The sequence below is a fragment of the Rhizobium sp. 42MFCr.1 genome, assembly GCF_000377185.1.
GTDB classification, from domain to species: Bacteria; Pseudomonadota; Alphaproteobacteria; order Rhizobiales; family Rhizobiaceae; genus Rhizobium; species Rhizobium altiplani.
In genome coordinates this window covers 1-57,671 of record NZ_KB897822.1, presented here as the reverse complement: position 1 = coordinate 57,671, position 57,671 = coordinate 1, and the positions used below count along the sequence as shown (strand labels likewise).

Here is a 57,671-nt window from a genome sequence, read left to right as displayed (position 1 = left end):
CGACCACCAGCGGCAGCGCTGCGATCAAAAAGCCTGGTCGCATCGCCGCATGACCGCCGCGCGCAATTTCACCCGGATCGAAGTCATGCGCGACTGCGCCACGCTCCCGCATCCTGTCGTCATTTGAAATGGCATCAGAGGCCGTCAAGCCAGCATAGCGATAGGTCTCCCCTGCCAGCTTCGCCTTTCGCCGCGCCATCTGCAGCCACCACATGCCGAAACCAAGCATGACCGCCGAGGCAATGACGCCAAGCCCGGGGGCAGCAAACGGATTGGTGCCAAAAAATGGCATCGGGATCGCATTCTGGATCGCCGGCGTGCCCGGCATGGCAGACATGGTGAAGGTGGATGTTCCAAGGGCGATTGCTGCAGGCATGAGCCGGTGCGGAATGTCGGCCGCCTTGAAGAGAGCATGCCCCATTGGAGCAAGGACGAAGAAAGCGACAAACAGGCTGACGCCGCCATATGTCACGAAGGCGCCAGCAAGCACGACGGCGAATATGGCTCGTCCTGCCCCGAGCTTCTCGGTCATCTTCACGGCAATTGCCTCAACCGAACCACTGGCTTCCATGAGCTTGCCGAAAAGAGCGCCAAGCAGAAAAATCGGGAAGAACTGGGCAATGAAATCCGCCGCGTTGCGCATGAAAGTCTGCGTCCAGCTGGCAAGCAACGGCTGGCCAGCCAACAGTGCGGCAAGCAGGGCACAAAGGGGTGCGAGAAGAAGGATGCTCCAGCCGCGGTAAGCGAGCGCGACGAGAACACCAAGAGCGATAAGGACGCCAACGATATCCATGACGGGGCTTTGCGCTCTGACGTCTATTGCAGGACGGTATCGAGCAGGCTTTCGATGTCAAAGCTCGCCCGCTTTCCAATATCCGTGCCATGGCTGGCGAGAAATTCTTGCGCGGTCTCGCGCCCTTCCTGCCGCAGCATCGAAAGAAACTCCCACTCGCCGTTCATCTTGGATGACGCGCCGAGTTCCACCATGCGCGGTGGCGTTGCAATTCGATGGAGACGTATGCTTGACCATTCCTTCGCCCAGGCGATTTCATCCGGCGCAACGCCGCTTTCCGAAAGCATTCGCTGGAGTATGGCCATCGCTCGCAATTCCTTCTTCAGGCTGGAGTTAAAGGAGATCTCGTTGATGCGATTGAGAATTTCACGTGCAGTCCTTGGAACGCCCGCGCGCTCTACGGGATTGACCTGAACAAGCAAAATGTCGCGTGCCGCACTCTCCCGGACGACCGGCGTAAGCAGCGGATTTCCCGAAAACCCACCGTCCCAGTAGGGATCACCGTCTATTTCGATCGCCTGGTGCAGCATCGGCAGGCATGCCGAAGCCAGCACGGCGTCGGCACTCAGTTCGTCGTTGCGAAACACCCTCGGCAGCCCGGTTCGCACGTTCGTGGCATTGACAAACAGTTTGATCTCAGAGCGCTTCAAGGCCTCGAAATCCACGCTCTCCTCGAGGATGTCGCGGAGCGGATTGATGTTGGTCGGATTGATCTCATAGGGCGAAAACAAGCGGCTCATAAGGTCGAAGAAGAGATAGGCAGGCGAGTGGTCAAGCGACCAGTTACCGGTCATCACGTCAAACGCGGTTCGCTGAAACGGGCTGAACCGCGCAACGTCGCTGACCCGGGCCCAAAATGCCTCGAGAGCCACCTTCGCGCCCTCTCGACCATCAGCGCATAGCCATGTGCAAGGACCACCGCGTTCATTGCGCCGGCCGAGGTGCCGGTTATGCTTGAAATCTCCAGCCAGGACTCATCGAAGAGCCGTTCGATCACACCCCAGGTGAATGCGCCGTGCGCGCCACCTCCCTGAAGCGCCAGATCAATTGCGATCGGATCGCGATCGGATCGCGTGGCACGGGCATTGCTGTATGGTCTTGGCGGCATTGGCACCTCCGAGTTCAGCGTCTCTACCATATGGCGATTATTGCAGTGCAGCAATAGCAGTTCTCAACTGACAAGAATTTCGCTCGATGAGGTCGGACCTCAAGACCAAGAGGAATTCGCTTGCGTTTCCCCACCGCGTTGGGACATTTTGGCCGAGTTCCTGCAGTATGAGGAACTTTCAAGCATTCTGAGGCATTCCTGATCATCTCCAAGGGGAGGACGTCATGAAGTGCTGCCGACATGCTGCTGTGGCCGCGCTGTTCTGGCTGGTCACCGGCTTCGCATATGCCGACGAGGCGCCTTTCCTCCAGTCGCTTGCTGGCGATTGGACGGGCGGAGGCATGATGAAACGCACGACCTCCTCGTCCCCGATCAACCTGAGTTGCAATTTCACATCCCAGGCGAGTGGCGAGGCGCTTTCGATGAAGGGGACCTGCCGCGGGATGATCGTTATCACGCGGCCGGTGTCGGCAGATATCACGGTCACCGGAACACAGTATGCCGGTCGTTACGTCGGTCCGTCCGGTGGCGTATCCGGTCTTCAGGGAAGCCGCCGCGGCGACGCCATCAATCTCGCGGTGCGCTGGTCAAAGGTGATAAACGGTGACCGCAGCGCCAACATGACCATCCAGCGTGTCGATGCCAATGCGATCCGCATTCGAACGGTCGACAAGGATCCGGCATCCGGCCAGCAGGTGGTGACCAGTGAGATCAACCTGCAGCGCGATTAGGTGCCCAGGCCGATACAACCTCTCGTCGGAGCAGCCGCGCAAACCTATATAGATGGCAAAATGCCGGTGATTTCCGCCGGCTGAACCGGAGATATGCATGAGCCGCGATCCATACGAGCTTCTCGGCGTGAAGAAGGACGCCACACAGAAAGACATTCAAAGCGCATTTCGTAAGCTCGCCAAGAAACTTCACCCCGATCTCAATCCCGGCGACAAGAAGGCCGAGGACCGCTTCAAGGAAATTTCCGCTGCCTACGAGCTGCTGAGCGATGAAGAAAAGCGCGGGCGCTTTGACCGCGGCGAGATCGACATGACCGGTGCCGAGCAGGCGCCGCGCCACTACTATCGCGACTATGCCTCTGCAGGAAACGCCGGCAACCCTTATCACAACAGCGCGGGCTATGCCGACTTCGGCGAAAGCGACGATATTTTCTCGAGCTTCTTTTCGCGACGAACCCGCGGAGGCGATTTCCATGCACAGGGCCAGAACCGGCAGTATTCGATGGAGGTCGATTTCCTCGATGCCGTCAACGGCACGAAGACCCAGATCCGTTTGCCGGACGGGCCGGCGCTCGACCTGCAGATACCGCCTGGCACGCGCGACGGCCAGACGCTCAGACTGCGCGGCAAAGGCGAGGCCGGTATTGGCGGCGGCCGGCCGGGAGATGCGCTTGTCGAAATTCGCGTGCGTCCGCATCGCTTCTATGTTCGTGACGGCGACGACATTCGCTTCGACCTGCCGATTACGCTGCGCGAGGCCGTGCTCGGCGGCAAGGTGCGCGCGCCGACGCCGTCAGGTCCGGTCAACCTCACATTGCCGCCGCACTCCAACACCGGGAAGGTTTTGCGCCTGAAGGGCAAGGGCGTTCCGAAGAAAGACGGCAGTGCTGGAGACATCTACATCTCTCTGAAAATCGTGCTGCCGAACGGACCAGATGAGCAGCTGACCGATTTCATGACCGGCTGGACAGCTGGCGACGAGCAGGATCCGAGAAAGGGCATGGGAGAATAGCCATGGATGATCTTGAATTCCGCCGCTTTCTTAAAATCGACGTGAGGGTGTTAGAGGTGTGGGTCGAGCAGGGATGGCTGCTGCCTCAGACACGTGACGGCACTCGCGATTTTCGCGACACCGATGTCGCGCGGGCGCAGCTCATCCTCGACCTGACGCGTGACATGGGTGTCAACGATGCCGGCGTCGATCTGATCATGGATCTCATCGATCAGATCCACGGACTGCGCGGAACGCTTCGCGAAATGCTCGCCGCCATGGAAGGGCAGGACGAGGAGGTAAAGCGCAGACTGCGCGGCAAGCTCGATGAGCTCTCCGGCATCCACCGCCTTTAGTACATGGCCAGGGAACAGGATGGCAACGACCTGATTGCCGGAAGGAGATGCAATGACCGAGGTTCCGCATGATCACGACCACCATCCGATCGACTGGCGCGAACATGGCGTAAAGGTCATTCCGGGTAATTCACTCGACCCCAATACCGCCCAGACCCCAGGGATGAACCGGGCGACGGCGATCAACCATGCGCGTGCTGGGGCGGAGAAAATATGGGCCGGCACCGTGACCATCCATGCGAATGCGAAGACCGGCGCCCATCACCACGGGGATCTCGAAAGCATCATCTATGTGGTGAAAGGGAAGGCACGCATGCGCTGGGGCGACCACCTCGAATTCACGGCAGAGGCCGGTCCCGGTGATTTCATCTACGTGCCGCCTTACGTTCCCCATCAAGAGATCAATGCCAGCCGCGACGAGACGCTCGAATGTGTTCTTGTGCGCTCCGGCCAGGAACCGGTCGTCGTCAATCTCGATATCGAACCGGTCGAACAGCCGGAAGATGTTTTATGGATCGACCCGATCCATCGCGCATGAGCGCTTTTACAGCGAACCCTTGAGAATGGCCGCAAAGCTCGGGTCGAAAGCGCGGCTGATCGGGTCGGCGGCAGCGCCAAGCGCAACGGCCCAGGGATCAGTCATTCCAAGCTGGAAGCGAGGAATGACCCGGCCACGGCGATCGGCGATCGATGGCGGCAGAGGGTGCATCGCCTCGACCAGACGTCGCGCCAGGGCTTCAGGCGCACCGCCGCAGAGAATCACGGTTTGCGGATCGAAGATCGATTCGATCAGATGTACGCTCCAGCGAAGATCCATCACGGCTTCTTCGATCCAGCTCTGTATTCTCGCATCATTCTTCAGCGCCAGTTCGTTCACCATCGCATAGACGCCGGGATCCGCCGGGTCGATCGCCAGGTGCTGGTAGAGCGAGGCGAGCGAGGCACGATGCTCGAGTGGCGTCGGGCTGCCGCTTGCCGAAAGCAGCGCCATGCCGATTTCGCCCGCATTGCCGTTTGCACCGCTGTAAAGTTCCCCGCCGAGGATCAGACCAGCACCGATACCGTAGCCGAGATAGAGGCAAACGGCATGGTCGAGCCCATGGGCGGCGCCAACCATCCGCTCCGCCGTTGCGCATGCGGCCGCATCGTTTTGCAGACGAACGCCAAGACCCGTGCCTGCCGCCAGCGTTTCCAGTAGCGGAAACTTTTGCCAGGCGGCCATCATCCAGGGATCGTCACCCGTCGCCTCGATCCCGAACGGGCCAGGCATCGCCGCGCCCAGGCCAACGAGCCGCCGCTCCGATTGAGCAACGAGGCCGGCAAGGTCACGGCGAACCTTCTCGATAAGTTCGAGAATTACGGTTGCACCGCGCGACGGCCCGTCGGTAGGCAGGTTCGCCTCGGCCCGCGTGCGTATGTTGCCGACAAGGTCGACAGCTATGGCCCGGGTTATGTGACGATCGATCTGCAGCCCGATCGCAAAAGCCCCTTCCGGCACCAGGCGATAGGGCGTCGACGGCTGTCCCCTGCCCTTGCGAACAGCTTCCTGCGCGGTGACCAGCCCTTCCTGTTCGAGTTCGTCGATGATGTTCGACACGGTCTGTTTGGTGAGCTTGGTGGCGCGCGCCAGGTCTGCTCGCGAGAGTGCTCCATTCACTCTCAGGGCATCCATCATCACCCGCCGGTTATGGGCGCTTGTGCCTTCATGATTGGTGCCTGCTTTTGCCCGTATCGGGCGCGCTTCGTTCATTCCGAATTCCCTCTTGACAGCAGTAGAATATTGAAGAAGAAATAAGTCAAGACAATTGACTTAATAAGGAACCAAAGAGTTCCAGGGAACGCAAGAGAGTCCGAAAGCGGCTCTGACGACGCTCCGAATCCGGCAGCCGGCTAACCGGCGCCTTTTCAACAACCGATGGCGACGACAGCCGCCTTCGGACAAACGGGTGAATGTCAAAAAACTGGAGGCTGGAATGTTGAAATCCCTGAACAAGACGCTGCTTGGCGCAGCACTGATCGGCGCGTCTTTCGCGCCGCACGCCTTTGCCGAAACGACGATCAATGCGCTGTTTATGGCACAAGCGGCCTATAGCGAGGCTGACGTCCGCGCCATGACGGATGCATTTTCCAAGGCAAACCCCGACGTCAAGGTCAATCTCGAATTCGTGCCTTACGAAGGCCTGCACGACAAGACGGTGCTCGCTCAGGGGTCCGGCGGTTACGACGTCGTCCTCTTCGACGTGATCTGGCCTGCCGAATACGCGACCAACAATGTCCTCGTCGACGTCACCGCGCGCATCACCGACGATATGAAGAAGGGTGTCCTTCCTGGTGCATGGACGACCGTTCAGTATGACGGCAAGTACTACGGGATGCCGTGGATCCTCGACACCAAGTATTTGTTCTACAACAAGGAAATCCTCGAAAAGGCCGGCATAAAGTCACCGCCGAAGACCTGGGACGAACTGGCCGAGCAGGCAAAGACGATCAAGGACAAGGGCCTTCTCGCAACGCCGATCGCCTGGAGCTGGTCGCAGGCCGAAGCCGCGATCTGCGATTACACGACGCTCGTCAGCGCCTACAAGGGCGATTTCCTGAAGGACGGCAAGCCGGCCTTCCAGAGTGGCGGCGGTCTCGACGCGCTGAACTATATGGTTTCCAGCTACAAATCCGGCCTGACCAACCCGAACTCCAAGGAATTCCTGGAAGAGGATGTGCGAAAGGTCTTCCAGAACGGCGATGCTGCTTTTGCGCTGAACTGGACCTACATGTACAACATGGCGAACGACCCGAAGGACAGCAAGGTCGCGGGCAAGGTCGGCGTTGTCCCGGCTCCCGGTGTCGCGGGCAAGAGCGAAGCGTCGGCCGTCAACGGCTCGATGGGTCTTGGTGTCACCACGGCCAGCAAGCATCCGGATGAGGCCTGGAAGTACGTCACCTTCATGACCTCGCAGCCGACGCAGAACCAGTATGCCAAGCTCAGCCTGCCGATCTGGGCATCGTCTTATCAGGATCCGGCCGTGACGAAGGGCCAGGAAGAACTGATCGCTGCGGCCAAGGTCGGTCTTGCCGCGATGTATCCGCGCCCGACCACGCCGAAGTATCAGGAGCTTTCCACAGCTCTGCAGCAGGCGATCCAGGAATCCCTGCTCGGCCAGTCTTCGCCGGAGGACGCCCTGAAGTCGGCTGCCGACAACAGCGGTCTCTAAGCGATGTAACCGTCCAGGCGGCCCCGTGCCGCCTGGTTTCCACTTTACCAGTCCGATGAATTGAGAGGGCGCCTCATGTCCGGCACCTGGATGACAACCCGCGCGTGGCTTTTGATGTTGCCGCTGCTTGTCGTGATGATCGCCGTCATCGGATGGCCATTGGTCGACACCGTCGGCCTGTCTTTCACAGACGCCAAGCTTGTCGGCACATCAGGCAATTTTGTCGGCATCGACAACTACGTGAAGATGATTTCCGGTTCGAATTTTCAGCGGACCCTGATCACGACCACCTGGTTCGCGGTCATTTCGGTTGCTGCCGAGATGGTGATCGGCGTGCTTGCAGCACTCCTCCTCAACCAGGATTTCCGGGGCCGCGCGGTGCTGCGCGCCCTGATGATCCTTCCCTGGGCACTGCCAACCGTCGTCAACGCCACGCTCTGGCGATTGATCTACAATCCGGAATACGGCGCGCTCAACGCCGCGCTGATGCAAGTCGGGCTGATCGACGCCTATCGCTCCTGGCTTGGCGAACCGGGCACAGCACTTGCCGCCCTGATCGTCGCCGATTGCTGGAAGAACTTTCCGCTGGTCGCGCTCATTGCGCTTGCTGCCTTGCAAGCGGTGCCGCGTGACGTCACTGCCGCCTCACTGGTCGACGGCGCCGGTCCCTTCGCCCGCTTCCGCTTCGTGATCCTGCCCTATCTCGCGGGTCCGCTGATGGTGGCCCTGGTGCTGCGCACCATCGAGGCCTTCAAGGTGTTCGACATCATCTGGGTCATGACCCGCGGCGGCCCGGCCAACAGTACGAGGACGCTGTCGATCCTCGTCTATCAGGAAGCGTTTTCCTTCCAGCGGGCCGGCTCCGGCGCCTCGTTGGCTTTGATCGTCACATTGCTGGTAACGGTGCTGGCTCTCGCCTATGCCACGCTGGTGCGCAAGACCGCAGGGAGTGCCGCCTGATGGAACGCAAGAGCCCATTCTTTACAGCCTTCATCTACGTCTGCGCCTTGCTGCTTGCGGCCGTCATCCTGGCACCGATTCTCTGGCTGTTCATCATGAGCATCTCGCCGGCCGCCGATCTGGCCGCCAAGCCGCTCCGCTGGTGGCCGCAAACGGCAGACTTCTCCCGGTACGCCGCCTTGCTGTCGACGATCGAGAACAGCGCTGGCGCCGCCTTCACCTCGTCGCTCAGAAACAGCATCGAGGTTGCCGGCATGGCGACGATCGCCGCTATCGCGCTGGCGATTCCGGCCGGTTGGGCCGTGTCGCGAACACCTTCCGTCGGTTGGTCGCTTTCAATGGTCATCGCCACCTACATGCTGCCACCGGTTGCGCTTGCCGTGCCGCTCTACATGGGCCTGGCCTATCTCGGCATGCTGAACAACGTCTTCGGCCTCGCCCTCGTCTATCTGACGATCCTCGCCCCCTTCACGACATGGCTCATGAAATCCGGCTTCGATTCCATCCCGAAGGAGATCGAAGCCGCGGCAATGATTGACGGTGCCGGCCTGTTCCAGACCTTGAAGATCATTACCCTGCCGCTGGCCATGCCTGTTGTCGCCACCTCGGCGCTGTTCGCTTTCCTGCTCGGGTGGGACGAGTTCTTCTATGCGCTGCTCTTCACCTCCGATCAGCGCGCCAAGACACTCACGGTTGCCATCGCCGATCTGGCCGGTGGCCGTGTCTCCGATTACGGACTGATCGCGACTGCCGGTGTGCTCGCCGCTCTGCCACCGGTGCTGGTTGGTCTCGTCATGCAACGCGCCCTGATATCAGGGCTGACAAGCGGCGGCGTCAAGGGATGACAAGGACCATGGAAAACAAACGACCAACCGGCCTGATTGCAATTGATCGCGAAATGGCGCGTCAGCATGCGGATGCGCTCACATCCTATGACAACGCAAGGCAAACCGCTCAGGCCATTGCGGAATCGCTGAAGAAAAACGCCAGGCTGCTTCTTCTCGGCATGGGCGGATCTCATGCCGTCGGCCGAGCCGTCGAGCCGCTCTACCGTGCCTGCGGCATCGACGCGATCGCTCTACCCCTGTCCGAGCAACTCGGACAACCGCTCGCGCTCGACGGCCGAACAGTGATCATCACCTCGCAATCTGGCGAAAGTGCCGAGGTGGTGCGCTGGTTCTTTGAAACAGGAGCCAGTGGTGACACATTCGGGCTGACGCTGGAGCAAGGATCATTCCTGGCGCGTACGGCGCCTTCCCTCATCGGAGCGGGCGGCACGGAATTGGCGTTTGCTGCAACGCGCAGCCTGACAGTCTCCTTTGCCCTGCATCTTGCGGTGCTGGCAGCCCTTGGCGAGGATCCCGCGGCAGCCCTTGCCGCACTCACCGCCCCGGAAACACCAAGCATCGACATCGCTCTTGCAGCTCTCGATAACGTGGCGACGGTCGTTACCTCGGGCAGGCGCCTGCAGGGTCTTGCCGAAGCGCTGGCCCTTGGCCTGACAGAACTCTCCCGCCTTCCCTGCTTTTCGCTCGAAGGCGGGCAGTTGCGGCACGGACCGATGGAGATGCTCGGCCCGGCCGTCGGTGTCGTTCTTTTCCGGGGACAGGACAGCACCGCCGGTCTGGTCACGGCCATGGCCGTATCAGCCGTCGAAACCGGCGCTCCGGTCATCATCTTCGATGCATCGGGTGAAGCCCCGATTGCGGGCGCGGTGACCATCGGCTTCAAGCCAGCTTCGGGCCTGGCTGCAGTCTTCGCAATGCTGCCCGTGGCACAGCGCTTCATGGTCGCCTTCGCCGATGCGCGTGTCGAGAACGCCGGCACGCCTGTGCGCTCGACAAAGATCACCCGGAGCGAATGATGCGCCCGCTTGCCGTCATCGGAAACGTGAATATCGACCTCATCCTCGGCCCTGCTGCTCCCTGGCCGAAGGCTGGCACCGAGATCATCGTCGACCACGACGAACTGCGCGTCGGCGGGGCAGCGGGCAACAGCGCCCTCGCCTGGGAAGGTCTTGGCGTCGAATTCGAGATCGCCGCCAATGTTGGCAACGACCAGTTCGGTCGCTGGTTGACCGAGGCTTTCGGCAAGCGGTCCGCGAAGTGGCCGGTGCGCCCTGAGCAGACGACACTCTCGGTTGGCATCACCCATCCCGATGGAGAGCGCACGTTCTTCACCACCCGCGGTCACCTGCCGCGCCTCAGCCTTTCCGATGTCTTTGCCGTCCTGGATGGCACGACGCTGTCGGGGGGCTTCGTGTTGCTCTGCGGCTCATTCCTGACGGAAGATCTGACCCGCGAGTACGATGCTTTCTTCGACTGGGCCGACAAGCACCAGATTGCGATTGCGCTTGACACTGGCTGGCCGCTCGACGGCTGGACGAACGAGAATTGCGAGGCCACGCGAAACTGGCTTTCCCGCTGCGCGATTGCGCTGCTCAACGAAGTGGAGTCCACCACCCTCACCGGCCTCGACGACCCTGTCGAAGCGGGGACCGAAATCCGATCCCACATGCCGGAGGGTGCCATCGTCGTCGTCAAGCGCGGACCGGACGGAGCGCTCGCGATTGGTGCGGACGGGCAGTGCATCGCCGCTGCGGCTCCCTCCGTCACGGTTGTCGATACGATCGGCGCCGGCGATGTCTTCAACGCCGGTTTTCTGGCAGCGCTGGCGCAAGAAAAACCTCTCGCTGACTGCCTGCGGGCCGGAACCGCGGTCGCATCACGGGCAATTTCGACCCTTCCGCGCAACTACGGCGGACCATCCACATCTGAGGAGCCCGCTCGATGAGTGCTCTTGAAATTGCCAACATCCGCAAGACATACGGCGATGTCGAAACCCTGAAGGGCATCGACATCGCGCTCGAAAGCGGCGAGTTTCTCGTTCTGCTCGGCTCTTCCGGCTGCGGAAAATCGACCCTACTCAACATCATCGCGGGGCTGGCGGAGGCAACAAGCGGCGACGTGCGTATCGGCGGACGCTCGGTCCTCGGCGTGCATCCGAAGGATCGTGACATCGCCATGGTCTTCCAGTCCTACGCGCTCTATCCAAACCTGACTGTCCATCGCAATATCGGCTTCGGCTTGGAAATGCGCAAAGTTCCGAGCGCCGAGCGCGACACGGCGGTACGCGATGCAGCGAAATTGCTGCAGATCGAAAGCCTGCTCGACCGCAGGCCAAGTCAACTGTCGGGTGGCCAGCGCCAGCGCGTTGCGATCGGCCGCGCCCTTGTACGCAAGCCGGAAGTCTTTTTGTTCGACGAGCCGCTATCCAACCTGGACGCAAAATTGCGCATGGAGATGCGCACCGAACTCAAGCGTCTGCATCAGATGCTCAAGACCACGGTCGTCTACGTGACGCACGACCAGATCGAGGCCATGACGCTCGCCACCCGCATTGCGGTTATGCGCGATGGGCGGATCGAGCAGCTCGGCAGCCCGTCGGAGATTTACGATCGACCGGCAACTCTCTATGTCGCCACGTTTGTCGGGGCGCCGCCAATGAACCTTTTGAACGCTACGGTTCGCGGCAGCGAACTTCAGATCGAGGGCAGCGACATCGCGCTACCTCTTCCGGGCGGACTTCAAGCCGAGCCTAGAGATGGCCAGAAGCTGATTGTCGGAATACGGCCGGAATCACTTCGGTTTGGTTCGTCCGGCCTCACGCTACCGGCGAAATGCGAGGTTGCAGAATTGACTGGTCCCGAGCTTGTCGTCACCGCTTTTGCGGGCACGCAACGGATCATGGCCTGCCTGCCGCCGCGCACGAGCTTGGAGAATGGTCAGATGCTGACGCTCACCTTCGATCCGCAAGCAATCCACCTGTTCAATGCGGAAACCGGATTGCGCTGCAGCTAGCCTGGAGCGTCACGCCGATTTGCGGGCCGAGACGAAGCGGTTCATCGCATCGAACGAGAAGGCCGCAACCGGCAAGCTGGTCCCACCTTGAAGTGCCAGGTCGGCGAGAATCTCGCCGACGACGCTCGTGAACTTGAAGCCATGGCCGGAGCAGGGCGACGCGACGACGACGTTCGGGTTGCCAGGGGTAACGTCGAGCAGAAAATCCTCACTCGGCAGCATCGTGTAGCGGCATGTCACGGCGCTGACCCGCGGTCCGGCAGCGGCCGGCACGCGCCTGGCGATAAAGCTATCGAGGAGTGCCGTATCTCTGGCGTTGACGGGCGGATTGGGCTGGTTGGGATCGATCGGCTCGCGGAAATGCGCGTGCCTCCCGACTTTGACGCTGTCCATGCCGATCGCCGGAAAACCGAAGTAGGAGCCCTCTGCCCCCTCGTCCCGAAGGAAGCACGGCATGCGCTGCGGTTCCGTCGCAAATCCGTCTTGCGACTGATACCAGGCGACGACCTGTCGGATCGGTACTGCGTGTTCCTTCAAATCGGGAATGAGTTCGGCGATCCACGAGCCGGTGGCAACCACCACCTTTTTGGCACGATAGTGGCCCTCAGCCGATCGGATCGTCACCCCGCTGTCGCCCGGCTCGATCGCTGTTACCCGTTCGCCGAAGTGAAGAACCGCACCATCCTGCGCTGCAAGTTTGAGATAGCCCATGACAGCCGCCTCGGGCCTGAGATAGCCCCCCTTTGGATCGAGGACAGCAATGTCCTCGTCATCCAGTTGGAAGGCGGGAAACCGACGCGCCACGTCCATCTTGTCGAGGACCTCATGCGGCAGGGCGTGCATCTCGCAGGACGCGCGTGTGCCCGTAACGATCTTGCTGTCTTCAGCCCCGATCTGGAGAACACCGGTGATCGTCAGAATTTCCGTGCGAAGCCGCGCCTCCAAAGCGCGCCAGTTGCTATAGGCGCGCTGCAGCAGCGGCACATAGGACGGATCTTCGAAGTAGCCCATCCGGATCAGGCGGCTATCCCCATGCGAAGAGCTGAGCGCATGGGCAGGAAAATAGGCGTCGATGCCAATCGTCCTGGCGCCGCGCGCCGCAAGGAAGGAGATGGCAGCGCTTCCCATGGCGCCGAGGCCGATCACGGCAACGTCGAAATCAGCTGTCATTTCTGCTCCTCAGATCAATTCGGGCGGTGCTTCTTGCCGGATAAAGCTACGAAGCGCCTCGATGTCGGCAGCCAACGGGCGATCGTCGGCGTAATGCGGGACGACCTGACGTACCGCACGGTGGATTGCGTCCGTCGCCTTGGCGCGCTTTGCTGTCGACGCCAGGAAGTCATGCGCCTGGGCTGCCGCCATCAATTCGATGGCGACTATATATTCAGCGTTGTCGATGACCGAAAGGAGCTTATTTGCCGCAGCCGTTGGATGCGCGAGAAAATCCTCCTGCAGGCCGGAGGTAACGCCGCCATCGGTGGAAGCGGGTGCGGCCAGCCTGCGGTTCTCGTTGCTGAGCGCGGCTGCGGTATATTGCGCGATCATGAAGCCGGAATTACTGCCGGCATCGCTCGCCAGAAAAGGCGGCAGGTTGCTGATCAGCGGATTGACGAGCCGATCCATACGGCGCTCGCTCATGGCCGATATCTGCGCAAGGGCGATCGCCAGGCTGTCGGACGCCTGCGCGAGGGCCGGCGCCACGGCATGAGCCTCCGACGAGACGACAGGATTTTCAGGTGTTCCCGAGACCGCCGGATTGTCGGTGACCGAGGCAAGTTCGCGATCGACGACGTCGGATGCATTGTCAAAGACGTCGCGAGCTGCTCCGTGGGCGTGCGGGACCGAGCGTAGGCTGAGCGCATCCTGCGTGCGTTTTGCGAGCGCTGCTGCGATCAGCCCGCTGCCCTCCAGGCGCCGCCTCAAGGAAGCGCCAACATGCGCGATGCCGCGCGACGGACGAAGCGCTAGCACTGTCTCGTCGAAGGCCGCCATCTGACACCCGCAAGCTTCCAGCGTCAGGGCTGCCACAGCATCGGCCCAGTCGAGCAGATGGTTCGCGCGTGCTAGCGCGACGCTGGCTAAACCCGTTGCACAGGCCGTTCCGTTGACGAGGCTTAACCCCTCTTTTGCACCGAGCACGAGTGGAGCAAGACCAATGGCATCGAGAGCCTCCCGGCCGTTCATGCGCCTGCCCGCCACCGATGCGCTTCCTTCCCCGATGAGGACGAGCGCCGTATGGGCATTGTGCGTGAGGTAACCGGCTGAGCCCCTCGACGGGACATCAGGCACGCAATCGTGCTCCAAAAATGCCGTGAGGTGGCGGATGATATCCGCCCGTACGCCGGAATGGCCATGCGCGAAATTGGCGACTTGCGCCGCGATGATTGCCCGGACCTCGCGGCCCGCCAGGAGTTCGCCGACGCCACAGGCGTGACTGAGGAGGATGTTGCGCGACAGCCGGCTTTGGGAGTTGCGATCGACGACCGTATCTGATAGCGCGCCGACGCCTGTATTGATGCCATAGGCACGTATCCCTGTCTCGACAATGCGTTCGATGATCCGGCTGGCATTGTCGACGCGACCCCAGGCTGCGGGTGATAGCGCAAGCGTCTCGCCGGCCGCAACGCGTGCAATGTCACGCCAGCCGATCAGCGTGTCGATGGTGACCGTCATTGCCCGCTTCCGAAATGACCGATGAACTGTCGGAAGGCCGGTGACGCGCCCCCCCCGAACATTTCGTCCGGCGCGCCGCTGCTCTCGACCAGGCCTTCCTTCATGAAGACAACGCGATTGGAAACATTGCGCGCAAAGCTCATCTCGTGCGTGACGACCAGCATCGTCATCCCCTCCTCGGCAAGCGCACGCATGACACGCAACACCTCGCCGACGAGCTCCGGGTCAAGCGCCGACGTCGGCTCGTCGAAGAGCATGACTTTCGGTTTCATCGCGAGTGCCCGGGCGATCGCTGCGCGCTGCTGCTGGCCGCCCGACAGGTGCGCTGGATAGGCGTGGCGCTTGTCGGCAATGCCGACCTTTTCGAGAAGCGCCTCTGCCTCGGCGACGCATTCGGAACGCGGGCGCTTGAGCACGTGGACCGGTCCCTCGATTACATTCTGCAGGATCGTCATATGTGACCACAGATTGAAGGACTGGAAGACCATGCCCAGTTCCGAGCGGATATGGTCGACCTGCTTCTGGCTCGCCGGCCGGCTCGTGCCGCCCTTGTGGATCATGCGGATCTGCTCGCCATCCACCCAGATCTCGCCGTCGGTTGCCGTTTCCAACAGGTTGATGCAGCGCAGAAAGGTGGACTTGCCGGAACCCGAGGCCCCGAGCAGGGAAATGACGTCGCCGTCCTCGGCATCGAGCGAGATGCCACGCAAGACCTCGTGCGTGCCGAAGCTTTTGCGGATGTTGCGGACGGAAAGTCGGGTAACGCCTGGCATGGAAGCTCCAATCGTGTCCGGAGGGCTCTCAGGCTTTCAGCGCCGGCGGGATCGCACGGCGGTGTCGCGAGAGCGAATATTCTAGCAGGGACATCGCCTGCAGGATGATGAAGTTGAGAACGAGATAGATGATCGCCGCACAGAGGAACACTTCCATCGTGCGGTATGTTTGCGAGATCAGCCGCTGTGCCACGCCGGTCACTTCCCATACGGTGACCAGGCTTGCGAGTGCCGTCGATTTCATCATCAGGACGATCTCGGTGGAGTAGGCCGGAAGCGCGTGCCGGAATGCGATCGGCGCCAGGATGCGGCGCACGAGAAGAGCACCGGACATGCCGATCGAGCGAGCGGCCTCGATCTCGCGCGGCGAGACGGCGCGAATGCCACCACGAAAGATCTCGGCAGAATAGCCGGCGGTGCAGAGTGCCAGTGACAGTACCGCACAAACGAACGGTTCACGCAGGAACGGCCAAAGGAAGGAATAGCGGATGAAGCCGAACTGGCCGAGGCCATAAAAGACGAGGAACATCTGGATCAGCAGCGGCGAGCCGCGAAAGATGAAGATGTATCCCTTGGCAATCGACGACAGCACCGGATTGCCGGCGACACGCATCCAGACGATCAGCAGGGCCAGAAGACCACCGAAGAAGACCGAGACGGAGAACAGAGCCAAGGTCATCGGGACGGCTTTGAGCAGGGTCGTCATCGTTTGGGCGAGAAAAGCGAAATCCATCGTATTACCTCACGCCTTTCCCATGGCCGCTGTCGGCATGCTGCGATTGGCGCGCCGCTCTGCGCCATTGAAAACCCGGTCGGAGAGGCTTGTCAGGATCAGGTAGAGGATGCCGCCGACGATGAAGAACAGGAAATACTGTCGTGTCGAACCGGCAGCGACCTGGCTGGTGCGCATCAGTTCCGCCAAACCGGTCACCGAGATCAGTGCGGAATCCTTGAGGCTGAGCTGCCAGACGTTGCCGAGACCGGGGATTGCGAAGCGCAGCACCTGCGGAATGATGATCCGGCGAAAGCGCAGACCGCGATGCATGCCGATCGCTGATGCCGCCTCCAATTCACCCTTGGAAATGGCAAGGTACGCCCCGCGGAATACTTCCGCCTGATAGGCGCCGGAGATGATCCCAACTGCCAGCGCACCGGCCAGAAACGACGGCAGCCCGAGGAAGCCCTCATAGCCCATCGCCTTGCCGATCGAGGTGACTGCGGAGGACCCTCCGAAATAGATCAGGTAGATGATCAGCAATTCCGGCACACCGCGAAAGACAGTCGTGTAGACGTTGCCGAGCGCAACAAGCCAAGCCTTGCCGGAGAGCTTGGCAGCAGAGATTATCGCGCCGAGCACCGCGCCGATCGCAAGCGCGCTTGCGGTCACGGCAAGCGTCATCAACGCGGCGAGCAGAAGAAGCGCGCCCCATCCGGTCGAGCCGAACCCAATCAGTTCCAGTGTTGCCATATCATGTTCCCCGCGCCCGCCGCTGTCCCGGCGGTGTCAGAATAGCATGCGGTCCCCGGCCTTGAAGCCGGAGACCGGGACCTCCGGCCTTTGCCGGAAATCAGTTCTGCGGGCTGACGTCGACCTTGAACCACTTCATCGAGAGGTTCTTTACGGTACCGTCGGCGAGTGCGGACTTGATCGCTTCGTTGAACTTGTCACGAAGGTCGGTATCGGCCTGGCGGATGCCGAGACCCTCGCCCTCACCCCAGATCGGGCCAACGATCTCGGGGCCGGTAAAGGCCAGCGTGTCGTTTGCGGACTGGAAGGCATTGGCGAAATACACGGCATCGTCGAAGCCAAGATCAATACGGCCGTTCTGCAGATCGAGATCGCGGTCGGCGCCGGTCTTGTACTCGCGGATCTCCGCGATATCGCCGAAATTATCGTAAACGAACTTCGCGTAAACGGTCGCGGCCTGAATTCCGATCGTCTTGCCCTTGAAGGCCTCCTTCAGCGCATCGACTTCCTTAACGCCGGTCTGGCCGGGCGTCATCTTGATCGTCGCACCGGTACCGGCTGCATTGGCAAGCGGGCTGTCCTTGGCGGTCGCGAAAGCGGCCGGCGTCGCGGCATAAGGGATGGTGAAGCCGATGACCTTCTTGCGGTCATCGGTGATCGACAGCGCATCCATGATGACGTCGAATTTGCCGGCATTGAGTGCCGGGATCATGCCATCCCAATCGGATGCGACGAGCTTGCAGTCGATCTTGGCACGTTCGCACAGAACCTTGGCAAGTTCGGGCTCGAAGCCACCAAGCGTGCCGTCGGCATTGGTCATGTTCCAGGGCGCATAGGCCCCCTCAAGCGTAATGGTGGCCGTCTTCCAGTCCTTGGCGGCGACGGGCGCGACGAAGGCCGAGAGCGCAAAGGCGCTGGAAAGAAGGAGCGCGCTGAATTTCATTGGTTCTATCTCCTCTGAAGTGACGATTGACCTTGCGGCCCGACACCGGTCTTCGCCGGCTTGCTCGACGCCGACCTTGTTGATCGATCTTTCGAGAGGTTGTATATGGTACCATATGAGATATTTTGTGTTATGCAAGAGGAAAGTCGACTTATCGAGCGGATTCCGCGATTGCAAAGGAAACAGGCAATGAAGCGTCCAAGCGAGATGATGAGGGATAACGATACCGCACCGCTCTACGCCGGCGTCAAGCAGATGATACTCGACCGCATCCATAGCGGCGAGTGGCCTCCGAAGCATCGCGTGCCTTCCGAAAACGAACTGGTGAACGAACTCGGCGTCAGCAAGATGACCGCCAACAGGGCATTGCGTGAACTCGCAAACGAAGGTGAGCTGGTTCGCATCCAGGGCGTCGGCTCCTTTGTCGCGGAGCGCAAGGGGTATTCGGCCCTGTTCGAGGTTCGCAATATTGCCGAAGAGATTGCTGAGCGCGGCCACGCGCATGAGGCCTCGGTGGTGATTTTGGCGCAGGAGACAGCATCTCCCGAGACGGCCGACGCGCTGGAGCTCGATATCGGCGCACCCGTCTTTCACTCCCTGATCGTGCACAGCGAAAACGGCGTGCCGGTGCAGATCGAAGACCGGTTCGTCAATCCGGCAGCAGCCCCCGATTATCTGGCGCAGGACTTTGCCTCTCTGACCCCAAACGCCTATCTGACGGCTGCCGCCCCTCTGAGCGGATCCGAGCACATCGTCGAGGCGGCCATGCCGCAGTCCTGGGAGTGCAAGCTCCTGACGATCCTGAAGAGCGAGCCTTGCCTGGCCATCCGCCGCCGCACCTGGTCCGGGCGGCACGTCGTCTCCACCGCCCGCCTCATCTATCCCGGCAACCGCTACCGGCTCGAGGCTCGCACCGGCAAGGTATTCGAGGAATAGAGGTTAGTTGTATATGGAACATGCGCCCTTCGGACGCGGAAATGTAGAAGACGCGGACTGGTTTCGCCGCTCCTATCGCTACTGCGCGGGCAAGTGGACAAAGCTTCAGTCGAAAAAGCCCGCATCCTCTTCCCTCAGATATCTCCTGGCCGCTTCAGCGTCGATATCGAGGCCGAGCCCCGGCGCTTCCAGCAGGTCCACCATGCTGTCCTTCACGATCTGCTGCGGCAAGCCGATTACCAGATCCTCCCACCAGGGATCGGAGGCGGTGGGATATTCGAAGGCGATGTAATTTGCCGGCAACGTAGCGCAGACATTGATCAACGCGCCGAGGCCGAGCAGACCGTTGGCAGTGCCGTGCGGCGCCATCAGGATCGAGTGCATGTAGGCGTGCTCGGCGACCCATTTTAGCTCGGCAATGCCTCCGACATCGGCTGGATCGGGGCCGATGACGCGTACCGCCTGCGTTTCGATCAACTCTTTGAAATTGTGTCGCAGGTAGATCTGCTCACCAGTGTGGATTGGCGTCGAGGTGGAGGTTGTCAGCTCCCGATAGGCCTGCGGATTGACCCATGGCACGTAGTCGCCAGTCAGCATGTCCTCGAGCCACATCAAATTGTACTTCTCGACCGCGCGGGCGAACTTGATCGCATCGGGCAGCATCCAGCCGGGGCCGCAGTCGAGCGCCAGGCTGACCTTGTCGCCCAGCACTTCCTTCATTGCGATCACGCAGTCGATCATGTGATTGAAACCGTGCTCGCTGATCATGCCCTGATCCATGGCGCCGTGATAGCCGGCCTTCTTCTGCGTCACGCCGTAGTGGAAGCCCTCGATGGTGTCCTTCATGTTGGAGTGGAACGAGATCCCTTGCTTGATCATGAAGAAGTTCTGCGGCTGCTCCATCATCCACTTCACGTCAGCGGCGTAATCCTCCGGCCGGTCGCCCGAGCGTTTCTGGCGAACCGAGCCGTTGTAGACGCGCACCTTGTCCCGCACCTTGCCGCCGAGCAGTTTATAGGCGGGCACGCCCGCGGCCTTTCCAGCAATATCCCACAACGCATGTTCAATAGCGCTCACCGCGGCGCCGTACGGCTTGAAGGAGCCGCGTTGGCGGATCTTCAGCATGACTCTCTCGACGTCGGTCGGGTCCTCGCCGACCAACGCCTCGCGGAAATGCAGCACAAAGGGCTTGAGGTAGGACTTGGTGAATTCGACTTCGCCCAGGCCATAGAGGCCCTCGTCCGTAACGATGCGGACGATCGGGTGCTTGCCGATAACGGCGCAGCGCAGATCGGTGATCTTCATCTTCGTTCCTTTTTTTCCTCAGCTCCAGGTGCGATCCCAGGAATACTCATTGTCCCAGTGATCCGTAGGCTGCCAAATGCCGGTGAGACCCGGCTGCAGATGCCGCGAGATCACCTCGTCGACGACGTCGTCAATCCCCAGCCCCGGCTTGTCCGGAACAGTGATGAAGCCGTTCTTCACCAGCGGTTTGGGAAGGCCCGTGACGATATCGTCCCACCAGTCGACATCGGCGGAGTGGTATTCGAGCGCCATGAAATTTTCGGTCGCGGTCGCGACATGTGCCGCGGCCATTGCGGCGATTGGACTTTCTGCCATATGGATGGCCATGGCGACACCATCGTCCTGCGCCAGATCGCCAATCTTCTTGGTCTCGAGGATGCCCCCGCTGGTGAGCAGGTCCGGGTGGATCACGGAGACGCCGCCGCTCTTGAGCAGAGGCTCGAAGCCCTCCTTGAGATAGATATCCTCGCCGGTGCAGATCGGCACCGTGGTGGCCTCCTGCAGTCGCTGGTACTGCTCGGTGTATTGCCAAGGGATCACATCCTCGAGCCAGGCTGGCACGTATTTTTCAATTCGCCTGGCGAGGCGAATGCCGTTCTGCAACGAGATATGGCCGATATGGTCGATCGCGAGCGGCACGTCCATGCCGATGACCTCCCGAACCTCGGCGATGTATTGCTCAAGCAGGTCGAGGCCCTTGTCGGAAAAGTGAAGGCCGGTAAACGGGTGCTGGACGTTATGCAAATCGTACGCAGCGTTGCGGACGCGCCGCTCGTCATTGGTCTTCAGCGGCCCGCGAGTGGGACTTTGGCGGTAGCCTTCCAGTGAGCCGGCCGGAAACACGACCGCACCGGGCACATCCGCGATCTGCATCAGCCCAAGATCCATCTTGAGGAAGGTGAAGCCGAGCTCCATGCGTTGCTTGAGGCGCTTTCCGGTCTCGGTGCCGCTCGGCACCGTTGCGTCGGTATCGCAGTAGACGCGCACTTTTTCCCGAAACCGGCCGCCGAGCATCTGGTAGATGGGGACGCCGTAGGCCTTGCCGGCCAGATCCCACAACGCGATTTCAACCGCCGATACGCCACCGCCTTGCCGGCCGTGCCCGCCGAACTGCTTGATCCGGCGAAACAGTCGATCGATGTTGCAAGGGTTCTCGCCAAGCAACCGGCTCTTCAGCATCAGGGCATAGGTGGCGCTGGCACCGTCGCGCACCTCGCCAAGCCCGACGATGCCCTGGTTGGTGTAAATCTTGAGCAGCACCGAGGTGAACGGCGCGCCGACAATTTCGGCTACCCGCATGTCGGTGATGCGAAGGTCGGACGGCTTGGAATGCATGTTCACCCGATTGAGCGCCTCGTCGGCTCCATCTGCCTCTGGCATGACTTGTCCTCGTTTTGGTGGGGGGGGCTCGTCGCCGCGCTCGCTGGGGCGGCGTAGAGCGTTGCTAGGCCAGCTCTATCTCGTGGTCTTGAAGGTAGTCGCGGTTCATTTCAACGCCGAGACCAGGTCTGGGCGCAAGCTTGAGGCTGCCGTTCGAAACATCGAGCGGCCTGTCGATGAGGTGATCGTATTTGCCGAGGTTCCACTCCGACGTTTCGAGTTTGTAGAAGTTGGGAACGGTCATCATCACCTGCGCTCCCGCAACCACGTTGATCGGCCCTGCGGCGTCATGCGGCGAGACCGGGATGTAGTAGGCTTCGCACAGGGCAGAAATCTTCTTGAGTTCAGTAATGCCGCCGGTCCAGGTCACATCAGGCATGATGTAGTCAGCGAGCCTGTTTTCGAGCACCGGCACGAAATCCCACTTGGTGTGGCCGCGCTCGCCCCACGAGATGGCGGCGCTGACCTTCTCACGGACCTGTCGGAGAGCATTGAGGCTCTCCGGCGGACAGGGCTCCTCGAACCAGTCGATCTGACCAGCCTCCTCGAGGCTTCGACAAAGGCGAATGGCGGTCGGAACGTCGAACCGGCCATGCGCATCGATGAGAATGTCGACATCAGAGCCTGCCGTTTCCCGGATCAGAGCCGTGAGTTCGGCGGCTTCGCGCTCGTCCTTGCGGGACATGCTGCCATCGAGGTACCCGTCCCGCTGTTCGCGAGGCTGGCCATCGGCGGCGCGCCCCTGGTAGGGGAAGGGATCGAACTTGAGGGCAGTGTGGCCGGATTCGACGATGTCGCGAATTTCGCGGACGACAGCCTCCTTGCTGGTAAATTTGGCCTGGTTGGGGTGAGTGTAGAGCGCAATTTCATCGCGTACCGATCCGCCCAACAGCTCGTAAATCGGCTTGCCGAGTACCTTGCCTCGTATGTCCCAGAGAGCAATGTCAATGGCGCTCACGCATTCGACCGCGGCCCCGCGACTGCCCATGTAGGTGAAGCTGCGGAATATCTTGTGCCAGAGATACTCGATACGCGCCGGGTCCTCGCCCGTCACTGCGGCACCGATCTGCCGCAGGATCGTGCAGAGCGCGCGATTGGCAAGCCTTGTCGTGGTGGTGATCTCTCCCCAGCCGCTCACCCCCTCATCCGTCGTCACCTCGACGAACAGAAACTCTCCCCAATAGGAAGCCTCGGACTTGATCAGCCACGGCCGCACGCTGGTGATTTTCATCTCAACTGCCTTTATCCGAAGTGGTTGGGATAACGATATTCCAGGCGATCTTTTCTATCCTGCCCGAGCGGCGTTGCGCGCACGCATGTGTTCGAGGATGTGTCGGCCGGAGCCCTCGACATGGCGCGCAATAAGCTCGGCTGCCTCGTTCGCGTTGCCCGCCTTTACGTGCTCGATGAGCTCTCGATGCTCGCTAAGGATCGCCGCACGCCGGGCGAGTGTGAAGTTGAAACGCCGGCTCACGGCTCGAAGCACTTCGCGATGCTTCCACCAAAGCTCGGCGGCATGGCGGTTATAGTGCCTTTGGTACATTATGGTGTGAAAGGCGGTGTCGAGCTCACTGTGCCTGAGCGTGTCGGCGAAGTCGTTCTCTTCAATCAGCGCCTGGATGCGTTCGAGTTCAGCAATGTCTTCGACAGTCGCCATGCTGACGAACCATCGCGTCAGTGCCGGCTCGATCAAGACTCCGATCTCGTAGATGTCCCGAACAAAATCCTGATCAATCGGCCGGACGCGCGCTCCGCGATTGGGAACAAGGGTAACAAAGCCCTCCCCGCGCAGCAGTTGCAGAGCCTCGCGCACGGGATTGGTCGAGGTGCCGTGACGTCGGGCGAGGTCGGTGACCACCAGCCGTTCGTTGGCGACGAGCCGCCCTTCGATGATGTCTTCCCTGATCAGTTGATAGAGCGAGGCACCCTCGCTGGAGGCCCCGATCGCGTCGATCCCTTCGGGTGGCTGTGCTTTGAAAGCGCTCGTATCGGCCAAGACTGTCCCCAATTAATACACGCCTTTCTTAAATATCACGCGAGGCTCCTCCAAACAATGTACGATTTCGCCGGTTGACAGGCAATCGACGATCTGAAAACGTATAATTAGCTTTAAGGCATACACTGGATAAGAACGTCCTGCGGCCGAGGAGCAAAAGACCGCTCGCCTTGAGGCAGAGCGGCATGGGAGCGAACCCGGAGGATACCTATGACGAGGCTTTCACTCGGAGGTGCCGTCCTGCGCGGCACTGTCTCAACCGCTTTGATGATATCGTTGATGTCTGCGTCGGCGCTCGGTGCGTCGATCGATTTGAGCAAGTGGTCGCCACAATATGTGCGCTCCATTGCCGGAACCCAGGATTTTGACACGGCCGGCGATTGCGGCAAGGTCACCCCTCTCGACTATAAGGGGCGACTGACTTTCTGGTATCAGGGCGTGTTCGAGGGCGACCCCGACCTCCTGCGCGAGTATTACAAGGACTTCTTCCAGACCTTCCGCAAGACCTATCCAAACATCCAGCTTGAGGAACAGGCTCTCACCTATAACGACCTGCTGGACAAGTTCCGGACCGCACTCCTTGGCAATGCAGCACCGATGGCGGTCCGCCTGCAGATCCTCGGCGGCACGGAGTTTGCCTCAAAGGGCTATTTGCAGCCGCTCAAACCCGAGGATGTAGGGTATTCGACCGAGGATTTCTGGCCGGGCGCAATGAAGGCTGTAACCTGGGATGGAGTGACCTACGGCATTCCCACCAACAACGAAACGATGGCGTTCATCTGGAACGCCGACATCTTCAAGCGTGCAGGCCTTGATCCGGAAAAGGCTCCGGCAACCTGGGGCGACGTCGTCAAGTATTCCAAGCAGATCCACGACAAGCTCGGCATTGCCGGTTATGGCCTCGTGGCGCGCAAGAATGCCGGAAATACACCCTACCGCTTCATGCCTCAGCTGTGGGCCTATGGCGGCGGCGTCTTCGACGAAGCTACGGCCAACCCGACGTACAAGGTGGTCGAGCTGAACTCCCCGCAGAGCAAGGCGGCACTGCAAGCCTCCTACGATATGTATGTGCGCGACAAGTCGGTTCCGGTTTCGGCGCTTACCAACCAGCAGGCCGACAACCAGCCCCTCTTCCTCGCTGGCCAGCTCGGCATGATGATATCGCACCCGTCCGACTACAACGTCATGCTCGACCTGCAGAAAAAGGCGACGGATACCGACAAGGTCAAGGCGCAGACGGTAATCGACAACATGCGCTATGGCCTCATTCCCACCGGCCCGGACGGCAAGCGTGCCGTCGTGTTTGGCGGCTCCAACATTCATATCCTGAAGCCCGAATATGTGGAGGGCGGCAAGGTGGACGAGCCGGCTGCAAAGGCTATCATCTGCATGTGGACGAGCCCGGAATGGTCGCTGAAGATGGCCTATGCCGGCTCGAACCCGGGAAACCTTAACGGCTTCAAGACCAAATGGATGAAGGAACGTCTGGACAGCATCAAGTTCCTCGATGTCACGACCTCGATGCTGCCATACGGCATCCCGTTCCCGGCGCTGCCGCAGTCCCCCGAGATCATGAACATCATCGTCCCGGACATGCTGCAGAATGCCCTGACCGGGGCCATGACCGTCGACCAAGCAGCGGACGACGCAGCCAAGAAGGTAAAAGACCTGACGGATGGCGGACTCTAGTCCAGGCCTGACGATCTGACCGGCTGCGCCTCGATCGCAGCCGGTTTGCTCCGAAGAACAAGGGTGCGGCACAGTGACGATCTTGACTGGCAAGGCCGAGGTTAGCCGAAGACTGCACCCCGACAGGTCCGGCGTGCTGCGAAAGATGTGGGAGCATCGCGCTGACTACGCGTACGTGCTTCCTGCGATTGCTGTGATGCTTGTCGTCATAGCCTACCCCATCTACTACACGGTCGAGCTGTCTTTCTTTAATACACCCCCTGGCCTGCAGCTTCGGGACAAGATCTTCGTCGGCCTCGACAACTACATCGCCATCCTCACAAGTCCGGTGTTCTGGAAGGTCACCTCGAACACTCTCATCTGGACACTGGGATCGACCTTCATCTCATTTGTCCTGGGATTTGCCTGTGCCCTGGCGCTCCATCGCGACTTTGTCGGCCGGGGCATCCTGCGTGCCATCCTGATCATTCCCTGGGTCATCAGCGCGGTTGCCGCGTCCTATATCTGGAAGTGGATCTACCATTCGGACTTCGGGATCATTGGCGCGGTGCTTGTCGGCCTCGGACTGGCCGACCGGCCGCCGAATTTCATCGACAGCGTCAGCACGGTGCTGCCCTCGCTGATCGTCGTCAATATCTGGCGAGAGTTTCCGTTTGCCATGATCATGATGATGGCCGGCCTGCAGACGGTTCCCGACCAGTTGCTGCGCGCCGCAAAAGTCGACGGGGCCAATGCATGGCAGCGGTTCTGGCACGTCACCTTTCCGCACCTGAGAAACGTTTCGACGGTGACGATCCTGCTGCTGGCGGTGGCCAACTTCAATTCCTTCATCATCCCCTGGATCATGACCGGCGGCGGGCCGTCGAATGCATCGCATATCTGGATCACCCACATCTATGAACTCGCCTTCGGCCGCCAGCGCTGGGGGGTGGCATCGGCCTATTCTGTGCTGCTGTTCCTAATCCTGATGTCGCTCGGCTACTTCTACGTCCGCGCACTGAGCGGCAACGAGCAGAAGGATGGAAATGAATGAGCACGATTGCCGAAACTGCTCATCAAAGCCAGGCGCGTCGTCGCAGGCGCATTGATGGATGGCGGTGGGGCGGACGCATCTTCCTTGTGTTCATGCTGCTTTACACCGCATTGCCGATGATCTGGATGCTGATCACCTCGATCAAGTCAGGTTTCGCGGCCATGCAATTCCCGCCGCAATGGTGGCCGGACCAACCCACGCTTGCCAGCTACCAGAAGCTGCTCGACCCGCAAAACAGCGTCGGCCAGGACTTCCTGCGCTTCTTCTGGAACAGCCTTTTCGTCTCCACCGCCACAACCATCCTTTCGGTGATCGTGGCAGTTCCTGCGGCCTACGCCTTTTCACGCTTCACCTTCCCGGGCCGGAACTTTCTGTTCTTCACCGTCTTGCTTCGGAACATGTTCCCGGCAGTCATCTTTCTCGTGCCGCTCTTCATCCTGATGCGCGCGATCGGGCTCGTGAACACGCATGGGTCGCTCATCCTTACCTACCTCACTTTCGGCCTGCCGCTGGCAATCTGGCTCCTCAAGGGCTTCTACGACAACATCCCGGTGCAACTCGAGCAGGCGGCGCGCATCGACGGGGCCACGCGGTTCCAGGCATTTGTCCTCATCGTGATGCCGCTCTCGGCGCCAGGCATCATCGCCACGGCGATCTACTCCTTCATTGGCGCGTGGAACGAGTACATCTACGCCTATACCTTCCTCTCCAAGAACGAGCAGTTGACACTGCCCGTCGGCATCCAGCGCTTCTTCTCGGAAAATACAACGGACTTTCCGGGCCTGATGGCGGCCAGCTTCATGATGAGCGTGCCCGTCGTGGTCCTGTTCCTCGTCCTGCAACGATACTTCGTACGCGCACTCACGGAAGGCGCAGTCAAGCACTAGGGGAGTTGCCGTTGGCCCACGTGGTCCTCAAAAATCTGGTCAAGACCTATGGCAGCTTCAAAGCTGTCAACAATGTTTCGCTGACGGTCAACGACGGCGAATTCGTTGCGCTCGTCGGCCCTTCAGGCTGCGGCAAGACAACCACACTCAATCTCGTGGCGGGGCTCATCCCCATCACCTCTGGCGACATCGTCATCGGCGACCGGGTGGTCAACGATCTCGACCCCAAGGACAGGGACATCGCAATGGTGTTCCAGAACTACGCGCTCTATCCGCAGAAATCGGTCTACAAGAATCTGGCGTTCCCGCTGCAGATGCGCAAGTTGCCAAGGAGCGAGATCGACAAGAGGGTCAGGGAAGCAGCGCGAGTGCTCGACATGACGCAGCTGCTCGAGCGCAAGCCACGCGAACTTTCGGGCGGGCAACAGCAGCGCGTGGCGCTGGGCCGCGCCCTCGTTCGCGATCCGGCGGTATTCCTGATGGATGAGCCACTCTCCAACCTCGACGCAAAGCTGCGCGTGCAGATGCGCTCGGAGATCAAGCGCTTCCACCAGGACCTCAAGGCGACGGTCATCTACGTGACGCACGACCAACTCGAAGCGGTAACGATGGCCGACAGGATGGCGGTGATGAATGGCGGCTTCCTGCAGCAATACGATTCACCGGCAGAGGTCTTTGCCCATCCGGTGAACATGTTCGTCGCGAGCTTCGTCGGCAGCCCGGCAATGAGCCTTGTTCCGCTGGAGGCATCAACGGCAAGCGGCAACACTGTGCTGACAAGCCCGGAGGGCTGGCGCCTCGAGCTCTCGCCAATCAACGCCCAGAAGATCGCAAGGGCAACAACCAAGAAAGTCGTGCTCGGCGCACGTCACTCGACGATCAGGCTGCACAAGAGTGCGATGCCTGGCAGCGTCCCTGCCAAGGCCTACACGGTGGAGCCGACCGGGGACGTCACCTTCGTGCAGGCGTTTCTGTCTGGAGCCATCGTCAATGTCAGCGTGCCGCCGACCATTGCCGTGGCGCCCGACGAACAGATCTGGCTCGAGTTCGATCAGGAGCGGATGCATCTGTTCGACGGCGAAACGGAAATGGCCCTCAAGGCCGACTGAGACCAAGCGGATGCGTGTGAACCGAGGGCGTGGATGACCACGACGTTTAAAATCACGGCGATCAAGCCCTATCCGGTATGGGTCGGAACGCGTAACCAGATGCTGGTCAAGGTCGAGGCCGACAACGGCATCTTCGGCTGGGGCGAGAGCGGCTTGAGCGGTCGCGAGAAGGCCGTGTCTGGCGCAATCGAGCACTATCGCGAGTTTCTCATCGGCCGCGACCCGATGCAGATTGGTCGGATATGGCAAGAAGTCTATCGCAGCCAATACTTCGAAGGCGGGCGCGTTCTGCAGGCGGCGATTTCCGCCATCGACATTGCCCTTCACGACATCAAGGGCAAGGCGCTGGGGGTGCCGGTATACGAACTGCTGGGCGGCAAGCAGCGCGACCGGATTCCCACCTTCGCCTCGACCGGCGACGAGGCCGAAGGCGATGTTGCCATCCAACGGGCCCGCGAACTGCGTGCCCTAGGGTGGCAGGCGATCCGCTTCTTCCCCGTCGGGCAAAACAGCAAGGACATCTTTGAGCCGCGGGAGTCGATCGCCGCGACCGCAACTATGCTGAACAAGGCGCGCGAAGCGCTGGGCGACGAGGTCGTCCTCGGCATCGACTATCATCATCGGCTGTCGGTGGCAGAGGCTGCGAGCTTCTGTAACAAGCTCGGCCGTGGCGTGCTTGATTTCCTCGAGGAGCCGATACGCGACGAGACACCAGAAGCCTACGAGTCCCTGCGCAGGATGACCGACATCCCGTTCGCCATCGGCGAGGAATTTGCCAGCAAGTGGCAATTCCTGCCCTACATCGAGCGTGGCATCCATCAGTTCAACCGGCTCGATGTTTGCAATGTTGGCGGGCTCACCGAGGCGATGAAGGTCGCCGGCTGGAGCGAGGCGCACTATGTGGACCTGATGCCACACAATCCCCTCGGCCCAGTCTGCACGGCCGCGACCATCCATCTCGCCGCCGCAGTACCGAATTTCGCCTGGCTCGAGACCAGGGCGCCCGAAGCAAAGCTGGGCTTTGACAATTCCGACTTCTTCCCCGTGCAACCAAGGCTCGACGGCCCCGACTATCCGGTGAGCGATCTGCCGGGGCTCGGCGTCGAGGTCAACGAAGAGGCGATCAAGGCAGAGAGCTTTCGTTTCTGGGAAGCGCCTCACCTGAAGCGCCGCGACGGTTCCGTCACAAACTGGTAGTTCCATCCAACGGGAGCCTGGAATGACACATACGACCGAGATTACGCGACCGCCCAGAGAGATGATCGACGCATTGAAAGAAATCGGCGCCGCGACGATCTCCGGCACGCTAGGCCACATGGGCTTCCGCAATCCGCACATGGTCGGTCCCGTGCCGCAAAATCACGGCAAGTCGATCGTCGGGCCGGCCTTGACGCTTCAATTCATGCCGCAGCGGCCCGACCTCTTCACCGAGGGAGAATATGCAGATCCGGAGACGCAGTTGCACCGCCATGTGCTTTACCACGTGCAGGAGGGCGATGTGGTCGTCGTCGACGCGCGCGGCGACATGTGCTCGGGCGTCTTCGGCGATATGATGTCGACCTATTTCAAAGGCAGAGGCGGCGCTGGCATCGTGATCGACGGGTGCATGCGCGACCGGCCCAATGTCGAGAAGCTGGATCTGCCTCTATGGCTGCGCGGCTGGACGCCCAACTATCATGTGCAGACCGGCATCTATCCCAACGCCGTCAACGTTCCGATTGCCTGCGGCGGTGTCACGGTAATCCCTGGAGACATCATCGTCGCCGACGATGACGGGGTGGTTGTGCTTCCAGTCGCAATGGCTGCGAGCGTAATCGAAGAATCGCAAAAGCATCACGACTGGGAGGAGTTTTCGCGAATGAAACTCATGGAGGGAGGGTCGTTGCAGCGCTACTATCCGCTGCATGACGATGCCCGCGCAGAGTACGAAGAGTGGCGCAAAACAAATCGCTTGGGAACGACCTAGCCAATGGATCACCCCAGGCGGGCGGCGAACTTTGTTCGGATATCGCCGGCGTCTACACAAAAAGCATGGAACCAAATTTCGCCTGACCGAGCCACCCAGACGGCGAAAGGACAACCGTTATGTCTGGCGCGCCGCACCTCCTGAAGACCGGCCATGCGCGAAGCCAGCCGTTCCGGCGAAGGTTCGTGCGATTGAAAAAGCCGTCACTCCATGCGCCTACCGCATGAGTATGCGGTTAAGCGGCCCATTCCTATGACCACGCCAAGTGCGTCTGCTTGACCAGTTCGGCCCTGCGCTTGGCGGTTTCCAGCCCAAGTTCGATAAACTGACGGGCATGCCCGGCAAGCGCAACGTTGTCGTCCCAGAGATTGCGCCAGATGGCCGTCTTCAATGAAAGGTCCTTGTCGACGATCGAAGTGGAGAAGGATTCAAAGGTTACATAGTCATCCCAACCGATCGCCACGAGAGCGTCGAAGATGGTGGCGAAATCGATATTTCCGGTGCCGAGGTAACCGCGGTGGCTTTCCCCGATATGGACATAGCCGATCTTGTCCGCGGCGTGACGGATTGCAAGGCCGACGTCGGCCTCTTCGATGTTCATGTGGAAGGTATCGAGATGCAGAAAGACGTTCGCAGCGCCTGTATCTGAAATATAGGCCATCCCCTGCGCCGCCGTATTGAGCATATTGCTCTCGAAGCGATTGACGATTTCGAGGTTTAGCGTAACGCCGGCAGCCTTGGCTCGATCTGCCACTCTCGACAGGGTGGCGACGCTCGTATCCCATCCCTTCTTCGTCAGCGCATGTTCCTGCTTGCCGTGGGCCGAGCTCAGTATGCCGGCAAGCTTGGTACCGCCCAGATCGCGCACGAGTGCCACAGCGCGATCGAGAATATCCTCGCCCTTGGCAACAACTGCCGGATCATGACTGGAGATGTCACCCTCTAAGGGCAGCCCCATGCTGATTGCGACATCAAGGCCAAGCTCCTCAATGCGAGACGCCAGCCACTTCACGTCCACCTGTTTCGGATCGAGGTACGAAAACTCGATAAGCTTGAACTGAAGTTCGTGGGACCTCGATAGAGCTTTATCGAGCTCATCCTTCGACGAGCCGGCGCTCCAGACGAATGAGTGGACACCGATCTTGGACATGGGCAAACCGCTTCCTGAGATTTTCATTGAGGGAAGGCGACCCGCCGTGCACGCGGCAACGGCGGGCCACTCGGGAGGAGACCTTAGCGGGCTGCCGTCCAGCCCTTGTAGTCCTTGAGGTTTTCAGCCGTGATCAACTTCGGATCGAGAAGCACCGTCGTTTCGGCCGGCTTCTTGCCATTCAGGACGTCGACGGCCATCTTCAGCGAGTCGCCGGCCATGACGTAGGGATCCTGCGAAGCGGAGGCCTTGATCATCGAGTTGCCGCTGGCGAGCGATTTTTCGATATCAGGAGCGCCATCGACTGCGGTGATGAAAAACTCGTTCCGGTTCAACTGCTTTGCGGCAAGCTCTGCGCCAATGCCGGTCGGATCGTTGATTGCAAAAACGGCGTCTATCTTGTCGAAGCGCGTCAGCAGTCCCTGCATGATCGCAAGACCACCATCGCGCGATCCCTGGCCGTTCTGGTCGTCAGAGAGGATCTTGATGTCAGGGCTCTTCGACAGGACGTTCTTGCAACCCTGGACGCGATCGAGGATCGAGGACGAGGCCGGGCCGTTAATGATGACAACATTGCCCTTACCGCTGAGCTTGTCGACGATGTACTGGCAGGCTTCTTCGCCTGCCTTGACGTTGTTCGTCATGACGGTGACGTCTGCACCGGGTGCGGACACGTCAAAGGCGGCGACGATAACGCCGGCGGCCTGAGCCTTCTTGACGGCCGGAGCAATTGCCTTGGCGTCGACAGCGTTGAGCATGATGATGTCAACGCCTGCGGCAATGAAGCTGTCGATCTGCGAAACCTGCTTGTTGAGGTCGTAATCGGCAGAAACGGAGGTCACCTGAACATTCGGATTGATTTCCTTGGCTCGGTCTTCAATGCCCTTGATGGTCGCGACAAAGAATGGATTGCCCAGAAGGCCGACCGAAATGCCGATCTTTTGAAGATCCTTTGCCGCGGCCGGCATTGCAATTGCCGCGGCGAGCGCGGTGGCGGTGAGCAGTTTAGAGATCATGCGCATGCTTTCCTCCTTATGGCGCCTCCTGCGCCTTTGTTATCCGGTAACCCGGTTCCTTCAGCCGCAGCTCAGGTGCGGCTAAGCCCTCGCAGCCTGTAGCGGTCGAGTCCGACGGCAACGATGATGACAAGTCCCTTGATGATGTACTGCCAGATGTCGGAAACCCCGACGAGGATGAGACCGTTCGACAGGACAGCGATGATCAAAGCCCCTATCAGCGTGCCCCAGATCGAACCGACGCCGCCGACGAAACTGGTACCGCCGAGAATGACGGCTGCAATCGCGTCGAGCTCATAAGCCTGGCCAAGCTGCAATCCGTTTGCCGCGTACAGGCGGGCTGCCGACATGACACCGCCCAGGCCCGATAGCAGGCCCGACATCGAATAGACGAACAAAAGCACCAGCGGCACTTTGATGCCGGTGAGGCGTGCAGCCTCGACATTGCCGCCAACAGCGTAGATCCAGGTTCCGAGCACCGTCCGCTTGAGGATCACCCAGGACACCAGGATCGTCACCAATGCGATGATCGCCAGCCATGGCACGCCGAACAGATTGCCATTGCCGATGAAGTCGAAGGGCAGATCGGGATTGAAGACGGTCGTGTCGTTGCCGAGAAGACGGGCAATACCGCGCATTGCCGTTAGCGAACCCAGCGTGACGATGAAGGGCGGGAGTTTCAAAAACGCGATGATAACTCCGTTGATGACGCCGCATCCCAGCCCGACCGCGATTGCTGCGGGAATCCCAAGCATGCCGACATCCGGCCACAGCGAAACGATGACACCGACCATGGCGGAGGCGGAAAGGATCGATCCGACGGAAAGATCGATGCCGCCCGTCAGAATCACGAACGTCATCCCGGCCGCAAGCACGGTGTTGATCGACGCCTGCTGCATGACGATCGACAGATTGTTGACGCTCAGGAAGCGACCGCTGAGAAGATGAAAGCCGACGGCCAAAAGAATGAGGACGGGTAGCATACCAAGGGCGGTCAAGGTCGACCTCAGCCTCATCCTGTCTGTTGCTGTCTGTCCGCTCTGCATTGCGCTCATTTCAGGTTCTCTCTTATCGCGCTCATTGTGTCTCGACCGACCGGACCGGTCGAAAGGGCCATGATGGTCTCCTGCTCGATCGGTCGGTCCGGCGATGCGACGACCTCGCCGGCGATGTGTCCCTCGCGCATCACCAACACGCGGTCGGCGATACCAATCACCTCGGGCAGATCGCTTGAGATCACGATGATGGCGATGCCGCTTTCGGCAAGCTCGTCGATGATCCGATAGATTTCCGACTTCGCACCGACGTCGACGCCGCGCGTCGGCTCATCAAGGATGACGACCCGCGGCCTGGTCTCCAGAAGGCGCGCCAGCAACACCTTCTGCTGGTTGCCGCCCGACAGGGCCCCGGCATTGATGGACGTGCTCTTCGTTCGGATCGACAGCGACGAAACGGCGTCATCGGCGCGCTTCTTCGCCTTACCGAAATCGAGGAACCCGCCTGGTCGCGCATCCCTGGCGATCACACCGACATTGATGTTCTCGTTGATCGTCATGTCGAGGAACAGGCCAAGTGCCTTGCGATCCTCGGTGAGGTAGGCAATCCCGGCATTGAGCGCATCGTGGGGGCCGCGCAGCGAAAGCTCCTGACCGTTCAAGGTCACGACACCGGTGGCCTTGTGGTCCGCACCGAAGACCAGCCGCGCAAGCTCCGTGCGGCCTGAACCGACAAGGCCTGCGATGGCCAGCACCTCTCCGGCACAGGCATCGAAAGAGCAATCGTGTACGCGCCGCCCGTCTCCCACATTCTTGACAGCAAGCACGACCTGGCGATCGTGCGCGGCAGCGCGGTGCTCCTTTTTATAGAACGACGACAGGTCGCGGCCGACCATCATGGAGACGAGCCGCTCGGCCGACAGTTCGCTGCGCTTCAGTGTTCCAACATAGGCACTGTCGCGAAGCACGCTGACGCGGTCTGCAAGCGCGTAGATTTCTTCCATGCGATGGCTGATGTAGATGATCGCAATTCCATGCGCCTTGAGGCTGGCGATCACCTCGAAAAGCTTTTCGGTTTCCCGGCTCGTCAGCGATGTCGTCGGCTCGTCCATCACGATGATGCGCGCGTCCGTGGTAAGAGCGCGGGCAATTTCGACCATCTGACGCTCGCCCAAGGAAAGGGACGACACAAGCTGATTGGGAGAAAAGCCGATGCCGAGGCGCTTCAGAATGGGCTCGGCGCGCTTCCTGATATCCGCGCGGTCGACGAATCCCAGACGTGACGGCTCTTCCCCGAGAAACATGTTCTGGGCGACAGTCAGATTGGGAGCGAGCGACAGTTCTTGATAGATCACCGCAATGCCGTTGGCTCTTGCCTTGATCGGGTCGCCGGTGACCGCCGGCCGGCCGCTGACCAGAATCGTACCGCCGGGATCCGCGAGGTAAGCACCGGAGAGAACCTTCATCAGCGTCGACTTGCCGGCGCCGTTCTCCCCCATCAACGCATGAATTTCACCGGGATACACGGTCAAGGAGACTTTCGTCAGTGCGCGCGTATTGCCGAAGGTCTTGCTGATGTTCTGCATTTCGAGAACGGGAGCAATGGCCGGGGACGATGCTACAACTGGGTTCATCGGATCCCCTCGCTCAGCATGGCCGGCTGCGACACGTCACGCCTCAGCTCTATCGCACGTCGCCTCCATTCCCGCCTGTAGTCGCCAAGACCGGCGATCTCGACGGCACGGATTCGCTCACACTCATTTTTGAAGGGCCGGACATTGGACTGGCGAAATACGAGCGCAGCCGCCCCGAAGGCGCTGCCTTCGGGATTTGCACTGGTAAAGACGGTCTGATCCCGCAAGGCCGCAAGCAATGGTGCATAGAGGTCGGCCTTGACCAAGCCGCCATCGATCACAATGTCGTTTTGCGAACGGATAAGATCGAGTGACAGATCAGTCATCAGGATCACGTAGAGCAACGCCACGGCCGCCCGCTCCTCGCCCTCAACGGCTGGTCCGAGGAAATGACCTTCTGAACCCGGAAACGGCCCACCGGCGGCGAAAGACGGCAGGGCGAAGCTGCCCTTGGCGATGACCGCTTCTACCGCTTCGATACTGATCGACTTTGTCCAGCCTTGGCTTGCCACGTCATATTCGCGACCACCCATGAACCGGATCGTCGCGGCAGGTGCATGGTCTACCGTGACATTGGCGAGCATGTCGCGCTCACGATCGAGGGCATTCAAAGGGCACGCCTGATTGAAGATAATCACCCAGGTGCCAGTCGAGATCAGCGTGAAATCGTCAAAGCCGACGGACCTGTAGTAGAACAGCGCGGAATTGCTGTCATGGACACCATTGTGGACCATAACCTCCACAGTTTCGCCTGCTGCCGTGACGGGGTATGTCCCAAGTGACGAACCTGCCGACACAAGATCAGGCATTTTCGCGCGCCAACCCTCTTGGTCGACGAGGCTGCTGAAGTCATCGGCCAACGGTGCCCAAAGATGGGAATGGCAAGCGAGATAGGACACTTCGGAGGCGGCGCGGCCGGAGAATTTCCATGACCAGAACTGAGGGTAGGCAAGGATTGCATCGGTAGCGTCGAGCGTGCTCGGATCCCTGTCCTGAAGCCACAGAATGTGGCGGCCGTAGTTCAACCCCAGCGGCAGGCGGGGTGAGTAGGTTTCCGAAAACGGTGGAATGAGCAGATCGATCCTGGCTGCGACCGATGCCGGAGGCTCCTGTTCGTAATCAAGGATCGGATGGCAAAGCTCGCCTTTTCCGATCAGCGCGAACGTGCAGCCATGCGCGGAAAACGTCACATGGCGAACGCCATGCGCTTCGACGGCCTGGCTGAGCTCGTCCTGCATCCAGGAAAAAAGAGCTTCGTCATCGAGGACACGAATGTCGCCGTGGTCGCGCCACACCGGCTTGGCGCGTCGCTCTGCTACGACATCGCCCTTGCCGTCGATGACGAACAGCTTCGAATTGGTCTTTCCGAGGTCAAAGACCGCTACTGGACAATGCTCCGTCAAATGACGCCTCCGACATCTGCGATAAGGATCGTCACACCGGCATTCTCAAGCATCTTGGCGTTTGCGTCGGACAAACCGTCGTCGGTCACGATCGTTCCGACGCGCGACAGGGTCAAAGCCAGATTACGTGGCTGAATGGAAAACTTTCGGCTGTCTGCCAACAGCACCACTTCATCAGCGCAGGTGCTGAGCTCGCCGATCGCCTTGACGAGCAGCGGGTGCGACTCCAAAAGCCCCTGTGAATCGATGCCTTGCGTGCCAACGAAGAATCGCGACGCGAAGTAATCGGGCGCACCCGAAGCCGGATCATGAATGATCCCCGGCTCGCGATAGAGTTCACCGCCTGAAAGGCTGAGATGGCAGCTGCCGTGCTCGCCGAGATAGGCAGCAAGCGGCATCGAATTGGTATAGATGCGCAAATTGCGGCGAGCCAGAAGCACGCCCAGCTGAAAGCAGGTAGAACCGGCATGAACGATAATGGAGTCACCGTCCCGCACCAGCGAGGCGGCCTTTTGCGCTATCGCGCGCTTGGCCTCGACCGCAATATCGCGATTCTCGTCGTATGGTCGGGCCGCAAGCCGGCCGCCGACTTCGAAAGCCGAGATCCCTCCGTAGACCTTCTTGGCTCGCCCTGTTTCGTGCAACTTGTCGATATCGCGTCTGATGGTCGCCGGGGAAACGCCGAGGCGGACTTGCAGGTCGCGAACCGAGGCGAACGGTGTTTCGCGAAGAAGGTCGGTGATGAGTTTATGCCGGCTGGCATCGTTCACTGTGTTTCCTCCCGGCCGCTCCCTGCCGATGATTAAAGATAATCACAACGAAACCTCATCCGCAAGCCAATGTGACGCAAAAACTTCATCATTGACGATATTCAATCGCTTACATACGATCGGTGAAAAATTCGCTCATTATTGTGAGTGGACATCTCAAACGCGGAGGTCTTGATGGCGGTAGGTAGCTCGGAGGGCGAGTTCAACCGGTTTCTGGCGCTGTCGAAGCAGATCGGAACCGACATCCTCAAAACTCAGGGAGCAGGCGGGAATACCTCGCTTAAGGATGGCGATACCATGTGGGTCAAAGCATCCGGCACCTGGCTCGCTCAGGCCGGGGATCGCGATATCATGGTGCCGGTCCGTGTCGCGCCGCTCGTCCAAGCCCTTCGCAAAGGCGACCAACGCGCCGAAAAGGCCACCGATTTCGTTATTGCGTCACTGAATACCAGCGGCCTGCGGCCATCCATCGAGACCAGCTTTCACGCGGCCTTGCCCCAAGCAGTCGTCGCGCATTACCACTGCGTCAACTCGATTGCGCTCTCGGTTCTGAAAGATCGCGATCGGCTCCTGAAAGCAAGGCTGGACGTGACCGGGTTGAATTGGGTGACGGTTCCCTACAGGCGCCCCGGCACGCCGCTTGCCCGCGAGGTCGACTTGGCGGCCACAACGCGTCCCGACGTTTTAGTCCTGTACAATCACGGCATCATCATTACCGGGGCCACCATTGACGAGGTTGCGCGCCGCATCGAGCAGGTCTCCGCTGCACTGGAAATGCCTGAACGGCAAGTTCCCTCCCCGTCCATCGAGACACTCGAGCGGCTGAGCCGGGATAGCAGTTACTCTCCAGCAAACGACATCGAGAGCCATCAGCTAGCACTCTCACAGGAAAGCGTCCGGCTGGCGACAGCCGGTTCGATGTATCCGGATCACGTGATTTTCCTCGGCGTGAAGATCGGCCTCCTGGACGCAGACCAATCCTTGAGCGCTTACCTCGAAAGCTTGGCACTGACAGGAGAAGGCCCGCCGAAAATGATCATCGTGCCTGGCTCCGGCGTACTCTTGTCGGACGAGTTGACGGCTGGCGGCCAGGCGATGGCTCGATGTCTTGCAGAAGTCGTAGCGCGCATCCCCGACGATTCCGATGTCAACTATCTTTCCGAAGCGGACGAATACGAGCTGACAAACTGGGAGGCTGAGCAGTACAGGCAGGCGCTTGACCGCGGAGCCGTGACCTCGTGACAAGCTCGCCCAATCCATTGCCCGCAACCGTCATAGGAATCGACATCGGCACGTCCGGCGTACGCGCGGCCGCAATTTCCGACAACGGTGAAGTTGTTGCTCTCGCCAGCACTCCATTTTTCACCGCTGAGGAAGGCCGCACCCCTTCCATATGGTGGGAACGAACGTCAACCGCGCTCACGCAACTTGCGGCAAAAACAAGCCTTGCATCCGTCGGAGCAATCGGTATCGACGGAACGTCCGGAACCGTCCTTGCGCTCGATCGCATGGGCGAACCGGTGGGCGCGCCGTTGATGTACAATGATAACTGCCCCGATGGCGATATTGTCGAACAGACATCCCGGCATGCGCCGGCCGACAGCCCAGCGAAAGGAGCGAGCTCGGCTCTTGCGCGAGCAATCTTTCTTGCCCGACAGCCAGGTGTATCCAAGGTCGTTCATCAGGCCGACTGGCTGTTGCTGAAGCTCGGTCTGCACGAAGCAGCAACAGACGAAAACAATGCCTTGAAGACCGGTTACGACCTGCAACGGGAAAAATGGCCGGACTGGATTGAGATGGCCGGCCTTAATCGCGAGCTGCTTCCCAAGGTCTACCGTGCCGGTGCTGCGCTCTCGCGCGTCAAAGGTTTCGCTGCCAAGCTTGGCTTTGCAAAGACTTGCCGCTTTCACGCCGGCACGACCGACGGCTGCGCCTCGTTTCTGGCGACCGGCGCCTCGCAGATCGGCGATGGCGTTACCGCGCTCGGCTCCACGCTCGTCCTCAAGCTCGCTTCCGAACGGCCGATCAACGCACCTCAATATGGTATCTACTCGCACAGGGTACTCGATTTCTGGCTCCCCGGCGGCGCCTCCAACACGGGTGGTGCCGTCATCAAATCACTGTTCGGAGATGACCGCCTCGCCGAGTTGACGGCTCGCCTTGATATCTCGCGACCCACGGGTTTGCACTTCTATCCGTTACTTAAACGCGGTGAACGCTTCCCCTTCAGCGATCCGGATTATGCCCCTCGCCTGGAGCCTCGCCCGGAGGATGACGCAATTTTCTTCCAGGCGGTGCTTGAAGGAATCTCGGAAATTGAACGGTTGGGATATGACAGGTTGGTTGAGCTTGGTGCCGCGCAGCTGAAATCGGTCCGAACCGTTGGCGGCGGCTCGAAGAATCCGACGTGGACACGCATGCGGCAGGCCGCGCTTGGTATCGCTTTTAAGCCTTCGAAGTCGACGGAGGCTGCAATCGGCACCGCAGCGCTCATTCTTCAATGGCAAAGGAAGAACCAGTGAGCTCTGTTCCCAAGACATCGCTCGCAAACCTGATCAATCAATACGACTATTTCCTGATCGATCAGTTTGGCGTGTTGCGTGATGACGAGGGCGCCTATGAAGGCGCCGCTGCAGCGTTGCAGAGGCTGAAAGAGAATGGCAAGCGGGTGATCGTGCTTTCCAACTCCGGGCGAAGTGGCGACTATAATGCCGAACGTTTCGTTCGCCTCGGCTTCGAGCGTGGCCTGTTTGAGCGGTTCGTGACGTCGGGCGACGTCGCCTTTGATATTCTGTCCCGTTCTGAGGACATTCGACGCGGGATGCGCGCCTTCACAATTTCCAGCGGCGATGACCAAAACCTCGCGGACCGTCTTGATCTGACGACTGTGCCTCGATCGAATGATGCCGATCTCGTTATCATCTCGGGCAGCGAGGCGGAACACATAGCGCTCGATGTATACCGGCGCATGCTGGAACCCGCAGCGGCCAACCACGCGCCTTGCATCTGCACAAATCCTGACATTCACAAGCTGGCAGACGGCAAGAACGCACCTGGCGCGGGAGCAATCGCGAGGATCTATGAAGAACTCGGCGGCAAGGTCCAGTGGATCGGCAAGCCGTATCATCAAATTTACAGCCACGCCATGTCAGTATGGGGCAGTCTCGATCGAGCAAAGGTCGTCTGCATCGGCGACAGTATCGAGCACGATATCAAAGGCGCAGCCAATGTCGGACTCGCATCGGTACTTGTGCGCACCGGAATACTGGCAAGCAAGTCCGACAAGGAATTATCCGCGCTCATGAAAAGCTGCGAAGCGGTTCCAACCTATCTCATGCACGAATTTGCCCCGGCAGGAAGGTGCCGTCAGCCAGGCGGCCGCTGACAGCCGCCGCGAATGACGTCAGGTGTTTGACGAATTCGGCCGTACACAGACTGCCGACACAATGCTCCAAATCACCGTGAACTGTGTCGATTTCGAAGATCTCTGGTATCCGAAGGTGTACGGGCAAGGCACTTTCGAGAACTCTTATTGATGCATGCCGAGGCGAGGCGTGATCGTCAGGCGGCGAGATAGTCGGATCAAAGAAGACATCGTCCAGCTATTGCATCCTCAGCGCCATCTCCGCTGCCTTTTCCGCGATCATGATCACCGGGGAGTTCGTATTGCCGGACACGATCGTCGGCATGATCGAGGCATCGACAACGCGCAGCTTCTCAAGCCCATGCACGCGCAACTTCGCATCCACCACCGCCATTGGATCGCTTCCCATCCTGCAGGTGCCAACAGGATGAAAGATCGTGGTGGCGATATCACCTGCACGCCGGATCAACTCGTCATCGCTCTGATATTCCCGGCCCGGCAGCATCTCCTGCGGTTGAAAACGGGAGATAGCGTTCGTTTCCATCAGGCTGCGTGCATGGCGAATTGAGTTTGCCGCGACCAGCCTGTCGCCCGTGGTCGAAAGATAATTGGGGCGAATTTCAGGGGCGACCGAGGCATCGCGTGTCGTAATATGCACGGTGCCGCGACTTTCCGGCCGGAGGTTGCAGACGGAGACAGTCACGGCAGGATAACGGTGCAGCGGCTCGCCGAGCCGGTCGGTGCTGAGAGGCTGGACGTGATATTCGAGATCGGCGGTAGCGACGGACGGATCGCTCTTGGCGAAGATCCCGAGCTGGCTTGGCGCCATCGAGAGCGGACCGGAACGGCTGATTGCATATTGCAAGGCCATGCCGGCTCGGGTGAACAGGTTGTGGTAAAGTTGGTTCAGCGTGCGCGCACCCTCGATCCTGAAGACGGTTCGGATCTGCAGATGGTCTTGCAGGTTTTCGCCGACACCCTGGAGCTCATGATGCACGGGGATGCCGAGGCTCGACAACACATCCGGCCGCCCGACACCCGAAAGCTCCAGAATTTTCGGAGAGTTGATCGAACCCGCAGAGAGAATGACCTCGCGCGACGCGCGGGCGATAGAGGAGCGGCCATCGAGGCGAAAGCGCACGCCGGATACAGTTTTGCCGTCAAATTCCAGCCGCTCGGTCTCTGCGCCTGTCAGCACGCGCAAGTTTACCCGCTTCATCGCCGGGCGCAGGAAGGCTTTCGTCGTGTTCCAGCGCAGGGCGCCCTTCTGATTGACCTCGAAATAGCCGGACCCTTCATTGTCCCCGCCGTTGAAATCTCCGGTCTTGCGAATGCCGAGTTCCTCGGCCGCATCGCGAAAGGCATCGAGGATCGGCCAGGACAGCCGCTGGCGTTCGACGCGCCACTCGCCCCCCGCTCCGTGCAAGGCCGATTTGCCGCGATAATTGTCCTCCGATTTCAGGAACCAGGGCAGCACGTCATCCCAACCCCAACCGGCATTGCCTGCCTGCCGCCAGCCGTCGTAATCCGCCGCCTGCCCGCGCATATAGATCATGCCGTTGATCGAGGAGCAGCCGCCGAGCACCTTTCCGCGCGGATAGTTGAGCGCCCGGCCGTTGAGGCCGGCCTCGGCTGCCGTCTTCATCATCCAGTCGGTGCGCGGATTGCCCATGCAATAGAGGTAACCGATTGGCACATGCACCCAGTGATACCGATCCGAGCCGCCGGCCTCGATCAGCAGTACCCGGTTTCTCGGATCAGCCGAGAGCCGGTTTGCCAGCACGCAGCCGGCCGACCCCGCACCGACGACGATGAAATCGTAAATGCCTTCATCCGTAGGCGCTTCATTCAGGAGCGCTTCATTCATGGGCGCTTCATTCAGGGGCATGGTCACGCTGCAACTCCTGTTGCGAGGCTTTGGGCCTCCGAAAGCCGCCGCCACAGCGGCGTCATCGCCTCGTTAATATCCGTGTAAAGCCCGTAACGGGTGGCGTAGTGGGCCGACAGCACAGCATTGGGCTGATAGTGCCGATCGATCCGCACCATGGCGGTGGCGCCTTCGGTGAAATCGGCAAACAGCCCGACACCCGTGCCGGCCGCAATCGCAGCCCCGAGCGCCCCTGTCTCCCGCGACACGGCAACAGTGACGGGAACACCCAATACATCCGCAAATATCTGAGGCCAGAGCCTGCTGCGCGAGCCACCGCCAGAGAGCACCGCCTCCTCGAAGTTCGCACCCGCCTTGCGGATGGTCTCGATATGTTGGCGATGACCGAAGGCGACACCTTCGAGAAGTGCCCGGATCAGGTGTCCCTTGGTGTGCCAGCCAGCCATGCCATAGAAACCGGCCCGCGCATGGCCGTTCTGCTGGGCGCCATAGAGAAAGGGGTGATAGAGCGGATCATCCGCAGCCGGCGCGACCGCAGCCGCGAGCGCGCAAGCCGCATCGAAGGGCGAGACGCCTTCTGGATGCTCGTCCTCGAAGAATTCCCGAACCAGCCATTCAAGATTGGCGGCCGACGTGGCGCTATTTTCCATCGCCATGTAGCGGCTGCGGTCAAAGGTGGAGGACATGAAAACCGGGCCATCAAGGTCGGGACCATCGATGATCACCTGATTGATGCTCCAGGTGCCGGCGATGATCGAGGCGCTGCCGGTGCGCGACACGCCCGAGCCGAGCGCCGAGGCGACGACATCGAACAGCCCGCCGACGACTGGTGTGCCGGCCGCAAGCCCGGTCTCAGTCGCGACCTCCTGCGTCACATGACCGGCGATATCGGCGCTTTCGATCAGCGGCGGCAGCATATGCATGCTCTCGGCAAGGCCGTAAGCGGCCATCAGCGCCTTGTCGTAGCGACGGGCGGCGAGATCGAGCAGGCCGGCACCGGACATATCGGAGACTTCGCTGACGCGGCTGCCGGTCAGCCGGTTGACGACGAAATCCTTGGAAAAGAAAACCGTACCAATGCGCTGGAAGAGGTCGGGACGATGGCGTTTCAGCCAGGCAAGCAGCGTCGGCGTCTGGGATGGCCAGGGGCGCTGGCGGGCGATCGGTGCGGTGCGGTCGCCGACCCCTTCAGCCGCCCATTCCTCGACAAGTCCCGTTGCACGCGTATCGAGGGACTGGATTGCGATCAGCGGCTGGCCATCGCGATCAAGGGCATAGAGGCCGTTGCCATGGCCGGCGCAGCCGATGGCGGCAATATCGGAGGCAGCAATGTCTGCCTTGTCGAGGCAAGTGCGGATCACCCGTTTGGCATTGGCCCAGAGTTCGCCGAGATCGCGTTCGACATGACCGGGGCACGGCATGCGGCTATGGCCCTCCTCCCCGGCATGCGCCAGCTCCCGGCCTTCGAGATCGAAGATCACCGCCTTGATGACGGTGTTTCCGGCATCGAGCCCCAACAGATATTTTGCCATTGCGAACCCCTCCCAAGGTTCTGTCAGTCTTGCGTGGTTTTAGCCGAAAGCCTAGCGCCGATCCCCAATTCTCCCCATCTGGGAGAAGGCGGCCCGAAGGGCCGGATGAAGGGCTCGCTGCATGCTCAGGATTTGCCGCAGCACGCCCTCATCGCCTCGCACACGCTCGGCACTTCTCGTCGCTGGGATCAAAGGAACCACAAAACCTCACCCCCGCTGATAAACTGCAAACGCCTCTTCGCCGCTTGCATCCTCGTGGATGATCGCCATCAGTCCGCGCACGACGGCGCTTGGATTGGCGTGCTGATAGATGTTGCGCCCGTAGACCATGCCCATCGCGCCCTGCCGCATCAGGGCCGCGGACTTCGCGAAGACCGCGGACAGATCCTCCTTGCCGCCGCCGCGGACCAGAACCGGGCAACGCGCCGCCTCGATGACGCGATGAAAATCCTCCGGGTTGGTCGTGGGATCGGCCTTGACGATATCGGCGCCCATTTCGCGGGCAAGCCGCGTCAGCGTCACGATCTTGTCGGCATCGCCATCGACCATGTAACCGCCGCGCTCCGTCACAGGCTGCATCACCAGCGGCTCGATCATCAGCGGCATGCCGTATTTCTCGCAATCGGCACGCACGCGCGAAATATTCTGGACGCACTGGCGGAAGAGATCGGGCTCGTCCGGCAGCATGAACAGATTGACGACGACGCAGGCCGCATCCATCTGCAGCGCGCCGATCAGCGGCTCGGCCTCGTTTTGCAACACGGCCCACATGTCGCGATGGCGGATGCGGTTGTAGGGGTTGCCCATGTCGAGACGCATGACGAGCGCTGGTTTGTCCTTGCCAGGCAGGTCCTGCAGCAGGTCGGCCTGGCCGTAATTCATCTGGATCGCGTCGGGCCTCGCGTCCACCAGCGCCTTCACGACGGCCGGCATGTTCGCCAGGCCTTCAAGGAAGGACGGCTCGTTGCAGACGCCATGATCGATCGCCACATCGAGGCAACGACCGTTGCCGAACAGCCGGTTCATCCGGACCTTGCTGACGTCTCGCATTGTTCACTCCTTTGTTCGTTCCTTGCGGAAAGGGTTTGCTCCGAAACACCGTGACGGTCGTTCAGGAGGGTCAGAAAATGGGTTCGCTCCTCGGCAGCGCGCTGCGGCGGCCAGCCTTTTTCGGCGGCGAGAATCGCGAGGGCGGCATCGGCCATGTCGAGCGAAAGTTCGCCGGTGATGGCGAGCGTCGTGCGGCGCAAGAGAAGATCGTCCAGATGCTCCACCGCTTCCGAGCGGATGAGATGGATGAGCTCGCGGGCGCTGTAGCCGGCATGCGGCAGGGCGTGATCGGGAGCCTGGGCATGATCCGTTGCGACGAGGAAGCGGGCGATTTCGGCAGCGTCAGTACCATAGCGCGTGAAGAGGGTGGCGATGCGATCCTCCTTAAGGCCGGTCGCGCAGGAAAGCTGCCGTAGCCAGTCGCTGCGATCCTTGGGAAAGCTGCGCCCGCCGCCGAAGGTGCGATCGGCGGTATCGATGCGGCGCTGGCGGCCGAGCCGGTCGAGCGCCATGTCGGCGGCGAGTTCGCCGAAGGACCGGAAGGTGGTCCACTTGCCGCCGATCATGCAGAGCACCGGCGGGCCGAGATCGCGGCCCTCGACGACCGTGCAGAAATGATCGCGCGGGATGCGGCCGGTGAAGCTGTCGTTGCTGGCCGGCAGCGGCCGAACGCCCGCGAACTGGAAGACGATCTCTTCCGGGCGGATGACGATGCCCGGCAGCACGAAGGCCAGCGATTGCAGGATGTAATCGCGCTCGTCATCCTCGCAGCGCACCGTGCCGGGATCATCGACGCGGATATCGGTGGAGCCGACCAGCACCTTGCCGAGATAGGGAAAGAGGATGCAGATGCGACCGTCCTCGTTCTCGTAATAGATCATGTGGCCATCGAGCAGGTCGCGCAGGCCCGGATGATCGATGATCAGGTGAGAGCCCTTGGTGCCGCCCATCAACGGCGCGGGACGGGCATCCTCGGGGAAGAGCGAGCCATTGGCGATGTCGATCCAGCCACCGGTGGCGTTGACAATCAGCGCGGGCCTGATCGGCAGCGATTGTCCGGAGATCGCATCGTGCAGTAGAAAGTGGCCGGCCGGGGCGTGTTCGAGCGTCGCATAGTTGAGGGCCTGCGCGTTCGGACCAGCCGAAAGCCCGTCGCGCAGAAGCTCGATGCCGATGCGTTCCGGGTGGCTTACCCAGGCATCGTAATAGGTCGCGGCGCTGCGGATTGCCGGGTTGAGCGCCGGCCATTTGGCAAGCGTGCCGCGGCGGCCGCGAAACTGGTGTTTCGGCATCAGCGCCCGTTTGCGGGTCAGGAAATCATAGATGGCAAGGCCCGTCTTGATGGTGATGGCACCGCGGCGGCTCGGGCGGCGGGTGAGGCCGAGAAACCGCACGATGCCGTTGCCGAGGCCGGAGAAAATGTCGAAGATAGGTACTGTGGTCGGTAGCGGTGCGACGTAATGCGGCGCGTTGCGCAACAGCCGGTCGCGCTCGACCAGCGATTCCCGCACGAGGTCGAACTCGCCGTTTTCGAGATAACGCAGGCCGCCATGCACCATGCGCGACAGCGCGGCACTCGCGCCGGAGCAATAGTCGCCCTTCTCGACCAGCAGCACGTTCACGCCCTGCAGCGCCAGCTCGCGGAAGACGCTGAGCCCATTGATGCCGCCGCCGAGGACGCATACATCCACCTTCGGGCTTTTGCGAAACCCGTTCCATGTCTCTTCACGGTTCATGTTGAGAGCCTGTTATCTGTCCATGTGGGCCAGTTTCGCCGCCAGCGCCGCGTCGATGGCCTTGAGATCGTCAGCAGAAAGCCGGAGCGTGCCGGCCCTTGCATTGTCGAGTGCCTGTGCCGGGTTGCGCGCACCACAGAGGGCAAAGGTCACGCCCGGCTGCGCCAGCGTCCAGGCAATCACCACCTGGGCGACGCTCGCGCCATGCAGCTCGGCGACGGGTCGTATCGCCTCCGAGAAATCCTTCGCCTTCTGCCGGTTGGCGACGGAAAAGCGCGGATTGTCCTTGCGTTGGTCATCACCCGAGAAAATGCGATCCGGTCCGATGGTACCGGAGAGCAGGCCGAGTGCCAGCGAGGAATAGCTGAGCGTCGACACGCCGTTTTGAACAGTGAGCGGAAGCAGGTCCGCCTCGATCCCGCGATCGATCATGCTGAACCGCTCCTGGATCGCATCGAGTGATCCGGTTTGAATGTATTGCCGAAGCTCAGAGCGATCGACATTGCTGGCGCCGATGGCACGGATCTTGCCAGCCGCCTTCAACTCTTCAAGCGCCCGCACCGTCTCCTCGATCGGTGTCGTTACGTCCTGCCAGTGGGTGATGTAGAGGTCGATATAATCCGTGCCGAGCCGGCGCAGGCTTTGCTCGACCTCATGGATGATCGAGTCGCGCCCGAGATAGCGGTGAACCGGCTTGCCATCCTGATCGAAGAAATGCTTGCCGTTCTGCGTATGCCAGGCAAGGCCACATTTGGTGGCGATGACGGCCTTGTCGCGGCGGCCGGCGATGGCCTTGCCGACGATCTCCTCCGAGCGGCCGAGGCCGTAAGCCGGCGCCGTGTCGATGAGGGTTACGCCGGCATCAAGCGAGGCCTGGATGGCGGCGATCGATTGCGGCTCGTCAGTGCCGCCCCACATCCAGCCGCCGATCGCCCAGGTGCCCAGCCCTACGGCCGAGGCCGCGACGCCGGAGCGCCCGATCTCGCGGATCAACTGCTCGCCGCTCATGCCGAAAACCCTTCCCCGGATGCTATTTCAAGGATACGCGCCCCAGTCGCCTCGTCGGTGACGAGCGTATCGAGATGGTTGCCGCGTAGCACGCTCAGGATGGAGCCGGCCTTGCTGAGGCCGCTTGCCACGCCGATCTTGGTCGGGATCGCCGCGAATTCCTCAAGCGTCAGCGAAACCAGTGCGCGGTTGAGGCTGTAGTCGCAGACCCGGCCTTCGCCATCGAGCAGATGGGCGAGCAGTTCCGCCCTCGCGCCGGAATGTTCGATGGCCTTGCGGTCCTCGCTGGAAGAGGGGTGCAGGTCGTAATAGGTCGAATCCGAGCTCAGGATCGAGCCGATGCCCACGACGGCGACCTTGGCTTCCCGCGCCCGCTGGAAGACATCGGCAACGGCGCGCATGTTGATCAGCATGCCCCGCTGCTCGGCATCATCGGCAAAGAGCGGCGCGTGGATCTGGTAGGAGCGTCCGCCGAGCCGATCCGCCATCAGGGTAGCGACGTGGTTGACGTCGGTATAGTGCTTGCCCTGCACGCAGCCGGTCGCGGGGATCACCTCGACATCGAAGCGACGAGCGGGCTGCAGGCCGGCGACGACGGCGCCGACACCCTTGCCCCCGGTGATGCAGATGGTATCGCCATCGGCGATCTCCTCGATCAGCAGGCGGGCCGCCGCCTCGCCCACAGCCTGCAGCGCCGTCTGGGGATTGTCGGATACGGTCGGCACCACCACGGCGCGGCTGATGCCGCCGAGCGCCAGTAACCGCTCTTCCATATCCACCAGCGGCTCGACCGGCGATTTGATCTTGATCTCGACGAGGCCGAGCTGGCGGCCGCGCTTGATCAGCCGGTTGACGGTGGCATGCGAGATGCCGAGCTGGTCGGCGATCTGTGCCTGCGTCAGGCCCTCGAGAAAATGCAGCACGAGCGCCTGGTGCATCTGGCGCGCGATGACGATTTCCTCGCGCGGTGCTGTCGTCTTTTGTTTCAGTTTGGCGATTGGCATATCAGGCGGCCTTCCGCTTGTGCAGAAAATGGTCGATGGAAACGGCGGCGAGCAGAATGCAGCCTTTGATCATGTCTTGCCAATAGACGGAGACGTCGAGCAGGATCAACGATGACGTGACGACCGAGAGCAGCGCGATGCCGAGGATGGCGCCGAAGATCGTGCCGGAGCCGCCATTGAGCGAGGCACCGCCGATGACCGCCGCCGCGATGATGTTGAGTTCCATGCCCACGCCGAATGTCGGGGTCGCCGCCCCGAAGCGGGACATGTAGATCACCCCTGCGACGCCCGCGAGGGTCGAGCAGAGAACCGTCACCCAGAACTTCACCTGGTTGGTCCTGATGCCGGAATAGAGCGCCGCCTTCTCGTTGCTGCCTGTATAGAACACCTTGCGGAAGGCGGTGGCCCGGCGCAGCAGGAAATCGAACAGGACGACGACGGCGACGAAGATCAGGATAACGTAGGGAATGCCGTGGAAGGTGCCCTGTCCAACCGCCTTGAAGCCTGCCGGCAGGGTAAAGAGCGAGAGCGGCGTGCCCTTGGTGATGATGAGGCACAGCCCGCGCACGATCACCATGCCGGCGAGCGAGGTGATGAAGTGGTTGAGCCCCACTACGGTCACGAAGAAACCCATGATCGCGCCGATGACGCCGCTGGCAAGAATGCCGATCAGTGAGGCCGTCCATGGATCGAGCCCGGCAAGAAACAGCGAGCCGGAGAGCACCATGGCGAAGCAGACGACCGAGCCGACGGCGAGATCGATGCCGCCGACGATGAGCAGGATCGTCATGCCGACGACGACGATGCCTTCCACCGAAAAGCTCATCAGCATGGCGCGGAAATTGCCGAGCGTTAGGAAGTGTGGCGAGGCGAAGCTCATGGCGAGGCAAAGCGCCAGGATGATCGCGATCAGTCCCGCTTCACGCATGCTGCCGATGCGTTTGAAGTGCCCTGTTTTCGGGATATCCGCCGCTATCGTGTCGATTGCCATTCCCGTCTCTTTCTCCTTAAGCGGCATGATCAGCCGTCCTTGCTGCACTGACCCCCGATGCAAGGCGGATCACCGTTTCTTCCGTCATATCGTCCCCGCCCACTTCGCCGGCAATGCGCCCTTCGCGCACGACCAGAACGCGGTCGCAGAGCCCGAGCAGTTCCGGCATTTCCGATGAAATAACGACGATGCCGATGCCCGAGCCCGCGAGATCGCGCAGCAGCCGATGGATTTCGGTCTTCGCGCCGACATCGATGCCGCGTGTCGGCTCGTCCATCAGGATCACCTTTGGTTTGACGGCAAGCTGCTTGGCAATCGCCACTTTCTGCTGGTTGCCGCCGGACAGCGATTTGACCGTGACCTCGACGCCGCCCATGCGAACCGCAAGCTGCCGCGCCAAATCCTCCGCCAGCGCCGCCTCGGCGCGACCGTTGAGCAGGCCGGCATGGTTGGTGAGTGCCTTCAAGTTCAGCACCGAGATATTCTGGGCGATCGACATCTCCAGGAACACCCCGGAGCCCTTGCGGTCTTCCGACAGGTAGACGATGCCCGCCTTGACCGCATCCGCATAGGCGCGGATTGCCTGCGGCCTGCCATGCAGGCGGACTTCGCCGGCGGCATGGGCGCGTAGCCCGCAAATGCCTTCGGCGATCTCCGTGCGGCCGGAGCCGATCAGGCCACCGATGCCGAGGATTTCACCCCGGCGCAGATCGAAGCTGATATCATGGAATCGAGCACCATCACCGAGGCCATCCACTTCGAGGATGGTTTCGCGAGAGGCGACTTCGGCCCCGAGCTTTTCCGGATAGAGCTGGGTGATCTCGCGGCCAACCATGCGGCGCACCACATCATCAGCCGTGACATCGTCGATCTTGTCGGTGCAGACATACCGACCGTCACGAAAAACGGTCACGCGGTCGCAGAGGCTGAAGATCTCGGCCATGCGGTGGCTGATATAGATGATCGAGATGCCGTTCGCCTTGAGGTCGCGGATGATGGCGAAGAGCTGCTGCGCCTCGGTTTCGGTCAGCGCTGCGGTCGGCTCGTCCAGAATGAGCACGCGGCAGTCGAGCGTCAGGGCCTTGGCGATCTCGACAAGCTGCTGACTGGAAATCGGCAGATCCGCGACCTTCTGGCGGACGTCGATGGCGGCGAGCCGGTTCATCACCTTTTGGGCATCGCGCTCCAAAGCGCGGTAATTCATGAAAGGGGCACGCCTGCGGTTGGTCGCGGCCATGAACATGTTCTCGGCCACCGTGGCATCAGGGCAGAGGGCGATTTCCTGATGCACCAGACCAATTCCAAGCGCCTGCGCGGCAGCCGGTGAAGCGATGCGGACGGGCTTTCCATCGACGCGGATTTCGCCTTCGGTCGGCTGCAGCACGCCGGCGATGATGTTCATCAGCGTTGATTTGCCGGCGCCGTTTTCGCCGCAGAGCGCATGGACTTCGCCGCGCTCGAGCGTGAAGTTGACATCCGTCAGCGCCCGGATCGCCCCGAAATGCTTGCTTATGCCATGAATGGTGAGCACCGGCTCCGCCATCGTAATTTCCTTGTTCATGACCGGTCCCCGATCGAGGGGGTTGCGATAATCTGTTTTCTGCCCAGCACGGAAAAAGCCGAGATTACAAGGCGTTGAGGGGATAGTGCGGCTAGTTCTGGCCCAACCATCCCCCTCATTTAGCCCTCCAGGCGCACCTTCTTTCCGAAGGTGACAAGGGCCGATGCACTTACTCCTCGATACCCTTCGTGCCGCGGCGCTTCAGGTACTTGTCCCAATAAAAGTCGTCGGCATTTTCGGCAGTGACGATCGAAAGACCATTGTCGACCACTGGGATGCTCATCGGGTTGAAGCCCGATCGCTTGGCGTCGTTCATCGGGTCGATCAGCTCCGGATGCTTGGCAAGCCACAACAGCATGAAACCCATGTAGCCCTGCATGCCCTGGTTCGGGTTGATCGAGCCGAAGACTTCACCGGCCTTGATCATGTCGAGAATGTTGGCGTTGACGTCGGCGCACATGACAAGAACCTTGCCGCCATTTTCCTTGGACGCCTGTGAGGCGCCGATAGCGGAGTTCGCTTCCGGCATGAAGACCGCGCCGAGATTCGGATTGGCCTGGATGATGCTCGAAAGCCCCTGATAGGCCTTGGTCGGGTCCTGGTTAGAAGCGGCGCGACCGACCAGCTTCATGTCGGGCCACTTTTCCTCCATACGGCCGATGAAGGCGGCGATGCGCTTGTCATGATTGTCCTGGCCCGGATTTTCCAGAACCGCATATTCGCCCTTGCCACCCAGCTTCTCGGCGATTGCGTCGGCAGCATAGATGCCTTCGCGGGTGTTGTCCGAAGTGATGAACGAGACGCGCTTGGAAAGCGGCGAGTCGGCGGCAAAGGTGACGACGGCCGTACCCTGCTCGGTGGCGCGGTTGATCGGCTCGATGAACGGATCGGAATTCATCGGATGGACAAGGATGCCGGCCGGGTTCTGGGCCAACGCCTGATCGAAGGTGGCGATCTGCTTGTTGACGTCATATTCCGGTGTACCGGTATATGCGGTTTCGCAGCCGAGCTGCTGACCGGCCTGCTTGAACATCTCGTAGACCGGGAACCAGTATTCCACACCCGAGACCATGACGTTCATGACGTATTTTTCACCCGGCCTGCAGCGGAACGGACTGTCCGTTTCCGCGGATGCCGTGCCCGCAAAAAGCGTTGCTGCAAGGACCGCCATGGCGGTCGAGCTGATAAATTTGCGCAAGATTCCTCCTCGAGGCCGAAGCCCCTCCCAAAAGCCTGAGGGCGTCACGTTGACGCCGCTGATCGCGTTGAAATCGAACTTCCTCCTCGAAGTCCGATGAGAGCAATAAAGGCGAAGATCAAATGTGTGTCAATATAATTCACGCAATGAAATATATTTCACGTTTCCGGACGGAAGACAGCGGGGCAATCGACCAAAATCGCGGAATTAGGTAGCCAATGCCACAAAATTCCAGGCACAAGAATTGTTGCCTCCAGCTCTGTCGATGGAGTTGGATTGTATTGTGTTGGTCGTCGAGGAACTGAGGCCAAGCTGGCTGAACTGGAAGCCAGACTTGAGGCGATCAAGGCGGAAGCGCTCGCCTTGGGAGCGCACAAGGTCGCTTTCGTGACCGTGACCAAGGTCTTCGATCCAAGAGTAGCGTCCGAGCCCTGGCCGCCGCGTCACCGACCTCCTCAAAGGCCGTGATGTCCGCCGCGTCCTCCTCGAGCTACTCCGAGATGCCGAAGAACCGGTCCTTGCAGGTGATCTGTCGAAACAGTTTGCCGAACGCGAAGGCTTTGGGGCCAGATTGACGGGATCGGTTCCAATCTAGCTGGAAGGTTTTCTGGCCTGCTCGAACGCATGGAGCAGACGGGCCCGGTTCGCTTGTCAGGTGCTCCCGATGGTCGTCGTAGATTGTGGGGGATCGCCTGGAAAGCATTTGAGGATTAATCTGGGCTGCCCGCTCAGGCTAACTGTCTTCGAATGACCACAATATCGACAGAGGGAGCGCGAATATGTTTTCGCCGAAACTGAGTACGCGCTCTCCCATGTAGACGACGATGCCGACGAAGGGACGGTTCACCCCTGGGCCTTCATCTCGAAACCATCGCAGATGTTGGAAATCCTTTGCTTCAACCGTAGTCGATGTCTTCATCTCGAAGCCGATTATCGTTCTGTCTGACTCAGCAAGGATGTCTATCTCGCGTCCTCGTTGATGCCTCCAATGATAAAGTCGCCACTGACGCATTTGATGGGGGACGGATTTCCACATTTCATTGAAAACGAAATTTTTGAACAGACCGCCAAGCGCTGTGGGATTCGCGCCAATATTGAAGCTCTGGGTGTTCATGCTCCTCAAAGCTGCGACGATCCCAGTATCCACAAGATGGATTTTTGGCTGGCGTATGTCGCGCCCGGTCTCTCCAGAGGTCCACGCAGGCAATCGTCGCAATAGTGAGAGCTTGGTCAGAATATCGAGGTAGGTATCGGCCGTATTCCGTTGCAAACTGATGTTTGAACACAGTTCGTCTATATTCAGCCCGTTTCCGACACGCGTAGCTAGCTGATCGATCATTCGCCTCATGGCGTCTAATTTTCTTATTTTTAATATGTACGCGACGTCGCGTTCCACGATACTGTCAACGTAGTCTCTGTATCGATTTTGCCTCCAGCGCTCTTCCAGAGTTCGTATCTCGGGGAAACCGCCTGCGACTATCAAGTCGATGTATCGTGCCCGGGACAACGTTTCTGCTTTAGGCAGGTCTAGCGGATCGGGACGGTCATTCGCCGATGCCCAGTCGAGAATTTTCGCAGGCCCCATGCGATTTGTTTCGGCGACACTCATTGGAAGCATCGTCATTGTATGGACCCGACCTGCCAACGAGTCCGCCACGTCCGCGGAAATGAAAACGTTGGATGAGCCTGTCAGGACGAACTGACCCATTGCTCGGTTCTCGTCCACGATTCTCTTCAACGCCAAAGCTAATTTCGTTGATCGTTGGGCTTCGTCGATAATGAGGGGACCCGCTTTCGTCTCAGCCAACAGGGAATCCAGCTGTCCTTTTGGATCGGCCTCAATAGCCGCAAGCACACCCTCGTCATCCAAGGTGATGAATTTTCCAGCGCTCAATAGATCGCGTACCAGTGTCGTCTTCCCGACCTGGCGCGGTCCAACAATGTTAACCACTCGCGCTGATGCAAGTGCAGCCTTTAGTTGGGACTGCAGATGACGCGGGAGGAGACCCTCGTCCATGATGGTCACCTCACAGTCGACGCAATTCGATGTGGGGAAAGTTGCAATAGAGTTGCGGTGAAAGTGTCAATAGAATGCGGGGGAAACCTTCAATAGGAACCCGGTGAAACCGTTAATAGCGTCCCGGTGAAACTGACAGTACACGTCGGAGAAATCACGAACCCCAGATCGGTCACCGCAGGTAGCGCTGCCTATCGACCGTCGTGTCTTCAATCCACACCTGGTCTTCGATACGCTCTGCCGCACCTTGCCAGTATCCGCAGAGGTGATCAGACGGCGTGCGGTGGGTGACCGTACGCAGTACGCCGGCGAGCTGCCAGCGCAGACCCATGTAGCGGGTGTCTTCCTTCCAGGCGGCCATCGCCATGTACCAATCCAAGTACTTCACCGAGAAGCGGTGGTGGATGCCGTCGTACGAGCGCTCGGCGCGGGAGCAGAAACTCTCGATGCTGTCGGTGTCGGTACCGTCCTCGGTCTGGTAGGCGTGGGTTGCTTTTCACGCCGGACACCAACCTTGTGGAATTTGCTACCCAAACCCGCAAAATCGCGCACACATCCGTTGGCGCTAACAAGTCAACGTCATCAGGCGAACACGGACCCGCACATTTGACGATCAGGCCGACCGAAATCTCATAACGGAGAGAGCGATATCAGTGATGTGCGTGTCGGGCGTCGGTACCGGCGGAAACCGCTCGGTTGCAGGCCTCTCTCAACTTCGTTTTTGCCTCTTCGAGGGCCTCCTCACCATATAAGGTCACGAAGCTCTCCTGATAGTAGCCATTCGCCGCCAGTCCCCCATGGATTTCCATGGGCAGCGCATGCGGGGAAAGCCGACTGATCTCCTGAAGATTATCCTTGCCGACCGTCTCCATCAGATGAAGGCTATGTTTTCCATCGACAATCACGCTTACCATCGAGATTTCCCGTCCGGGACTTGAACGGTCGGCCGGCATGATGCGGCATTCGACGGACATCTCTTCCAGCAACCCGTGCTGCTTTCCTTTCTCGGCCTCGGGAAAGATCGAATAGCCAACGATCTTCGCATTGCTGGTCACCGGCCTGAAGGAATGGGCGTTCGGCGGGCGGACAGGGTGTTCGCACAGAAGGGCGTTAAGGCGGGCCAGTATGGCATCCGCGGACCCGACAAGGGGCTGACTTCCGAGCATCGTCAGGCGGAGCTGCCCGTCCTTTACGCGAGGTACGCTGAAGATGAAGTTGGGACTGTTGAAATTCCTCTGCACGATCTTGAACGCAATTTGGGAATCAACGAGGTCGTAAAAGAGACCGGATGGGATCACGGCACTTCTCCTTTGAGAGTCTTGAAACACCAAACGAGAAACAAGGGCTGGGGCAACGCTGATCGCCGCATACAAGTTGGCAGCGAACCGAATCGCTTGCACTAGGGTCCCTTTTATCCCGTGCTGTGTCAATTTGACGGAGCGGAAGCCGAGAAGCTGGCTTTGAAGCGCCGCGATCCTGGTCAGCGCCTGGCGGCTAGGAAAGACACCACCCGAGCCCGATGAGCGCCTCCTGCAGCAGGGTGACGACTCGATTGGCGTATGTCTCGAGGTATTGTACGGCAAGCCTTTGCGACGTGCCGTCCACCCTACGACCGTGACGTCTCTCGCTGCCGGTTCGAAACGCTGTGCCAGGGCAAAGGTCTTACAATCCCTCACCGCAAGGTATACGGGTTCGATCCCTGTCGCTCGCACCATCTTGAAATCATTCATAAAAAGAAGATCTCCCTTCCTCAAGCAGAAATCCCGATTTTTCAGCAGGGGGCACAGCAGGGGGCACGAAACCCATACCTCGTGGTATCCTCACGTCGCCGGATGGTGTTGGCTTGGCATTCGAATGCTGACACCGCTACCGCATCACTGGGGATTGTCATGAAAAAGTATCTATCGGCTGCCGTGGGCTTGGCCATGGCGTGCGCCATTCCGACTGCGCCTGCCTTCGCTAATACGAACATCTACGGCGGGTTTATCAACGGAAACGAATTATACGGTTGGTGCACGGCAAGTGATGAGCGCACTGCGTTATGCGTCGCCTATGTTGATGGTGTGGCCGATGTAATGGGCGACAGTTGCTTGCGAGCGGGAGTGAGTGAGAAGCAGGTGGTCGATGTTGTGACCAATAGCTTGCGCGACCACCCGGAAGAACGGGACAAACTGGCGGCGACCCTCAGTATAGCGGCAATCACGAAAGCCTTTTGTCCGGGGTGAAGTAAATGACGTTCTGGGATGGCTTTTTGCCCGCGCTTGGGGTGTTTGCTGCCGCTGGTGTGGCCTATGCGACGTGGCATTTCTGGAAATGGGTTTTGGGGGCCGTCACGATGCTGGCCGTCGCCGCGCTCACATCGATGTGGGCTACTGACAGGGCAGACGCGTACTATGCCGCTCTGTTTCGCAACGAGTTGGTGGCGAGTGGCTCAGTGGCTACCACATGCGATGGGCTTTTGGATTGGCCGAATGGGCAAGCCTGTCGTAACGCTAAAAATCTCGCGTGGCTTAGTCTCCCCGATGATGAAAAACAGATCGCGCTGGATCCTTGGTTGCTGCAATCCATGTTGCGAAGAGCCAACTAGCTCTCGATAACGCGACCTACCGTGTCAAGCTGAAGGTCAACCGTTGCGAGAAACTTGGTCATTTCGTATCCGGGGGTTCCGTCGGCCCCAACCTGGGGATAAGGTCGTCGAAGTCAGTGCCCAAGGCTTTGGCTTTCCGCTTTCATCGAGGGTCCACGTCCCCTTCGCCTTGCGCCTGGCGATCTCTATGTCCACTACCCACTCCCGCGGTGCTGAAAAGCTCAAGATGATCTGTTCGGATGCGACGAGAAATCGAAGCAGAACCCGACGGGATCGTATTCAGCACTGGAATTGCGGAACCTCCGGTGAGTGGAGTTGACCCATTTCTCAGCGAACTGATGTTGAAGGCGATGCCAGGCAAGTTCGAACGCCGATGGCACACTTTCGGATTAGCCAATGAAAAAAGAGGCCCCTAAAGGCCTCTTTTCCACTCGCAACTCAAATCTAGTCACTACTTTTTGTTGCCGTTGCCGGAACTTCCGTTCCCGTGCCCGTTGCCGGAATTTCCGTTTCCGTTTCCTTCGTTCCCGGTACCATTCCCCCCACCGTTCCCGTTGCCGTTGCCGGAATTTCCGTCTCCGCCGTTGCCAGAATTCCCGTT

At 60.3% G+C, this 57,671-nt stretch carries 52 protein-coding genes and 2 pseudogenes (1 of these 54 running past the window's edge); 22 read left to right on the top strand and 32 right to left on the bottom strand.

What is annotated here, in order from left to right; all coding sequences use genetic code 11:
* Together C934_RS0107260 and C934_RS31690 are read right to left on the bottom strand one after the other, a co-directional pair.
* Nucleotides 1–793, bottom strand: the 5' portion of a protein-coding gene (locus C934_RS0107260) for a GntP family permease (protein ID WP_018856038.1). 662 nt of this gene lie to the left of the window's left edge; the window shows 793 of its 1,455 coding nt (coding positions 1–793); it begins with the start codon at nt 791–793; its stop codon lies beyond the left edge, outside the window.
* 23 nt (nt 794–816) lie between these two features.
* Nucleotides 817–1,901: pseudogene (locus C934_RS31690) on the bottom strand (patatin-like phospholipase family protein).
* A gap of 224 nt (nt 1,902–2,125) precedes the next feature.
* On the opposite strand from C934_RS31690, the gene C934_RS0107250 reads away from it, so the two are divergent.
* The 4 genes from C934_RS0107250 (at nt 2,126) to C934_RS0107235 (ending at nt 4,517) form a co-directional block, all read left to right on the top strand.
* Nucleotides 2,126–2,632, top strand: a complete 507-nt coding sequence (locus C934_RS0107250; protein ID WP_018856036.1) for a hypothetical protein — start codon at nt 2,126–2,128, stop codon at nt 2,630–2,632.
* 97 nt (nt 2,633–2,729) lie between these two features.
* Nucleotides 2,730–3,644 (top strand): DnaJ C-terminal domain-containing protein, encoded by a 915-nt coding sequence (locus C934_RS0107245; RefSeq protein ID WP_018856035.1) that lies wholly within the window; start codon nt 2,730–2,732, stop codon nt 3,642–3,644.
* A 2-nt stretch (nt 3,645–3,646) separates the two neighbouring features.
* Complete coding sequence (locus C934_RS0107240; protein ID WP_018856034.1) at nt 3,647–3,979, top strand: chaperone modulator CbpM; 333 nt, start codon at nt 3,647–3,649, stop codon at nt 3,977–3,979.
* Nucleotides 3,980–4,031: 52 nt separating this feature from the next.
* On the top strand, nt 4,032–4,517 hold the full coding sequence (locus C934_RS0107235; protein ID WP_018856033.1) for a cupin domain-containing protein: 486 nt from the start codon (nt 4,032–4,034) through the stop codon (nt 4,515–4,517).
* Nucleotides 4,518–4,523: 6 nt separating this feature from the next.
* Here C934_RS0107235 and C934_RS0107230 read toward each other — a convergent pair whose 3' ends face one another.
* Nucleotides 4,524–5,729 (bottom strand): ROK family transcriptional regulator, encoded by a 1,206-nt coding sequence (locus C934_RS0107230; RefSeq protein ID WP_018856032.1) that lies wholly within the window; start codon nt 5,727–5,729, stop codon nt 4,524–4,526.
* A gap of 223 nt (nt 5,730–5,952) precedes the next feature.
* Here C934_RS0107230 and C934_RS0107225 point away from each other — a divergent pair, with 223 nt between their 5' ends.
* The 6 genes from C934_RS0107225 (at nt 5,953) to C934_RS0107200 (ending at nt 12,008) form a co-directional block, all read left to right on the top strand.
* Entirely contained in the window at nt 5,953–7,188 is a 1,236-nt protein-coding gene (locus C934_RS0107225; RefSeq protein ID WP_018856031.1) for an extracellular solute-binding protein, read from the top strand.
* Nucleotides 7,189–7,263: 75 nt separating this feature from the next.
* The gene (locus C934_RS0107220) at nt 7,264–8,148 is read left to right on the top strand and encodes a carbohydrate ABC transporter permease (protein ID WP_018856030.1); all 885 of its coding nucleotides are present in this window, start codon (nt 7,264–7,266) and stop codon (nt 8,146–8,148) included.
* A complete protein-coding gene (locus C934_RS0107215; protein ID WP_018856029.1) occupies nt 8,148–8,993 on the top strand; it encodes a carbohydrate ABC transporter permease in 846 nt (281 codons plus the stop codon). Before C934_RS0107220 ends, C934_RS0107215 begins: the two co-directional genes overlap by 1 nt.
* Before the next feature lie 8 nt (nt 8,994–9,001).
* Complete coding sequence (locus tag C934_RS0107210) at nt 9,002–10,012, top strand: SIS domain-containing protein (RefSeq protein WP_018856028.1); 1,011 nt, start codon at nt 9,002–9,004, stop codon at nt 10,010–10,012.
* Entirely contained in the window at nt 10,012–10,941 is a 930-nt protein-coding gene (locus tag C934_RS0107205; RefSeq protein WP_018856027.1) for a carbohydrate kinase family protein, read from the top strand. Before C934_RS0107210 ends, C934_RS0107205 begins: the two co-directional genes overlap by 1 nt.
* On the top strand, nt 10,938–12,008 hold the full coding sequence (locus tag C934_RS0107200) for an ABC transporter ATP-binding protein (protein WP_018856026.1): 1,071 nt from the start codon (nt 10,938–10,940) through the stop codon (nt 12,006–12,008). Before C934_RS0107205 ends, C934_RS0107200 begins: the two co-directional genes overlap by 4 nt.
* 9 nt (nt 12,009–12,017) lie before the next feature.
* Here the strand turns inward: C934_RS0107200 and solA are convergent, their stop codons facing one another.
* The 6 genes from solA to C934_RS0107170 all read right to left on the bottom strand — a co-directional run bounded on the left by solA (nt 12,018) and on the right by C934_RS0107170 (nt 17,865).
* Nucleotides 12,018–13,178: an N-methyl-L-tryptophan oxidase gene (gene solA / locus C934_RS0107195; protein WP_018856025.1), complete on the bottom strand. Its 1,161-nt coding sequence runs from the start codon at nt 13,176–13,178 to the stop codon at nt 12,018–12,020.
* Nucleotides 13,179–13,187: 9 nt separating this feature from the next.
* Complete coding sequence (locus C934_RS0107190) at nt 13,188–14,681, bottom strand: HAL/PAL/TAL family ammonia-lyase (protein ID WP_018856024.1); 1,494 nt, start codon at nt 14,679–14,681, stop codon at nt 13,188–13,190.
* Nucleotides 14,678–15,454: an ABC transporter ATP-binding protein gene (locus C934_RS0107185; RefSeq protein WP_018856023.1), complete on the bottom strand. Its 777-nt coding sequence runs from the start codon at nt 15,452–15,454 to the stop codon at nt 14,678–14,680. The genes C934_RS0107190 and C934_RS0107185 overlap by 4 nt, the downstream gene beginning before the upstream one ends.
* 28 nt (nt 15,455–15,482) lie before the next feature.
* Nucleotides 15,483–16,187, bottom strand: a complete 705-nt coding sequence (locus C934_RS0107180) for an ABC transporter permease (RefSeq protein WP_018856022.1) — start codon at nt 16,185–16,187, stop codon at nt 15,483–15,485.
* A gap of 9 nt (nt 16,188–16,196) precedes the next feature.
* Nucleotides 16,197–16,922, bottom strand: a complete 726-nt coding sequence (locus C934_RS0107175) for an ABC transporter permease (protein ID WP_018856021.1) — start codon at nt 16,920–16,922, stop codon at nt 16,197–16,199.
* Nucleotides 16,923–17,022: 100 nt separating this feature from the next.
* Nucleotides 17,023–17,865, bottom strand: a complete 843-nt coding sequence (locus tag C934_RS0107170; protein ID WP_018856020.1) for a transporter substrate-binding domain-containing protein — start codon at nt 17,863–17,865, stop codon at nt 17,023–17,025.
* A 189-nt stretch (nt 17,866–18,054) separates the two neighbouring features.
* Here C934_RS0107170 and hutC point away from each other — a divergent pair, with 189 nt between their 5' ends.
* Entirely contained in the window at nt 18,055–18,801 is a 747-nt protein-coding gene (gene hutC / locus C934_RS0107165) for a histidine utilization repressor (protein ID WP_018856019.1), read from the top strand.
* A gap of 105 nt (nt 18,802–18,906) precedes the next feature.
* Here hutC and C934_RS0107160 read toward each other — a convergent pair whose 3' ends face one another.
* From C934_RS0107160 to C934_RS0107145, 4 genes are all read right to left on the bottom strand, one after another.
* On the bottom strand, nt 18,907–20,106 hold the full coding sequence (locus C934_RS0107160) for a mandelate racemase/muconate lactonizing enzyme family protein (RefSeq protein ID WP_018856018.1): 1,200 nt from the start codon (nt 20,104–20,106) through the stop codon (nt 18,907–18,909).
* An 18-nt stretch (nt 20,107–20,124) separates the two neighbouring features.
* Nucleotides 20,125–21,486 carry a mandelate racemase/muconate lactonizing enzyme family protein gene (locus C934_RS0107155; protein WP_018856017.1) on the bottom strand — a complete coding sequence of 454 codons (1,362 nt, stop codon included), beginning with the start codon at nt 21,484–21,486 and terminating at the stop codon, nt 20,125–20,127.
* Nucleotides 21,487–21,550: 64 nt separating this feature from the next.
* The gene (locus tag C934_RS0107150) at nt 21,551–22,717 is read right to left on the bottom strand and encodes a mandelate racemase/muconate lactonizing enzyme family protein (RefSeq protein WP_018856016.1); all 1,167 of its coding nucleotides are present in this window, start codon (nt 22,715–22,717) and stop codon (nt 21,551–21,553) included.
* Nucleotides 22,718–22,771: 54 nt separating this feature from the next.
* Complete coding sequence (locus C934_RS0107145) at nt 22,772–23,482, bottom strand: GntR family transcriptional regulator (RefSeq protein ID WP_018856015.1); 711 nt, start codon at nt 23,480–23,482, stop codon at nt 22,772–22,774.
* 210 nt (nt 23,483–23,692) lie between these two features.
* Between C934_RS0107145 and C934_RS0107140 the strand changes: the two genes are divergently transcribed.
* From C934_RS0107140 to C934_RS0107115, 6 genes are all read left to right on the top strand, one after another.
* Entirely contained in the window at nt 23,693–25,171 is a 1,479-nt protein-coding gene (locus C934_RS0107140; protein WP_018856014.1) for an ABC transporter substrate-binding protein, read from the top strand.
* 73 nt (nt 25,172–25,244) lie between these two features.
* On the top strand, nt 25,245–26,204 hold the full coding sequence (locus tag C934_RS0107135; protein ID WP_026371630.1) for a carbohydrate ABC transporter permease: 960 nt from the start codon (nt 25,245–25,247) through the stop codon (nt 26,202–26,204).
* Nucleotides 26,201–27,091: a carbohydrate ABC transporter permease gene (locus C934_RS0107130; protein WP_018856012.1), complete on the top strand. Its 891-nt coding sequence runs from the start codon at nt 26,201–26,203 to the stop codon at nt 27,089–27,091. Before C934_RS0107135 ends, C934_RS0107130 begins: the two co-directional genes overlap by 4 nt.
* Before the next feature lie 11 nt (nt 27,092–27,102).
* A complete protein-coding gene (locus tag C934_RS0107125) occupies nt 27,103–28,200 on the top strand; it encodes an ABC transporter ATP-binding protein (protein WP_018856011.1) in 1,098 nt (365 codons plus the stop codon).
* A gap of 33 nt (nt 28,201–28,233) precedes the next feature.
* Nucleotides 28,234–29,397 (top strand): mandelate racemase/muconate lactonizing enzyme family protein, encoded by a 1,164-nt coding sequence (locus C934_RS0107120; RefSeq protein ID WP_018856010.1) that lies wholly within the window; start codon nt 28,234–28,236, stop codon nt 29,395–29,397.
* Nucleotides 29,398–29,419: 22 nt separating this feature from the next.
* Complete coding sequence (locus C934_RS0107115; RefSeq protein WP_018856009.1) at nt 29,420–30,166, top strand: ribonuclease activity regulator RraA; 747 nt, start codon at nt 29,420–29,422, stop codon at nt 30,164–30,166.
* 250 nt (nt 30,167–30,416) lie between these two features.
* Here the strand turns inward: C934_RS0107115 and C934_RS0107110 are convergent, their stop codons facing one another.
* The 6 genes from C934_RS0107110 to C934_RS0107085 form a co-directional block, all read right to left on the bottom strand.
* Entirely contained in the window at nt 30,417–31,316 is a 900-nt protein-coding gene (locus tag C934_RS0107110) for a sugar phosphate isomerase/epimerase family protein (protein ID WP_018856008.1), read from the bottom strand.
* 83 nt (nt 31,317–31,399) lie between these two features.
* Nucleotides 31,400–32,338, bottom strand: coding sequence for an ABC transporter substrate-binding protein (locus C934_RS0107105; protein WP_018856007.1), 939 nt, complete (start codon nt 32,336–32,338; stop codon nt 31,400–31,402).
* A gap of 65 nt (nt 32,339–32,403) precedes the next feature.
* Nucleotides 32,404–33,387, bottom strand: a complete 984-nt coding sequence (locus C934_RS0107100) for an ABC transporter permease subunit (protein ID WP_018856006.1) — start codon at nt 33,385–33,387, stop codon at nt 32,404–32,406.
* Nucleotides 33,384–34,961 carry a sugar ABC transporter ATP-binding protein gene (locus C934_RS0107095; RefSeq protein ID WP_018856005.1) on the bottom strand — a complete coding sequence of 526 codons (1,578 nt, stop codon included), beginning with the start codon at nt 34,959–34,961 and terminating at the stop codon, nt 33,384–33,386. The genes C934_RS0107100 and C934_RS0107095 overlap by 4 nt, the downstream gene beginning before the upstream one ends.
* The gene (locus C934_RS0107090) at nt 34,958–36,364 is read right to left on the bottom strand and encodes an FGGY-family carbohydrate kinase (protein WP_018856004.1); all 1,407 of its coding nucleotides are present in this window, start codon (nt 36,362–36,364) and stop codon (nt 34,958–34,960) included. Before C934_RS0107090 ends, C934_RS0107095 begins: the two co-directional genes overlap by 4 nt.
* Entirely contained in the window at nt 36,361–37,134 is a 774-nt protein-coding gene (locus tag C934_RS0107085; RefSeq protein ID WP_018856003.1) for a DeoR/GlpR family DNA-binding transcription regulator, read from the bottom strand. Before C934_RS0107085 ends, C934_RS0107090 begins: the two co-directional genes overlap by 4 nt.
* Before the next feature lie 174 nt (nt 37,135–37,308).
* Between C934_RS0107085 and C934_RS31685 the strand changes: the two genes are divergently transcribed.
* The 3 genes from C934_RS31685 to C934_RS0107060 are packed head-to-tail and all read left to right on the top strand — an operon-like array spanning nt 37,309 to nt 40,519.
* Nucleotides 37,309–38,376, top strand: coding sequence for a class II aldolase/adducin family protein (locus tag C934_RS31685; protein ID WP_018856002.1), 1,068 nt, complete (start codon nt 37,309–37,311; stop codon nt 38,374–38,376).
* Nucleotides 38,373–39,656 (top strand): FGGY-family carbohydrate kinase, encoded by a 1,284-nt coding sequence (locus C934_RS0107065; RefSeq protein WP_018856001.1) that lies wholly within the window; start codon nt 38,373–38,375, stop codon nt 39,654–39,656. Before C934_RS31685 ends, C934_RS0107065 begins: the two co-directional genes overlap by 4 nt.
* A complete protein-coding gene (locus tag C934_RS0107060; RefSeq protein WP_018856000.1) occupies nt 39,653–40,519 on the top strand; it encodes a TIGR01459 family HAD-type hydrolase in 867 nt (288 codons plus the stop codon). The genes C934_RS0107065 and C934_RS0107060 overlap by 4 nt, the downstream gene beginning before the upstream one ends.
* A gap of 217 nt (nt 40,520–40,736) precedes the next feature.
* On the opposite strand, the gene C934_RS0107055 is transcribed toward C934_RS0107060, so the two are convergent.
* From C934_RS0107055 to C934_RS0106995, 13 genes and pseudogenes are all read right to left on the bottom strand, one after another.
* Nucleotides 40,737–42,365 (bottom strand): GMC family oxidoreductase, encoded by a 1,629-nt coding sequence (locus C934_RS0107055; RefSeq protein WP_026371625.1) that lies wholly within the window; start codon nt 42,363–42,365, stop codon nt 40,737–40,739.
* A gap of 23 nt (nt 42,366–42,388) precedes the next feature.
* Nucleotides 42,389–43,918: an FGGY-family carbohydrate kinase gene (locus tag C934_RS0107050; RefSeq protein ID WP_018855998.1), complete on the bottom strand. Its 1,530-nt coding sequence runs from the start codon at nt 43,916–43,918 to the stop codon at nt 42,389–42,391.
* 207 nt (nt 43,919–44,125) lie between these two features.
* Complete coding sequence (locus tag C934_RS0107045) at nt 44,126–44,968, bottom strand: class I fructose-bisphosphate aldolase (RefSeq protein ID WP_018855997.1); 843 nt, start codon at nt 44,966–44,968, stop codon at nt 44,126–44,128.
* Nucleotides 44,941–46,704 carry a glycerol-3-phosphate dehydrogenase/oxidase gene (locus tag C934_RS0107040; protein ID WP_020610527.1) on the bottom strand — a complete coding sequence of 588 codons (1,764 nt, stop codon included), beginning with the start codon at nt 46,702–46,704 and terminating at the stop codon, nt 44,941–44,943. The genes C934_RS0107045 and C934_RS0107040 overlap by 28 nt, the downstream gene beginning before the upstream one ends.
* Before the next feature lie 12 nt (nt 46,705–46,716).
* Entirely contained in the window at nt 46,717–47,712 is a 996-nt protein-coding gene (locus C934_RS0107035) for an aldo/keto reductase (protein ID WP_018855994.1), read from the bottom strand.
* Nucleotides 47,709–48,716, bottom strand: a complete 1,008-nt coding sequence (locus tag C934_RS0107030; protein ID WP_018855993.1) for a sugar-binding transcriptional regulator — start codon at nt 48,714–48,716, stop codon at nt 47,709–47,711. Before C934_RS0107030 ends, C934_RS0107035 begins: the two co-directional genes overlap by 4 nt.
* A 1-nt stretch (nt 48,717) precedes the next feature.
* Nucleotides 48,718–49,707, bottom strand: coding sequence for an ABC transporter permease (locus C934_RS0107025; protein ID WP_018855992.1), 990 nt, complete (start codon nt 49,705–49,707; stop codon nt 48,718–48,720).
* A gap of 16 nt (nt 49,708–49,723) precedes the next feature.
* A complete protein-coding gene (locus C934_RS0107020; RefSeq protein ID WP_018855991.1) occupies nt 49,724–51,250 on the bottom strand; it encodes a sugar ABC transporter ATP-binding protein in 1,527 nt (508 codons plus the stop codon).
* A 187-nt stretch (nt 51,251–51,437) separates the two neighbouring features.
* The gene (locus C934_RS0107015; protein ID WP_018855990.1) at nt 51,438–52,466 is read right to left on the bottom strand and encodes a substrate-binding domain-containing protein; all 1,029 of its coding nucleotides are present in this window, start codon (nt 52,464–52,466) and stop codon (nt 51,438–51,440) included.
* A gap of 733 nt (nt 52,467–53,199) precedes the next feature.
* Nucleotides 53,200–54,483 carry an ATP-binding protein gene (locus C934_RS0107010; RefSeq protein ID WP_018855989.1) on the bottom strand — a complete coding sequence of 428 codons (1,284 nt, stop codon included), beginning with the start codon at nt 54,481–54,483 and terminating at the stop codon, nt 53,200–53,202.
* Between the two features lie 172 nt (nt 54,484–54,655).
* Nucleotides 54,656–54,862: a hypothetical protein gene (locus C934_RS0107005; protein WP_245267920.1), complete on the bottom strand. Its 207-nt coding sequence runs from the start codon at nt 54,860–54,862 to the stop codon at nt 54,656–54,658.
* Nucleotides 54,863–54,883: 21 nt separating this feature from the next.
* A pseudogene (locus C934_RS36395) lies at nt 54,884–54,931 on the bottom strand (hypothetical protein); the annotation flags it as partial.
* 202 nt (nt 54,932–55,133) lie between these two features.
* Nucleotides 55,134–55,781 carry a hypothetical protein gene (locus tag C934_RS0106995; RefSeq protein WP_018855986.1) on the bottom strand — a complete coding sequence of 216 codons (648 nt, stop codon included), beginning with the start codon at nt 55,779–55,781 and terminating at the stop codon, nt 55,134–55,136.
* Between the two features lie 261 nt (nt 55,782–56,042).
* Between C934_RS0106995 and C934_RS36390 the strand changes: the two genes are divergently transcribed.
* Nucleotides 56,043–56,708 (top strand): Rap1a/Tai family immunity protein, encoded by a 666-nt coding sequence (locus tag C934_RS36390; protein ID WP_156828724.1) that lies wholly within the window; start codon nt 56,043–56,045, stop codon nt 56,706–56,708.
* A 5-nt stretch (nt 56,709–56,713) separates the two neighbouring features.
* A complete protein-coding gene (locus C934_RS0106985; RefSeq protein ID WP_018855984.1) occupies nt 56,714–57,070 on the top strand; it encodes a hypothetical protein in 357 nt (118 codons plus the stop codon).
* The last annotated feature ends 601 nt before the right edge of the window (nt 57,071–57,671 follow it).

What these genes read in the sequence shown, in the direction of transcription:
- C934_RS0107180 (WP_018856022.1), bottom strand. Translation starts at nt 16,187, where the DNA reads ATGGATTTCGCTTTTCTCGCCCAAACGATGACGACCCTGCTCAAAGCC.
- C934_RS0107190 (WP_018856024.1), bottom strand. Translation starts at nt 14,681, where the DNA reads ATGACGGTCACCATCGACACGCTGATCGGCTGGCGTGACATTGCACGC.
- C934_RS0107055 (WP_026371625.1), bottom strand. Translation starts at nt 42,365, where the DNA reads ATGAATGAAGCGCTCCTGAATGAAGCGCCTACGGATGAAGGCATTTAC.
- C934_RS0107245 (WP_018856035.1), top strand. Translation starts at nt 2,730, where the DNA reads ATGAGCCGCGATCCATACGAGCTTCTCGGCGTGAAGAAGGACGCCACA.
- C934_RS0107110 (WP_018856008.1), bottom strand. Translation starts at nt 31,316, where the DNA reads ATGTCCAAGATCGGTGTCCACTCATTCGTCTGGAGCGCCGGCTCGTCG.
- C934_RS0107025 (WP_018855992.1), bottom strand. Translation starts at nt 49,707, where the DNA reads ATGGCAATCGACACGATAGCGGCGGATATCCCGAAAACAGGGCACTTC.
- C934_RS36390 (WP_156828724.1), top strand. Translation starts at nt 56,043, where the DNA reads ATGTCTCGAGGTATTGTACGGCAAGCCTTTGCGACGTGCCGTCCACCC.
- C934_RS0107155 (WP_018856017.1), bottom strand. Translation starts at nt 21,486, where the DNA reads ATGCCAGAGGCAGATGGAGCCGACGAGGCGCTCAATCGGGTGAACATG.
- C934_RS0107230 (WP_018856032.1), bottom strand. Translation starts at nt 5,729, where the DNA reads ATGAACGAAGCGCGCCCGATACGGGCAAAAGCAGGCACCAATCATGAA.
- C934_RS0107045 (WP_018855997.1), bottom strand. Translation starts at nt 44,968, where the DNA reads ATGCGAGACGTCAGCAAGGTCCGGATGAACCGGCTGTTCGGCAACGGT.
- C934_RS0106985 (WP_018855984.1), top strand. Translation starts at nt 56,714, where the DNA reads ATGACGTTCTGGGATGGCTTTTTGCCCGCGCTTGGGGTGTTTGCTGCC.
- C934_RS0107035 (WP_018855994.1), bottom strand. Translation starts at nt 47,712, where the DNA reads ATGAGCGGCGAGCAGTTGATCCGCGAGATCGGGCGCTCCGGCGTCGCG.
- C934_RS0107010 (WP_018855989.1), bottom strand. Translation starts at nt 54,483, where the DNA reads ATGGACGAGGGTCTCCTCCCGCGTCATCTGCAGTCCCAACTAAAGGCT.
- C934_RS0107225 (WP_018856031.1), top strand. Translation starts at nt 5,953, where the DNA reads ATGTTGAAATCCCTGAACAAGACGCTGCTTGGCGCAGCACTGATCGGC.
- C934_RS0107175 (WP_018856021.1), bottom strand. Translation starts at nt 16,922, where the DNA reads ATGGCAACACTGGAACTGATTGGGTTCGGCTCGACCGGATGGGGCGCG.
- C934_RS0107050 (WP_018855998.1), bottom strand. Translation starts at nt 43,918, where the DNA reads ATGGCAAAATATCTGTTGGGGCTCGATGCCGGAAACACCGTCATCAAG.
- C934_RS0107030 (WP_018855993.1), bottom strand. Translation starts at nt 48,716, where the DNA reads ATGCCAATCGCCAAACTGAAACAAAAGACGACAGCACCGCGCGAGGAA.
- C934_RS0107160 (WP_018856018.1), bottom strand. Translation starts at nt 20,106, where the DNA reads ATGAAGATCACCGATCTGCGCTGCGCCGTTATCGGCAAGCACCCGATC.
- hutC (WP_018856019.1), top strand. Translation starts at nt 18,055, where the DNA reads ATGAAGCGTCCAAGCGAGATGATGAGGGATAACGATACCGCACCGCTC.
- C934_RS0107130 (WP_018856012.1), top strand. Translation starts at nt 26,201, where the DNA reads ATGAGCACGATTGCCGAAACTGCTCATCAAAGCCAGGCGCGTCGTCGC.
- C934_RS0107235 (WP_018856033.1), top strand. Translation starts at nt 4,032, where the DNA reads ATGACCGAGGTTCCGCATGATCACGACCACCATCCGATCGACTGGCGC.
- C934_RS0107250 (WP_018856036.1), top strand. Translation starts at nt 2,126, where the DNA reads ATGAAGTGCTGCCGACATGCTGCTGTGGCCGCGCTGTTCTGGCTGGTC.
- C934_RS0107240 (WP_018856034.1), top strand. Translation starts at nt 3,647, where the DNA reads ATGGATGATCTTGAATTCCGCCGCTTTCTTAAAATCGACGTGAGGGTG.
- C934_RS0107095 (WP_018856005.1), bottom strand. Translation starts at nt 34,961, where the DNA reads ATGAACCCAGTTGTAGCATCGTCCCCGGCCATTGCTCCCGTTCTCGAA.
- C934_RS0107105 (WP_018856007.1), bottom strand. Translation starts at nt 32,338, where the DNA reads ATGCGCATGATCTCTAAACTGCTCACCGCCACCGCGCTCGCCGCGGCA.
- C934_RS0107210 (WP_018856028.1), top strand. Translation starts at nt 9,002, where the DNA reads ATGGAAAACAAACGACCAACCGGCCTGATTGCAATTGATCGCGAAATG.
- C934_RS0107020 (WP_018855991.1), bottom strand. Translation starts at nt 51,250, where the DNA reads ATGGCGGAGCCGGTGCTCACCATTCATGGCATAAGCAAGCATTTCGGG.
- C934_RS0107205 (WP_018856027.1), top strand. Translation starts at nt 10,012, where the DNA reads ATGCGCCCGCTTGCCGTCATCGGAAACGTGAATATCGACCTCATCCTC.
- C934_RS0107185 (WP_018856023.1), bottom strand. Translation starts at nt 15,454, where the DNA reads ATGCCAGGCGTTACCCGACTTTCCGTCCGCAACATCCGCAAAAGCTTC.
- solA (WP_018856025.1), bottom strand. Translation starts at nt 13,178, where the DNA reads ATGACAGCTGATTTCGACGTTGCCGTGATCGGCCTCGGCGCCATGGGA.
- C934_RS0107040 (WP_020610527.1), bottom strand. Translation starts at nt 46,704, where the DNA reads ATGAACCGTGAAGAGACATGGAACGGGTTTCGCAAAAGCCCGAAGGTG.
- C934_RS0107140 (WP_018856014.1), top strand. Translation starts at nt 23,693, where the DNA reads ATGACGAGGCTTTCACTCGGAGGTGCCGTCCTGCGCGGCACTGTCTCA.
- C934_RS0107170 (WP_018856020.1), bottom strand. Translation starts at nt 17,865, where the DNA reads ATGAAATTCAGCGCGCTCCTTCTTTCCAGCGCCTTTGCGCTCTCGGCC.
- C934_RS0107215 (WP_018856029.1), top strand. Translation starts at nt 8,148, where the DNA reads ATGGAACGCAAGAGCCCATTCTTTACAGCCTTCATCTACGTCTGCGCC.
- C934_RS31685 (WP_018856002.1), top strand. Translation starts at nt 37,309, where the DNA reads ATGGCGGTAGGTAGCTCGGAGGGCGAGTTCAACCGGTTTCTGGCGCTG.
- C934_RS0107220 (WP_018856030.1), top strand. Translation starts at nt 7,264, where the DNA reads ATGTCCGGCACCTGGATGACAACCCGCGCGTGGCTTTTGATGTTGCCG.
- C934_RS0107200 (WP_018856026.1), top strand. Translation starts at nt 10,938, where the DNA reads ATGAGTGCTCTTGAAATTGCCAACATCCGCAAGACATACGGCGATGTC.
- C934_RS0107150 (WP_018856016.1), bottom strand. Translation starts at nt 22,717, where the DNA reads ATGAAAATCACCAGCGTGCGGCCGTGGCTGATCAAGTCCGAGGCTTCC.
- C934_RS0107115 (WP_018856009.1), top strand. Translation starts at nt 29,420, where the DNA reads ATGACACATACGACCGAGATTACGCGACCGCCCAGAGAGATGATCGAC.
- C934_RS0107120 (WP_018856010.1), top strand. Translation starts at nt 28,234, where the DNA reads ATGACCACGACGTTTAAAATCACGGCGATCAAGCCCTATCCGGTATGG.
- C934_RS0107100 (WP_018856006.1), bottom strand. Translation starts at nt 33,387, where the DNA reads ATGAGCGCAATGCAGAGCGGACAGACAGCAACAGACAGGATGAGGCTG.